This is a genomic window from Pseudanabaena sp. PCC 9330, assembly GCF_055795045.1.
In genome coordinates, this window is the sequence record NZ_JAYFES010000095.1 from 1 (window position 1) to 50,124 (window position 50,124).

At 58.2% G+C, this 50,124-nt stretch carries 47 protein-coding genes and 1 pseudogene; 21 read left to right on the forward strand and 27 right to left on the reverse strand.

Annotated elements, in window-relative coordinates; all coding sequences use genetic code 11:
- From AC0QKW_RS09940 to nrdJ, 9 genes and pseudogenes are all read left to right on the forward strand, one after another.
- Positions 1-125: pseudogene (locus tag AC0QKW_RS09940) on the forward strand (photosystem II D2 protein (photosystem q(a) protein)); the annotation flags it as partial.
- Positions 126-514: 389 nt separating this feature from the next.
- The gene (locus AC0QKW_RS09945) at positions 515-1,300 is read left to right on the forward strand and encodes a hypothetical protein (RefSeq protein WP_473150909.1); all 786 of its coding nucleotides are present in this window, start codon (positions 515-517) and stop codon (positions 1,298-1,300) included.
- A 152-nt stretch (positions 1,301-1,452) separates the two neighbouring features.
- Positions 1,453-2,922: a RecQ family ATP-dependent DNA helicase gene (locus AC0QKW_RS09950; RefSeq protein ID WP_473150910.1), complete on the forward strand. Its 1,470-nt coding sequence runs from the start codon at positions 1,453-1,455 to the stop codon at positions 2,920-2,922.
- A 212-nt stretch (positions 2,923-3,134) separates the two neighbouring features.
- Positions 3,135-4,754 (forward strand): B12-binding domain-containing radical SAM protein, encoded by a 1,620-nt coding sequence (locus AC0QKW_RS09955; RefSeq protein WP_473150911.1) that lies wholly within the window; start codon positions 3,135-3,137, stop codon positions 4,752-4,754.
- A 317-nt stretch (positions 4,755-5,071) separates the two neighbouring features.
- The gene (locus tag AC0QKW_RS09960; RefSeq protein WP_473150912.1) at positions 5,072-5,746 is read left to right on the forward strand and encodes a hypothetical protein; all 675 of its coding nucleotides are present in this window, start codon (positions 5,072-5,074) and stop codon (positions 5,744-5,746) included.
- Complete coding sequence (locus AC0QKW_RS09965) at positions 5,743-6,066, forward strand: hypothetical protein (protein ID WP_473150913.1); 324 nt, start codon at positions 5,743-5,745, stop codon at positions 6,064-6,066. Before AC0QKW_RS09960 ends, AC0QKW_RS09965 begins: the two co-directional genes overlap by 4 nt.
- Positions 6,067-6,075: 9 nt before the next feature.
- Entirely contained in the window at positions 6,076-7,992 is a 1,917-nt protein-coding gene (locus tag AC0QKW_RS09970; RefSeq protein WP_473150914.1) for a GUN4 domain-containing protein, read from the forward strand.
- A 230-nt stretch (positions 7,993-8,222) separates the two neighbouring features.
- Positions 8,223-9,089, forward strand: coding sequence for a hypothetical protein (locus AC0QKW_RS09975; protein WP_473150915.1), 867 nt, complete (start codon positions 8,223-8,225; stop codon positions 9,087-9,089).
- A 249-nt stretch (positions 9,090-9,338) separates the two neighbouring features.
- Positions 9,339-11,522, forward strand: a complete 2,184-nt coding sequence (gene nrdJ, locus AC0QKW_RS09980) for a ribonucleoside-triphosphate reductase, adenosylcobalamin-dependent (RefSeq protein WP_473150916.1) — start codon at positions 9,339-9,341, stop codon at positions 11,520-11,522.
- Positions 11,523-11,617: 95 nt separating this feature from the next.
- Here nrdJ and psb35 read toward each other — a convergent pair whose 3' ends face one another.
- The 5 genes from psb35 to petP all read right to left on the reverse strand — a co-directional run bounded on the left by psb35 (position 11,618) and on the right by petP (position 17,215).
- The gene (psb35, locus tag AC0QKW_RS09985) at positions 11,618-11,812 is read right to left on the reverse strand and encodes a photosystem II assembly protein Psb35 (RefSeq protein ID WP_473150917.1); all 195 of its coding nucleotides are present in this window, start codon (positions 11,810-11,812) and stop codon (positions 11,618-11,620) included.
- A 132-nt stretch (positions 11,813-11,944) separates the two neighbouring features.
- A complete protein-coding gene (locus AC0QKW_RS09990; RefSeq protein WP_473150918.1) occupies positions 11,945-14,167 on the reverse strand; it encodes a transglycosylase domain-containing protein in 2,223 nt (740 codons plus the stop codon).
- Positions 14,168-14,525: 358 nt separating this feature from the next.
- The gene (chlG, locus tag AC0QKW_RS09995; protein ID WP_473150919.1) at positions 14,526-15,548 is read right to left on the reverse strand and encodes a chlorophyll synthase ChlG; all 1,023 of its coding nucleotides are present in this window, start codon (positions 15,546-15,548) and stop codon (positions 14,526-14,528) included.
- A gap of 293 nt (positions 15,549-15,841) precedes the next feature.
- Entirely contained in the window at positions 15,842-16,942 is a 1,101-nt protein-coding gene (locus tag AC0QKW_RS10000) for a Get3/ArsA fold putative tail anchor-mediating ATPase NosAFP (protein WP_473150920.1), read from the reverse strand.
- Between the two features lie 72 nt (positions 16,943-17,014).
- Entirely contained in the window at positions 17,015-17,215 is a 201-nt protein-coding gene (petP, locus tag AC0QKW_RS10005) for a cytochrome b6f subunit PetP (RefSeq protein WP_473150955.1), read from the reverse strand.
- A 194-nt stretch (positions 17,216-17,409) separates the two neighbouring features.
- Between petP and hisF the strand changes: the two genes are divergently transcribed.
- The 7 genes from hisF to AC0QKW_RS10040 all read left to right on the forward strand — a co-directional run bounded on the left by hisF (position 17,410) and on the right by AC0QKW_RS10040 (position 23,625).
- On the forward strand, positions 17,410-18,180 hold the full coding sequence (hisF, locus tag AC0QKW_RS10010) for an imidazole glycerol phosphate synthase subunit HisF (RefSeq protein ID WP_473150921.1): 771 nt from the start codon (positions 17,410-17,412) through the stop codon (positions 18,178-18,180).
- A 131-nt stretch (positions 18,181-18,311) separates the two neighbouring features.
- Positions 18,312-18,611 (forward strand): hypothetical protein, encoded by a 300-nt coding sequence (locus AC0QKW_RS10015; RefSeq protein WP_473150922.1) that lies wholly within the window; start codon positions 18,312-18,314, stop codon positions 18,609-18,611.
- 256 nt (positions 18,612-18,867) lie between these two features.
- Complete coding sequence (locus AC0QKW_RS10020; RefSeq protein ID WP_473150923.1) at positions 18,868-19,767, forward strand: ATP adenylyltransferase family protein; 900 nt, start codon at positions 18,868-18,870, stop codon at positions 19,765-19,767.
- 86 nt (positions 19,768-19,853) lie between these two features.
- Complete coding sequence (locus AC0QKW_RS10025; protein WP_473150924.1) at positions 19,854-20,708, forward strand: SPFH domain-containing protein; 855 nt, start codon at positions 19,854-19,856, stop codon at positions 20,706-20,708.
- Positions 20,709-20,762: 54 nt separating this feature from the next.
- Positions 20,763-21,839 (forward strand): dual-specificity RNA methyltransferase RlmN, encoded by a 1,077-nt coding sequence (rlmN, locus tag AC0QKW_RS10030; protein ID WP_473150925.1) that lies wholly within the window; start codon positions 20,763-20,765, stop codon positions 21,837-21,839.
- 134 nt (positions 21,840-21,973) lie between these two features.
- A complete protein-coding gene (locus AC0QKW_RS10035; RefSeq protein ID WP_473150926.1) occupies positions 21,974-22,729 on the forward strand; it encodes a lysophospholipid acyltransferase family protein in 756 nt (251 codons plus the stop codon).
- Between the two features lie 74 nt (positions 22,730-22,803).
- Positions 22,804-23,625 (forward strand): alpha/beta fold hydrolase, encoded by an 822-nt coding sequence (locus AC0QKW_RS10040; protein ID WP_473150927.1) that lies wholly within the window; start codon positions 22,804-22,806, stop codon positions 23,623-23,625.
- Between the two features lie 75 nt (positions 23,626-23,700).
- Here AC0QKW_RS10040 and AC0QKW_RS10045 read toward each other — a convergent pair whose 3' ends face one another.
- The 12 genes from AC0QKW_RS10045 to AC0QKW_RS10100 all read right to left on the reverse strand — a co-directional run bounded on the left by AC0QKW_RS10045 (position 23,701) and on the right by AC0QKW_RS10100 (position 35,683).
- On the reverse strand, positions 23,701-24,534 hold the full coding sequence (locus AC0QKW_RS10045; RefSeq protein ID WP_473150928.1) for a metallophosphoesterase: 834 nt from the start codon (positions 24,532-24,534) through the stop codon (positions 23,701-23,703).
- Positions 24,535-24,648: 114 nt separating this feature from the next.
- Complete coding sequence (locus AC0QKW_RS10050; protein ID WP_473150929.1) at positions 24,649-24,828, reverse strand: hypothetical protein; 180 nt, start codon at positions 24,826-24,828, stop codon at positions 24,649-24,651.
- Between the two features lie 11 nt (positions 24,829-24,839).
- Positions 24,840-25,436 carry a hypothetical protein gene (locus AC0QKW_RS10055; protein ID WP_473150930.1) on the reverse strand — a complete coding sequence of 199 codons (597 nt, stop codon included), beginning with the start codon at positions 25,434-25,436 and terminating at the stop codon, positions 24,840-24,842.
- Positions 25,437-25,475: 39 nt separating this feature from the next.
- Positions 25,476-26,804 carry a DUF1254 domain-containing protein gene (locus AC0QKW_RS10060; protein WP_473150931.1) on the reverse strand — a complete coding sequence of 443 codons (1,329 nt, stop codon included), beginning with the start codon at positions 26,802-26,804 and terminating at the stop codon, positions 25,476-25,478.
- Between the two features lie 25 nt (positions 26,805-26,829).
- Positions 26,830-27,489, reverse strand: a complete 660-nt coding sequence (locus tag AC0QKW_RS10065; RefSeq protein ID WP_473150932.1) for a hypothetical protein — start codon at positions 27,487-27,489, stop codon at positions 26,830-26,832.
- Positions 27,490-27,519: 30 nt separating this feature from the next.
- The gene (locus AC0QKW_RS10070; RefSeq protein WP_473150933.1) at positions 27,520-27,840 is read right to left on the reverse strand and encodes a hypothetical protein; all 321 of its coding nucleotides are present in this window, start codon (positions 27,838-27,840) and stop codon (positions 27,520-27,522) included.
- Positions 27,840-28,634, reverse strand: coding sequence for a DUF2092 domain-containing protein (locus AC0QKW_RS10075; RefSeq protein ID WP_473150934.1), 795 nt, complete (start codon positions 28,632-28,634; stop codon positions 27,840-27,842). Before AC0QKW_RS10075 ends, AC0QKW_RS10070 begins: the two co-directional genes overlap by 1 nt.
- 73 nt (positions 28,635-28,707) lie before the next feature.
- Entirely contained in the window at positions 28,708-30,054 is a 1,347-nt protein-coding gene (locus AC0QKW_RS10080; protein ID WP_473150935.1) for a DUF1254 domain-containing protein, read from the reverse strand.
- A 114-nt stretch (positions 30,055-30,168) separates the two neighbouring features.
- Positions 30,169-32,538 carry a sulfatase-like hydrolase/transferase gene (locus AC0QKW_RS10085; protein WP_473150936.1) on the reverse strand — a complete coding sequence of 790 codons (2,370 nt, stop codon included), beginning with the start codon at positions 32,536-32,538 and terminating at the stop codon, positions 30,169-30,171.
- A 245-nt stretch (positions 32,539-32,783) separates the two neighbouring features.
- Positions 32,784-34,046, reverse strand: a complete 1,263-nt coding sequence (locus tag AC0QKW_RS10090; RefSeq protein ID WP_473150937.1) for a YfaZ family protein — start codon at positions 34,044-34,046, stop codon at positions 32,784-32,786.
- A 10-nt stretch (positions 34,047-34,056) separates the two neighbouring features.
- A complete protein-coding gene (locus tag AC0QKW_RS10095) occupies positions 34,057-34,719 on the reverse strand; it encodes a hypothetical protein (RefSeq protein WP_473150938.1) in 663 nt (220 codons plus the stop codon).
- A gap of 82 nt (positions 34,720-34,801) precedes the next feature.
- Positions 34,802-35,683, reverse strand: coding sequence for a bile acid:sodium symporter family protein (locus tag AC0QKW_RS10100; RefSeq protein ID WP_473150939.1), 882 nt, complete (start codon positions 35,681-35,683; stop codon positions 34,802-34,804).
- Positions 35,684-36,298: 615 nt separating this feature from the next.
- On the opposite strand from AC0QKW_RS10100, the gene AC0QKW_RS10105 reads away from it, so the two are divergent.
- Positions 36,299-37,306: an AraC family transcriptional regulator ligand-binding domain-containing protein gene (locus AC0QKW_RS10105; RefSeq protein ID WP_473150940.1), complete on the forward strand. Its 1,008-nt coding sequence runs from the start codon at positions 36,299-36,301 to the stop codon at positions 37,304-37,306.
- A gap of 344 nt (positions 37,307-37,650) precedes the next feature.
- Here AC0QKW_RS10105 and AC0QKW_RS10110 read toward each other — a convergent pair whose 3' ends face one another.
- Both AC0QKW_RS10110 and AC0QKW_RS10115 read right to left on the reverse strand, forming a co-directional pair.
- The gene (locus AC0QKW_RS10110) at positions 37,651-38,028 is read right to left on the reverse strand and encodes a response regulator (RefSeq protein ID WP_473150941.1); all 378 of its coding nucleotides are present in this window, start codon (positions 38,026-38,028) and stop codon (positions 37,651-37,653) included.
- A gap of 123 nt (positions 38,029-38,151) precedes the next feature.
- Positions 38,152-39,195, reverse strand: coding sequence for a response regulator (locus AC0QKW_RS10115; RefSeq protein ID WP_473150942.1), 1,044 nt, complete (start codon positions 39,193-39,195; stop codon positions 38,152-38,154).
- Positions 39,196-39,551: 356 nt separating this feature from the next.
- On the opposite strand from AC0QKW_RS10115, the gene AC0QKW_RS10120 reads away from it, so the two are divergent.
- Positions 39,552-39,767, forward strand: a complete 216-nt coding sequence (locus AC0QKW_RS10120; protein ID WP_473150943.1) for a Nif11-like leader peptide family natural product precursor — start codon at positions 39,552-39,554, stop codon at positions 39,765-39,767.
- Positions 39,768-40,140: 373 nt separating this feature from the next.
- On the opposite strand, the gene AC0QKW_RS10125 is transcribed toward AC0QKW_RS10120, so the two are convergent.
- On the reverse strand, positions 40,141-40,452 hold the full coding sequence (locus AC0QKW_RS10125) for a DUF433 domain-containing protein (protein WP_473150944.1): 312 nt from the start codon (positions 40,450-40,452) through the stop codon (positions 40,141-40,143).
- Between the two features lie 97 nt (positions 40,453-40,549).
- Here AC0QKW_RS10125 and AC0QKW_RS10130 point away from each other — a divergent pair, with 97 nt between their 5' ends.
- Entirely contained in the window at positions 40,550-40,711 is a 162-nt protein-coding gene (locus tag AC0QKW_RS10130; protein ID WP_473150945.1) for a hypothetical protein, read from the forward strand.
- A gap of 84 nt (positions 40,712-40,795) precedes the next feature.
- On the opposite strand, the gene AC0QKW_RS10135 is transcribed toward AC0QKW_RS10130, so the two are convergent.
- Positions 40,796-41,713, reverse strand: coding sequence for a DUF2726 domain-containing protein (locus AC0QKW_RS10135; RefSeq protein ID WP_473150946.1), 918 nt, complete (start codon positions 41,711-41,713; stop codon positions 40,796-40,798).
- Between the two features lie 32 nt (positions 41,714-41,745).
- Entirely contained in the window at positions 41,746-42,078 is a 333-nt protein-coding gene (locus tag AC0QKW_RS10140) for a hypothetical protein (RefSeq protein ID WP_473150947.1), read from the reverse strand.
- A gap of 718 nt (positions 42,079-42,796) precedes the next feature.
- On the opposite strand from AC0QKW_RS10140, the gene AC0QKW_RS10145 reads away from it, so the two are divergent.
- The gene (locus AC0QKW_RS10145; RefSeq protein ID WP_473150948.1) at positions 42,797-43,078 is read left to right on the forward strand and encodes a hypothetical protein; all 282 of its coding nucleotides are present in this window, start codon (positions 42,797-42,799) and stop codon (positions 43,076-43,078) included.
- Positions 43,079-43,310: 232 nt separating this feature from the next.
- On the opposite strand, the gene AC0QKW_RS10150 is transcribed toward AC0QKW_RS10145, so the two are convergent.
- Positions 43,311-44,132 carry a DUF1206 domain-containing protein gene (locus tag AC0QKW_RS10150; RefSeq protein ID WP_473150949.1) on the reverse strand — a complete coding sequence of 274 codons (822 nt, stop codon included), beginning with the start codon at positions 44,130-44,132 and terminating at the stop codon, positions 43,311-43,313.
- 394 nt (positions 44,133-44,526) lie between these two features.
- On the opposite strand from AC0QKW_RS10150, the gene AC0QKW_RS10155 reads away from it, so the two are divergent.
- On the forward strand, positions 44,527-45,582 hold the full coding sequence (locus AC0QKW_RS10155; protein WP_473150950.1) for an NAD(P)-dependent alcohol dehydrogenase: 1,056 nt from the start codon (positions 44,527-44,529) through the stop codon (positions 45,580-45,582).
- 137 nt (positions 45,583-45,719) lie between these two features.
- Here AC0QKW_RS10155 and AC0QKW_RS10160 read toward each other — a convergent pair whose 3' ends face one another.
- The 4 genes from AC0QKW_RS10160 to AC0QKW_RS10175 all read right to left on the reverse strand — a co-directional run bounded on the left by AC0QKW_RS10160 (position 45,720) and on the right by AC0QKW_RS10175 (position 49,389).
- Positions 45,720-47,162 (reverse strand): pyridoxal phosphate-dependent decarboxylase family protein, encoded by a 1,443-nt coding sequence (locus AC0QKW_RS10160; RefSeq protein ID WP_473150951.1) that lies wholly within the window; start codon positions 47,160-47,162, stop codon positions 45,720-45,722.
- A 60-nt stretch (positions 47,163-47,222) separates the two neighbouring features.
- Complete coding sequence (locus AC0QKW_RS10165; protein ID WP_473150952.1) at positions 47,223-47,984, reverse strand: anti-sigma factor; 762 nt, start codon at positions 47,982-47,984, stop codon at positions 47,223-47,225.
- A gap of 4 nt (positions 47,985-47,988) precedes the next feature.
- Positions 47,989-48,570 (reverse strand): sigma-70 family RNA polymerase sigma factor, encoded by a 582-nt coding sequence (locus tag AC0QKW_RS10170; RefSeq protein WP_473150953.1) that lies wholly within the window; start codon positions 48,568-48,570, stop codon positions 47,989-47,991.
- Positions 48,571-48,738: 168 nt separating this feature from the next.
- The gene (locus AC0QKW_RS10175) at positions 48,739-49,389 is read right to left on the reverse strand and encodes a CHRD domain-containing protein (RefSeq protein WP_473150954.1); all 651 of its coding nucleotides are present in this window, start codon (positions 49,387-49,389) and stop codon (positions 48,739-48,741) included.
- Between the last annotated feature and the right edge of the window lie 735 nt (positions 49,390-50,124).

Genomic DNA, 50,124 nt, shown 5'->3' on the forward strand with positions numbered 1-50,124 from the left:
AAACCTTCTACACCAAGAACATCTTGCTGAACGAAGGCATCCGGGCCTGGATGGCACCCACTGACCAGCCCCATGAGAAGTTTGTATTCCCCGAAGAAGTGCTGCCTCGTGGCAACGCTCTCTAAGAGGTCTATTTCTCAATGATCTGATTTATCAGGTCTCTACTGGAGGAATGCTAAGCATTCCTCCTTTTTTTTGGGGCGACAACCTGAACGCTGGAGCTTTTCCCTACCGTACCCCAGCGACTACCTCCCCCCCAGCCCACCGGCATTCTATCTATATCTGAACCTCAGGGTTGAAAAATGTTACCAAGACTGCCCCGACCTCAAGTTGGAGATGGTACAATTTTGCCAATTTCTTACTGAAATTGTGGTGTTTTAAAGCCTTGGTTCTGGCGGTTGCAAAGCCTTATTTTTTCCAGATAAATCCATGGCATCTTAAACGTGAAGAGAATTAGCGTTGGCCCAGTGATCTTGGCCGTCAGCGCTGTCTAACCTGAGGAGTGAACAAACTTATGGCGTATCTCAAGCAATTTTCCCTGGCGCTAGGCATTGTGGCTGCTGCTGGCATGGCCGCCCCCGCCCTAGCCCACAATCATGAAACTGGGCTAGACCTCGTTCACAACCAAGAGGTTGAAGTCGATCTAGCCGCTGAGGCCGCACCTGTCGCTGAGGTCGCACCCGAGCTGACTGAGGCTCTAGCCGCAGATGCAGCGATCGAAGTACATAGCACCGCTAGCATGCTGGCTTTGCCTGAGGTTGAGGCTGCCCCGGTGAGCGGTCTGTTTGATACCGCCGATATCGAATCGGCTCTGTTGGCCGCCACTGTAGAGCTGGCTCCTGAATCAACTGAAACCCTCGACCTCGCCCAGAGCACTCGCGCCGCCTACGAAATTACCCCCGCTTACCTGGGCGTGGGTGGCAATATCGGCATTGGCAACCGTGGCGATAGCGCTCTATCTAGCTTTGGTTTCAACATCATCAGCAAAATCTCCCTTGGCCCTCGTTTCTCGGTACGGGCTGGGGCGACTGCTACCAACGATCGCTGGGGCTTTACCATTCCCGTCACCTACAACTTCAACACCATTAGTGCTGGCGGGTTCCGCGCTCAGCCCTACGTGGGTGCTGGCGTTGAAATTCCCACCAGTGGTGATGTTGGCCTGTTGGTCAACGCTGGGGCCGACGTGCCGATCTCCCGCGACTTTACCCTCAACGGGGCGGCCAACTTTCGCCTGACCAGCGGCTTTGCTCTGGGCATTAGCTTGGGCGTCGGCTACAACTTCCCCTTCATCTTTGAATAGAGCTTGAACGGGATCCAAGTCTGCTAAGGCAGATATAAATAGCTAGAGTACAGGGGATCGTGGCCAAAGCGATCCCCTGTGTTTTTGGTATAGCTGGAATCGATCCCAAGTCTGGCTTGGGAACCCTGGAGCTACGATTCAGGGTGACGGCAATGGCAGAAGGGTCTCTGGCCTGGGGCGAGGTGCTCCAGGCGTTTCAGCGTATTTGGGGCTATAGTGACTTTCGTCCACCACAAGATGCGATCGTCAAAGCTCTGCTAGAGCACCGCGATGTGCTGGTGGTGCTACCGACCGGCGGCGGCAAGTCAGTCTGTTTTCAGCTCCCAGCCCTGTTGCAAAGCGGGCTAACTGTAGTAGTGTCACCCCTGGTAGCGCTGATGGAAAACCAGGTGCAGGAGCTGCGCGATAAAGCGCTGCCCGCTGCCACCCTCCACAGCCAGATACCGCCGCCCCAGCGCCATAAAACCCTACGGGCTCTAGATCAAGGAACGCTGCGGTTGCTCTACGTGTCGCCCGAGACCCTGCTCAGCCCGCCGGTATGGGAGCGGCTGTGTCAACCCCGCCTGCGGCTCAACGGGCTAATTTTGGATGAGGCTCATTGTTTAGTCCAATGGGGCGAGACCTTTCGCCCCGCCTACCGGCGCCTAGGCGCGGTGCGAACAGCGCTGCTCGACTGCCGTCCACCCGGTACTACTCTACCCATTGCCGCGTTTACCGCTACTGCTGACCCTGGGGCTCAGACCATCCTGAAAGATGTATTGCAGCTCCGATCGCCTCAGGTTGTGCGCCTTAACCCCCACCGCCCTAACCTGAGTTTGCGGGTCAAAGCCGTGGTGAGCGAGGGCCAGCGTAAAGGAGCTTTGCAGCGCTATCTGGGCGAGCAGACGGGGCGGGCAGGGCTGGTGTATGTGCGCACTCGCAAAGACAGCGAGGCGCTGGCCCAGCAGTTGGGGAGTGCGTACCGTGTGGCACCCTATCATGCGGGGTTGAGCAGCCGCGATCGCCGCCAGATCGAGGCCGACTGGATGGCTGACCGGCTCCAGTTTGTGGTCTGCACCTCGGCATTTGGCATGGGCGTAAACAAGCAGTCAACCCGCTGGGTGGTGCACTACCAGGCCCCCTGCACCATTACCGAGTATGTGCAGGAGGTGGGCAGAGCGGGGCGCGATGGCAAACCGGCTGAGGCTCTAACTCTCGTGAGCGAACCGACGGGCTGGCTAGAACCAGGCGATCGCCAGCGGGCCAAATTTTTCGAGGCTCAGACCCAGGCTCTTCAGCAAAAGGCCCAGCGCCTGGTCAGCCAGATTCCTCCCCAGGGAGATGTACGCGACATTGGCCAACGGTTTGACCACGGAGCCATTTCGCTCTCGTGGCTGCACAGCGTGGGGCAGTTAGAGTGGATGAGCCCGTTTGAGTATCGGCTGACGGCGGCGGCAGCAGCCCCGGCTCGATTACAGATTTCAGCCAGCCAGCAGATGCACCAGTTTCTACACGGTCGCCAGTGTCGCTGGCAGGGGCTGCTGGTGGCCTTTGGGTTTCGCACCGAGGCCCAGCGGCTAGGGGGCTGTGGACATTGCGACAACTGCGATCGCGCTAGACAGGGCACTAAAAGCCGGGCCTGATCGTCCTAAACCCAGCTATCGCTAGGGCGTTGACGCTATGTGCCGCAGTCTAAAACGTTGAGCTTAGCCAGATTGATACCTTTAGACCTTACAGATCTCACTCAAGAGGTCTTTCTATGGATTTTGTTATCGGAGGTATCGCATTATTAAGGTTTAGGTTTGATTATTTCAGATAACTCCCGTAGCATGGCAGGGATACCTATACGGTTTTTATGAACATTCTTCTGGTCTATCCACGTTTTCCGAAAAGCTTTTGGTCTTTTGATAAAACTCTGGAGCTGGTCGGTCTGAAAGCTCAGCTACCCCCCTTGGGGCTAGTGACCGTAGCGGCAATCTTACCCCAAAACTGGGACTATAAACTGGTAGACCGCAACGTGCGCGAAGTACGCGATGACGAGTGGCGCTGGGCCGACATCGTGATCATCTCCGCCATGATCGTGCACCGAGAAGATTTCCTAGACGCCGTACAAACCGCCAAGCGCTACGGAAAACTCGTGGCGGTGGGTGGCCCCTACCCCACCTCCATGCCCCACGAGGCGGAGGCCGCCGGAGCTGACTTTTTGGTGCTGGATGAAGGGGAAATTACCCTACCGATGTTTGTAGAGGCGGTGGAACGGGGCGACCAGTGCGGCACCTTCCGCTCCGGTGGCGAAAAGCCCGACGTCACCAGCACCCCCATTCCCCGCTACGACCTGCTGGAAATGGACGCCTACGCCGAGATGTCGGTGCAGTTTTCTCGCGGCTGCCCCTTTCAGTGCGAGTTTTGCGACATCATCGTGCTCTACGGACGCAAGCCCCGCACCAAAGACCCCGAGCAGCTGCTGGCCGAGCTCCAGTGCCTCTACGACCTGGGCTGGCGGCGCAGCATTTTCATGGTTGACGACAACTTTATCGGCAACAAGCGCAACGTCAAGCTGCTGCTCAAGGCGATGAAACCCTGGATGGAGGAGCGCAACTATCCCTTCTCCTTTGCTACCGAGGCCTCAGTAGACCTGGCTCAAGATCCAGAACTGATGCAGATGATGGTCGACTGCAACTTCGGCACCGTCTTTTTGGGTATTGAGACCCCCGACGACGAAAGCCTGAACATGACCAAAAAGTTTCAAAACATGCGCGACCCCCTCTCGGAGTCAGTGATTTCTATCGCCCAGGCGGGGCTGCGGGTGATGGCTGGGCTGATCGTCGGCTTCGACGGCGAAAAGTCTGGGGCCGGTCGGCGCATCTACGACTTTGCTGAGCAGACGGCTATCCCCACTGCTCTGGTGAGCATGCTGCAGGCGCTGCCCGACACCGCCCTCTGGCACCGCCTAGAAAAGGAAGGTCGTTTGCTGGGCAAGAGCGCCGACATCAACCAGACCACCCTGATGAACTTCGTGCCCACCCGGCCCATCGAAGAGATCACTGAAGAGTACATTCAGGTGTTCTGGGATCTCTACGACCCGCTGACCGTGCTCAACCGTACCTTCCGCCACTTTTTGATGCTGGGCGAGGCCCAAAAGCGCAACTACAAAAACCGCACCACCTCGGCGGGGGCACCGGATATTAACTGGATTACGATCCGCGCCTTTTTCATCATTCTGTGGCGACAGGGGGTGGTGCGTAAGACCCGCCTGCGCTTTTGGATCAACCTGGCGATTATTCTCTGGCGCTACCCGGCAGTGGCGGCCAACTATGTGGCGGTGTGCGCCCAGGCCGAGCACTTCATCGACTTTCGCCAGGTAGTGCGCAAGAACATTGAAGAGCAGCTCGCCGCCTACATAGCAGCTAAGCAACAGACCGACGGCGCTAAATCTGTGGCTGAGGCCGAGTCTGTAGCGATGTCGGTGAGCTAGAGCTAATTGCCTCGGGAAGAACGCAACGGCAAGGCCGAGAAACTGAAGTTTCTCGGCCTTGCCGTTGCAATTCTGGAAACAGGGTGAGGGCAACGACTCGTCACCAAGCAAAATGGGGCTAATACCAAATCCGAGTCACATAACCCCGATTCCCAAAAGGCCAAACCGTAGGGGCAAACGGTTGTTTGCCCTGCTGAATCGGGGGTAGCCAAGGAGGATTTGATATAACCCGCAAGCGTCAGGAATCACCCGTTCCGTCGTTGAAGTAGCGTAATGGCCCAATTTCCTGCGGGTCAGGCCTGTTTTGCCCCAACCCTATGAAACCTTTTTTGCCCCTCCCGGCGGTGGCCGGACTGCTTTTACTCTGTACGGTGCTGCCCGCCTGCACCAGAGCCCTACCGACAGCGCCAATAACCCAAGAGCCTGCTGTGGATCATGGTGAGACGCCCCCAAGGGATCGGTCTTTGGCCATCGCCAGCTGGGCCGATCTTTTGGGACCAGTCTCGGCCCCCGACGGCTGGCAGGTAGAACCCTGCGAAAACCCTATTTTGCTCTGCGTTCGAGCCGAGGGTGAAATTTTGGGCACCGTTGAGCGCTTTAGCTATTCCCTCAGCGAGGTGACTTTGCAGGGGGGAGCGCCCACTACCCCCGAAGCTCAGCAGCAATTTCTCGAAGCCTGGGTGGCGGATCACTACGCGACTATCAAAACCGATCGCGCCGGGGCCGACCCCAACCTTCAGTTCTCAGCAGAAGTGCCAGAACCTGCCAGAGTCGGCAGTTGGCCTGGCCTTCGCTACGGCTACACCATCACCCACCCCAACGGCGTGGTGTACGACCGCACCATCGGCTACGTGGCCACCGATGGTGAGCAAGTCTATGTCTTTGTTACGGGGGTGATCAGCGGCGACCCGGGCGGATCGTTTGGGGATGAAGCTGATTTAGCCACCTTTGCACCCTACCTTGCCCCCATCATGGAGGGCCTGCGGCTATGACGGAACGAGCGGCGATCGCTCCTTCGAGCATCCCTCGTTGCCTTGGCCTCTGGGTAGGTGCCAACTTTAGCGGCGGCTTTGTTGTCGGCCTGCTAGAAAACAACGGCCTGGCTCAGGGCTGGCTATTGGGGCGGCACAGGCGGCTGGCGGCTGGCAAGTCTGCTAGGCGCGGCTTGCCAGGGGGTAGTGAGTGCAGCCCTATGCGCGGCGCTGTGCCCAATTTTGCCCCATCTGCTGGTGGGGCTAGTGAATGGTTTGGGCTGGGCTGCCTACGGTCTCTCTACCGGAATTTAGTCAATCCGGCAGTAGGCCGGAGGTGAGGAGTCGCGATGAAAGTATTGAATAGGAAAGTATTGCAGGTGATGACTGTCGGTATGGCCCTGAGTGCGTCTCTGGCCCATACCTTGGCCACCGTCGCCCAGGCCCAGATCGACCCTACCGTGCAGCAGGGAAATTGGGCGCAGGCGCAGCCGGTAGATGTAGGGGCGCTGCGATCGCACCTGGCCGCCCAAGACTGGCAAGCCGCCGATGCCGAAACCCGCCGCATTTTAGATCCCTGGATTCACCCCGGTGGCAATATTTTGAGTACCCCCCTGGCCACTAACATTCCCCCCGAGGTGCTGCAAACCCTCGATCGGCTCTGGGTAGAGGCCAGCAATGGGCGGTTTGGCTTTAGCGTGCAGCAGCGCATCTGGTCGGAAGTGCGGGCGCAAAATCCGGTGGACTCGGCAGTGGCGGCCAAGGCCTTTGGCGATCGCGTCGGCTGGACTCGCCCCCCCGGCGTAGAAGACCCCACCGCTATCGCTGGAGACTGGCTCACCGAGATGGAACTCAATCCCTCCCTCGATGCCCCAGTGGGCCACTTGCCCTGGGCCGGGGTGAGCTGGGCACAGATTTCTCGCCTATTCTCGGCAGAGAGCTGCGGCAGCTGCACCATTGACGCCATGTACGTGCAGGGCGAGCGGTTCAATCAGTACATCCCCATCCTCTATAGCTGGGTCGAGACGGCGCTGGCGCTAACGGTGCCCGAGGTCGGCTCCTGGCGGCAGCCCCAGCTAGCTCGCACGATCGATCTGAAATCCCTTTATCCGGACGCTCAATGCCCGATTACCCCAGTGGCTTCGGCCATTAGCCCGAGTGGGGCGGTGGTGGCGATCGCCAGCCATAGCTACGTGGCGGGCTGCCCCTCACCGGGGGAAAGTGCGCTGGCTCTGTGGAATGCCCAGCGGAGCAATCGCATCATTACCCTACACCGGGGGCCAGCGCTGGCGGCCTCGGCCCAGGGCACCCCACCCCAGGAGCCTGCCGGACAGGAAGACCGCATTGTGGGAGATGTGGCTAATGCAGTGGCCTTTACCCCCGACAGCCAGTTCGTCGCCGCAGGCATGTCCTACGGTGTCGTCAGGCTTTGGTCAACGACTACGGGTGAACAAGCGCAAATTTTTGAGGGGCATCGGTACGCGGTGCGGGCGATCGCCATTAGCCCCACGGGCCAAACCCTGGCCAGCGCCAGCGCCGACGGCACCGTCAAACTCTGGGATCTGCAAACCGGGCGTCTGTCGCAGACCATCCCCATCCCCGCGACCAACGGTATTGTCCACACTCTGCGCTTTAGCCCCAACGGGCAGCGCCTGGCCACCGCCACCGACCAAAACACCCTCCAGCTCTGGGAGGTGCCCACCGGACGCTTGATCCGCACCCTGGTAAGTCGCGCCGGGCAGGGGATTGCCCCCCTGCCGCTGGCCTTTAGCCCCGATGGGCAAACCCTGGCCACCGCCGACGGCGACAACAGCATCAAACTCTGGAACGCCACCACCGGAGCCCGTCAGATCACCCTCACCGGGCACACCGAGCCGGTTCGCCAGCTGGCCTTTAGCCCAGACGGCCAGCACCTCGCCACCAGCGACGGTGAGATAGTCCGCCTATGGAATCTGCAAACCTACGAGACGGTTCACACGCTAACGCTCAACCAGATTGCAGGGTACCCCATTCAGCCCACCAACCTGGGTGAAGTGGCCTTTAGCCCCGATGGTCAAACTCTGGCTGCCAGCACCCTGCTGACGCCGCTGCTCGGGGGCGAGCCGATTCCTCACCAGGGCATCACCCTGTGGTCGGTGACGACGGGGTTACCGCTGTCGCAACTCCACGACGTCGGCCCCTTTCAGTTCAGCCCTCGGGGCGACTTTTTGATGGCCCAGGGACAAAAGGTGCAGCTCTGGCAACCCTACAGCGGCCTGGTGCGATAGCCGCTGTAGGGTTGCCGTCTCCATTTCTGTAACCGTGCCCTGGCCGCCGTCGCTGGCTGGCTAGGGTAGAAAAACACCCTGCTCTGGTTGTCAGACCAAATCCTCCTTGGCTCCCCCTGATTCAACAGGGCGCATGCAATGCGCCCCTACGGTTTGGCCCTTTGGGAATCAGGGGTATGCGATGCAGATTTGGTATCCAACATTCAAAACCCAAAATTCAAAGCGTCCCTATGTCTTCATTAACCCTTTCAACCCAAGCCCTGATCACACTGGTGGCCCTGGGTACCATGACCGCCAACGCGTTTGCCTGCGCCCCTCTGCCCGATACCGGCACCACAAGCTCCTCAGGGGAGGTTGTGGTCTCTCAGCCCGCCACCGAAGAGGTGCCCAGCAATGGGGAAGAGGCCACGGTCGAGGATGTGCTCACGCCAGCAGTGCGCGATCGCATCCTCCAAAGCGTCGCCATTGACCTGGATCGCCCTGCCGCCGACCTCCGCATTGCCGCCGCCGAAACCGCTACCTTTGATGGCTGCATGGGCCTCTATGTGCCCGATCAGATGTGTACTGCAATCGCCCTCTTTGGCCTGCGAGTAGTGGTCACCGATGGCGATCAAAGCTGGGTCTACCACACCCGCCAAGACGGCGAAGGAACTGTGCAAAACCCCACCGCCAGCGGCAGCCGCAACGGCCTAATTCCCAACTTTATCCCTCGCCCCGTGGCGGAGGCTGAAGCCGAGCCCGAAGACCACATCTTTCGCTCGATGGAGTCGGGCAGTCTGGCGGGCTATTCCAAGGAAATTGTGCTGCTAGCCGATGGGCGACTGCTCCAGAAGGAAAGCGGCAGGGTGATTGCAGAAGCGCGCCTGTCGCCGGATCAGGTCGCCACCTTCGAGCAGGTGCTAGCAGATCAGCGTTTTCCTAACCTGAACCGCCTGCGCTATGTCACCGATGCCGCCTTTGCCGACTATCCCACCGTGCGCCTATCGGCCCAATATCTGGAGACAGAATATATCGACCTGGTCATAGAGGATGCCCCCGAGGCTCTACAGGCGATCGTTCAAGCCTGGGAAGAGCTGACGGCGGAGGCCGGATTGTAACCGCTGGAGGAAACTGGGGGAGCGATCGCACTCAACCAACCGCAGTCCATCGCTAGCTGTAGCGCTAGATAGCAAGAAAACCCATTTTTTAGACGCTATATCTAAAAAAGATCCGTTATGATGAACGACCATATGGGGCAATTTACTCTGCCCAGGCGAGAATCTGCCGACACATGCGGGTTTCTACCTCTGGGTTTGGGCGACGCGCCGATCTACGTACTCTCTTGCTAGCAAAAGGCTGATCATCCCATGGTTCAAGAACTTCCCCGTACCCGGCAGCAGGGGCCATTTCCTGAGGCGGCTCCAGCGGCGTTTCCTGTGTTTTACCGCACCTACAGCCGTCGGGGCGAGGTGGTGGAGGGGCAGCGCGAGACCTGGGATCAGGTGTGCGATCGCACCCTAGCGGGCCTAATTGAGCTGGGCAACCTCACCGCTGACGAAGCCGAGTTGCTGGGCCGCATGCAGCGCCAGGTCAAAGCCCTGCCCTCAGGCCGCTGGCTGTGGGTGGGCGGCACCGACTGGAGCAAGCGCCCCGAAAATTTCTCTGGAGCCTACAACTGCACCAGCACCAACGTGGTTGACTGGCGCGCCTTCGGCCTGATGATGGATCTGGCCATGATGGGCTGCGGCACCGGAGCCATTCTTGAACCCAAATACATCGGCCAAATCCCAGTCATTCGTAACCACATCACCGTCACCATGGCGGGCGACATTGGCGAGACTCCGGTGGGCGATCGCCGCGAGGTCACCGAAGTGACCACCGACGGCAACCAGGTCACCATTCGCGTCGGCGACAGCCGCCAAGGCTGGGTCAAATCCTACGAAACCCTGCTAGAGCTATCCACCGATGAGCGGTTCACCGGGGAGGTCAACGTCACCATTGACCTGCGCGACGTGCGTCCCGCTGGCGAAAAGCTCAAGGGCTTTGGCGGCGTCGCCAACCCCGTGCGCCTATCGCTGCTCTACGATCGCTGCGCCACCATTCTCAACAAAGCCCTAGGTCGCCAGCTCAACTCAGTCGAGTGCTGCCTGCTAATCGACGAAGCCGCCGCCTGCGTAGTGGCTGGTAACATTCGCCGTAGCGCGGGCATGAGGCAGTTTGACAGCAACGACGAGCTAGCTGCCAACGCCAAAGACAACCTCTGGCAGCAAGATGCCGAGGGCAACTGGCGCATCGACCCTGAGCGCGATGTGCTGCGCATGGCCAACCACACCCGTGTCTTCCACGAGAAGCCGAGTTTGCAAGACTGCGTCGATTCTGTCCGCAAGCAGTTTTACTCGGGCGAAGGGGCCATCCAGTGGGCCGGGGAGGCCAAGCGCCGAGCACAGGGAGACGATCGCTACGGTCTCAACCCCTGCGGTGAAATTTTGGGCTCCAACTTCCACTGCAACCTGGCAGAGGTGCACCTCAATCAGCTCGATCCCAAGAACCTGAAGGATCAAGAAGACGCCTTCACCGCTGCGGCCCTCTCTGTCGCGGTGCTGCTCAACCACCAGTTCCAAGAGCCCCGCTACCAGAAGTCGCGTCTAGAAGACCCAATCGTGGGCGTTTCCTTTACCGGGCTGTTTGACTTCTTTGTGGCTGCTTTTGGGGTCGAGTGGCTGCGCTGGTGGGAGGCCGGTCGTCCCGACACCATGCAGGGGCTAGATTTTAAAGCCAAAGAGCAAGAGTTCCTGACTCACTGGAAGGACATCGTCCATCGGGTAGTAGGGGAATACTGCGATCGCCACCATCTAGTCCGTCCCAACCGCTGCACCACCGTGCAGCCTGCAGGCACCAAGTCGTTGCTGACCGGTGCTAGCCCCGGCTGGCACCCCCCCAAGGCCCAGCGCTTCATTCGCCGCATTACCTTCCGCAAAAATGACCCCGTGGCCATGGCCTGTATCGACTATGGCTATACCATCGTGCCCTCGCAGTCTGACAAAGACGAGAATGGCAACCTGCTGAACGACCCCTTCGACCCCCGCTGCACTGAGTGGCTGGTGGAAATTCCGGTCGAGGTGCCCTGGGCCAACGTGCCCGGTGCGGATGAGATTGCGATCGAAAAATTCTCGGCGGCGGCCCAGTTTGACTTCTACATGCAGGTGCAAAAGCACTACACCACCCACAACACCTCCGCCACCATCGAGTTTCGCGAACCCGAGCTAGAGTCGCTAGCCGATCGCATCTACCAGGCCATTCAGAACGACGAAGGCTATATCTCTGCCGCTCTGCTGGCCCGGTTTGACGACCTGCAAACTTTCCCTCGTCTACCCTTTGAGCCCATCGACAAGGCCACTTTCGAGGCCCAAAGGCAGCAGGTAGAGGCGCGGCGCGGCACCGAAAACTTCCACGCCGCCCTGTCGCGCTACGACGCAGGCGAAGTGATCGAAGCTGGCCCAGCAGGCTGCGACTCTGACAAGTGCATGATGCCGGAGAAAAAACCCGACTAACGGTAAAACACCTGTAGAGATATACAAAAAAGGGGTCCCGCCATCGACGAGACCCCTTTTTTGTCATATAAATAGGCCTGCCAGCGCCAGCCGAGCTAGCTGTCTTCAGCATCCTCAGTGTTGACCGAGGGAACGAAGTCTGGCTTTTCTTTGTCTTCCCAACCGGCGGGGCGCTTGGAGTTATACCAGGCAATAGAGCCGATGGTTACCGCAGCCACAAAGCCCACCACGTAAACGAGCACAAAAGCCGAAGACGAGCCGCCGTCGGCAACTGCAAAAAAGGATGTCATGGTCTGTACAGGCTCCTCAAAGGATTCGCTGTTACCATCCTACGACGGTATGCCAGATGCCGCGATCGCCCCAGAGACTGATTCCCTAGGAGTGATCTTTGTGATGTCACAACTGACCCGCAGAGAGATGCCCTATTCGCCAGAGGAGGCTGGGGGCGGTGCTTCTAACGGCGGCGGCGGGGCCACAATGGGCGGCGGCGCTGGAGCTGGGGGAGCTGGGGCTGGGGCCGGGGCTGGCGCTATTGGCGCAGTATTCACAGGCCGGGGGGCTGGCTCAGCGGGTGGTGGGTCGTTGGTCGTGACTGGGGCTGGAGCCAATGGTTCAGGGGCTGTACCGCTAGGGTCGCTGCCGCTAGCCTCGCCGCCGCTGGAGCCACTGCTGCTCGTAGAGCCTTGATCTTCTGTACTGCTAGATGGGGTCTCAGCGCGCGAGGTCTGACGACGCTCTTCGCTAGAGCTAGACGCAGACTCTGATGAGCGGGAGGGGCCAGAGTCGGCAATTACGCGACCGGGCTTGACCGGGCTGAGGGTAATAGTCGCCTCACGGCCACCCAAACGGGGCACCGCCGGAAACTGCTCGACCGGAATGTCGTCGGTCAGCTTGGCCATAAAGTTGCGCCAGATCGCGGCCGCCGTGCTGCTGGCCCCTCGGGTGGGGGTGTTGTCATCGTTCCCCATCCATACCCCCGCCGCTAGCTGAGGAATATAGCCCACAAACCACAGGTCGCGGTATTCCTCTGAGGTGCCGGTCTTACCCGCTACGGGGCGACCCAGGTAGGCATTGCTACCGGTGCCCCCCTCCACAACACCCCGCAGCATCCAGGTCATAATGGCTGCGGTGTCGGGGTCGACGGCCTGTACTGAGTCGCCAGGGCGTTCGTAGATGACTTCGCCCCGGCTATTGAGCACGCGGCGAATGCCGTGGGCTGGGCGCTGTATGCCCTTGTTGGCCAGAGTGCCGTAGGCGCTGGTGAGCTCTAGTAGATTGACCTCAGAGGTGCCCAGGGCCAGCGAATAGGCCGGTAGCAGGGGAGACTTAATGCCCATGCGCTCAGCTAGCTGCACCACGGGGTCAAATCCGGTATCGACCAGCAGCTTGACGGCGACAATATTGACTGAGTTGCGCAGGGCCTGGCGCAGGTCCATACCACCGCTGTAGTTTTCGCCGTAGTTTTTGGGCTCATAGCCGTCTACGACGTAGCGGGCGTCTATATAGTTTTTGTAGGGCGACATGCCGCCAGCGATCGCGGCGGTGTAGACAAAGGTCTTAAAGGTAGATCCAGGCTGGCGCTGAGCCTGGGTCACCCGGTTAAACTGGTTGTCACTGCTAAAGTCAGTGCCGCCGACCATGGCCTTGATTTCGCCGTTGCGGGGGTCAACGGCCACCAAGGCTACCTGCCCAATCCGCTGCCACTGACCGTAGCGCTCAATAGCATCTTCGACGGTCTCTTCGGCGCGCCGCTGCCATACTACGTTGAGAGTTGTCTCCACGGTCAACCCGCCAGCTTCTAGCTGTTCGGGGGTTAACAGCTCCTCTAGCTGCTTTTCAATGTGCAGGGTGAAGTAGGGAAACTCACTGTAAAGAAACTTGGGTTGGTTAGCCGTCACCGCCACATCGGTATTGATTGCGGCTTCTGCGTCTACGCCGGTAATCACATCGGTGGTCAACATGCGACGAAGCACGCGATCGCGCTGGCTGCGGGCAGCTTCGGGGTTAACGGCGGGGGAATAGAGGCTGGGGGCCGGTGCCATGCCCGCGATCAGCGCTGACTCGGCCAGGGTGAGCTGGTCTAGGGTCTTGCCAAAATAAACCCAGGCGGCATCGGCCACACCGTAGGCCCCAGACCCCAAGTACACCAGGTTGAGATAGCGCTCAATGATCTGCTCTTTACTCAGGTCTTTTTCGAGCTTGAGAGCCATCAAAATCTCTTTGGTCTTGCGCTGAAAGCTACGCTCTTGACCCAAAAAGACGATCCGCGCCAGCTGCTGGGTAATGGTGCTGGCCCCTTCTACCACATCGCGATTTTGTAGGTTAGCCCACGCGGCGCGCGCAATCCCTCGGTGATCAACTCCGTCATGCTCATAAAACCGCTGGTCTTCGGAGGCGATAAACGCCTGCACCAGATTGGATGGAATATCGCCGTAGGTAATAGCTTCACGGGTTGCAGGCCCCAGCTTTTGCAAAATCACCCCATCTGCAGACACCATGGTGATAGTGCCATCTCGCTGATAGGTCAGCACTGCGGCAGGATCAGGCAGGTTGGTGTTGGTGGCTTGCAAAACTCTGTAGGCGCGGGTGCCCCCCCCAGCGACCCCCGCCCCCGCCAGCAAAATGACCCAAAACAAAGGCCGCAAGGAAAGAGGCCGATAGGAACGACGCGGGGGTTCTACCTGGGTATGCGGCAATGCTCCAACCTTATCTGCCTGCTGGCTGGAAGTCGCAACATTCGCAAACTTGTCTGCACTAGCCTTTGGTTGGCGACGCACCGGGGACTGTGCCGATCGCCCCTGGGAAAACGAAAACCAGCTTAACCAAGATCGAGCCATAGCGCCGCTGCCCTTCAAATCCTTTGTGCACTGTATGGGGTTTCGGTCATTTCTTCAAGGGTAGAGCTGCCGCCAAGGATCCTGAAACCGGCTGCCCTATATCCAGTCCAGCCCAAAATCAGTGGTTTATCCACGGGCCAAACGCCACCTCAGAGTTGGGTTGTGCTTAGAGCACTCTATGACCGAGAGCTAACCCTGTCACCAGCATACCTAAGACCAAGAAAGGCTGGGCACTGGCCTGATACTTGACGTCATTACCCAGGGGATCGCGCAAAAAGTACATGTCCTGAAAGGTGATTTGAGGAATGATTAGCAGTACTAGCAGCACTGCGTAGAGATTTTGGTGAATGGCCATCAGGTAGGCGGCCACCCCGCCCTGAAAGATATCGATCGCCAGCACACAAATCCAGGCGGCGGTAGTGACGCCAAACATCACTGGCAAAGACTTGAGGCCCATCTGGCGATCGCCCTCGACGCTCTTAAAGTCATTCACCACCGCAATGCCCAGCCCGGCCAGGCTATAGAACAGGGTGAGCACCACAATCTGCCAGGTGAGATCGCCAAACAGGGCGTGGCCCGCCCACCAGGGCAGGGCAATGTAGCTGGCCCCGAGGGCATAGTTGCCCAGCCAGCCGTTTTGCTTGAGCTTGAGCGGCGGTGCCGAATAGATGTAGGACACCAGCGACCCGCCAATCGCCAGGGCTGTAATCGTCGGAAAGCTGTGACCGGCCCAGCGATCGAGGGCAAAGGCTACAGCAATGCCCCCCCCCAGCAGCACCAAAATCTGCACCACCACCTGGGGAATCGAGATCGCCCCAGAGGGAATCGGGCGGTAGGGCTCGTTGATGGCGTCGATGTCGCGATCGTAAAAGTCGTTAATGGTTTGGGTGTAGCCGGTCAGCAGTGGCCCCGACATCAGCATGCAGGCCGCCGCGATCAGCACATACTCCAGGCTCCAGCGGTAGTGGCCCGAGGAGGCCGCGCCGCACACTACCCCCCAGATTAAAGGAATCCAGGTGATCGGCTTCATCAGCTGAAGACGGATCTTCCAGATCGAGGTCTCGCCCGCCTTGGCCCCCTTCATACCGAGGAGTTGGCGGGCCGCGTTGCCCTGCTCCTCAGCGGGAGTCGTTGTCTCTAGCGGTTCCGACGTGTCGTTGACCGGGGTAGACGAAGGAGTTTCTGCCATAGTGATTGCAACTGCTACGGGTCAATGAACGGTCTGGGTCAGTGCCAGCTATTCCCACGGTGCCACATTTCTCAGGGCAAATCCGAACCACCCCCCGATTCCCAACAGGCGAAACCATAGGGGCAAATGGCATTTGCCCAGAGGAATCGGGGATAGCCAAGTAGGTTTTAGTATAAGGAGGTTTCCAGCGAAGAAAATACCAAAGAATTTTGTTTCCTCCCAAGGGCGCAGGCTCTGCGCCCCTACCGAGGGTCTCTCCGTTTCCATCAGATCTGCCAAGACCTAGAAATCCCCTAATTAAACGAGAGCACCAGGTGCTGGTCTTGGAACTTAGCCCCAGCTACGGCCTTACCCTGGAGGGCGGTGGGCAGCAGCAGGTTGCGGCGCTGGTCTCCCGCCTCAATGGTGACCTCGGGGCCATACTGGGTGAGCTTGACCTGGGTTTTGTCGAAGCTGGGCAAAAACAGGCGCACGGTCTGGGTGGCCAGGTCTACCGTCACCGGGCGAGGAGCTGCCGCCGCCCACTGGGCCGGCTCGGGCAGGGCTTCGATCGCGGCTTCCCAGCCCTGGTCGACCACCGAGGGCAGCGGCACCTGGGGCAGGGGCGCAAAGGCGTTGATTTGTTCGGTGTCTAAAACACCGTGGTTTACCAGCACCCCGCCCACGGTGAGGCCGATCTGCTGGGCGCTGCCCCACAGGTAGCGGGCGGTGGCGACGGCCCCGGCGGTCGGGGTGGTGACTAAAAAGGCAGCAACGCGGCCAGGATTGGTGACGGCCTGGCGACCTTCTTCTAGCTGCGATCGCACTTGACCGCTAGAGCTGTCGAGCACATCTCCCGACCAGTCAACCGCCAGCACCGCAGCGGCCATGGGCTGCAAAAAGGGCGATAGCACCCGCCCCACATCCGACTGCTGAAACACGCCGCGAAATCGCCGCAGATACCAGTCCAGAATCTCGGGCATACCAAACATGCGCAGGGTGGCTAGGGCATCGCTGCCGTCATAGACGATCACATCGTAGCGATCGCTGGCCTCGATCTGGCGCAGGGTGTTGAGGGTAAGGGCGCTGTCCATACCGGGCATTACCCCCAGCTCTTGGCCATAGACCGCCTTGAGAAACGGGGTGCGCAGGTACTGAGACTCTAGCGCCTTGACCTCGTCCCAGCTCTGCTCTAGCAGCGCCGCCGTCTGCAGCTGCATGGCCCAGAGGTTGGGCTCTAGCTCATTGGGCTCGGCAGTGAGCGATCGCCCTACTAACAGTGCTGGGGCCGGGGTCACGTCTTGAATAGCCAGCAGCACTCGCTGCCCGGCCCGCGCCCTCTGCTTGGCGACCGCCACTGCTACGGTAGTGCTGCCACTGCCGCCCTTACCCAAATAGGTGAGAATAAGTGCCATAAAAAATTGCCCCTCATGATGCTGATGCCGCGAATCTAGTATCGCGAGTCTAGTACCGCTTTGGGGCTACGCCTACTGAATCGCAGACAGCTCGTCCTCAAAAAACCAGGTGGCGTAGCTATCATCAAACTCGACTACGACACCGACGCCGCTGCCATCCACCATTTTAAACTGGCTGACCACACCGCGCTTGCCCAGGTAAGCTGCGACATCCTTAGAGACCCGATCGCGAAGTCGGGATACCTTTACCTTCTGGCCAATCTCTAAACCCATGATTACTGAGGGCTCCAACTGCATTTCCAACGATAAAACCACACCACAGTGTATCAGCGTCTTGGCCCCTGTTGATCCTCATAATCCTCTATTGTGGAACCTGGGAAAGGGGTAATCCTGTCGCTACGAGAAAATCTTTCAGGGATGGGCTCTCAGGGACAGCGGGATGGTGAGCTAGAGAGGAAGTAACGGCCATGCTGGCAAAACGAATTGTGCCCTGCCTCGATGTCAAAGCGGGGCGGGTGGTGAAGGGAGTGAATTTTGTCGATCTGCGCGATGCTGGCGACCCAGTGGAGCTAGCCCAGGCCTACAACCAGGCGGGGGCCGATGAGCTAGTATTTCTTGACATCACCGCCACCCATGAAGACCGCGACATTATCTACGATGTGGTCTATCAAACGGCAGAGCAGGTGTTTATTCCCCTTACCGTGGGCGGTGGGGTGCAATCCTTAGAGACTATTAAAAAATTGTTACGGGCCGGGGCCGACAAGGTGAGCATCAACTCGGCGGCGGTCAAGCGACCGGAGCTGGTGCAGGAGGCCAGCGATCGCTTTGGTACCCAGTGCATTGTGGTGGCCATCGACGCTCGCCGTCGCCTAGACCCCGCCAACCCCGGCTGGGATGTCTACGTGCGCGGCGGGCGAGAAAACACGGGTCTCGACGTCCTGGCCTGGGCCGAAACCATCGTCAACTGCGGCGCTGGCGAGCTGCTGGTCACCAGCATGGACGCTGACGGCACCCAGGCGGGCTATGACCTAGACCTTACGCGCGCGATCGCTGACCGCGTACCGGTACCGGTGATCGCCTCCGGTGGAGCTGGCACCTGCGATCACATCTACCAGGCGCTGACCGAGGGCAAGGCCGAGGCTGCTCTGCTGGCGTCTTTACTCCACTACGGGCAGCTGACGGTACAAGAGGTGAAAGAGCATTTGCGCGATCGCCAAGTGCCCGTCCGCCTGGCCTAGGCCCAGCCGGGCAAATGCGAATTCTTTCTGTGAAACCGTGTCAGCTTTATGAATGGCTGTTACGATGTGTAACATATAGATCAAAATTTGAAACAAAGCCGGTATCTAAATCGTTACAACATCAGTTTTCCATGCTGCTGCTTATATTAGTTATTGTCATTGCCCTGGTGGCCTGGTCGCTCCGGCTGATGGAGCAGGCAGTCAAGGGCCAAGAGTTCTCCCTGATGCTGGCGGGCTTTTTGGTGGCCTCTTCCGCCGCCGCCCTCATGGGGGTTTACTTTTTGATGGGAAACTACATGGTCTATATGGATCACTCTGCCCAGCAGTTGTCTGCCCTAGAGTATGGCGATCTGCCCTATTCCATATACGCTAGCGCCGCCATACCTGACGCCTCTCATCCTTTGGCAGACTGGTCTATTCAAGCTGAGTGATTCATGTCAGCAGCTTTTAGAAAAGCCAACGTTGACCGATTAAAGGCTGTGAAAAGCCGCTGGGTTATATCTCCCAGCGGCTTTTCTATGATCGCTGTTTGCTATGTCTGATAGCGGCCCACGGCTCAGGCCGCTGAAGTGTTGCCAATCAAAAACCTGCCCCCGCCCTAGCTGGGATGATTAAGGGGCTAGAGTCAGGCCAACACGGCAATTTGCTACAGTCGGGAAGGTTAAATCTCACCCTGTAGCCTGCCTTATGGTTTCTCTCTCTGGGGCCGATCTAGCGCCCGGCGATCTATGGAGCAAAATTCAACGACAGACCCGCCATGCTCTGGCCTGTGGTGCCCTTCAACCCATCGACACCCACTACGAGTTTGTAGAGCAGGAAAACATTCGGTTTGTGGTCAGAATTTTAGCCAATCTGAGGCGCAAAGAGGTGGCCGATCGCGCTCAACAGTCTGAGCAGCAGACGGGCAAACCCGCCAACCCCTTTTTACCCTACGACCCCGATCTCTTTGTCGCCAACCTGTCAGATACCCACCTGTGCCTACTGAATAAGTACAACGTGGTAGATCACCACATTTTGATTATCACCCGCGCCTTCGAAGACCAAGACACCTGGCTTACCCTGGCCGATTTTCACGCCCTGGCCCTGGCTCTGGCTGAAATCGACGGCCTGGCTTTTTATAACGGCGGCCGTCTAGCCGGAGCCAGTCAGCGCCACAAGCACTTGCAGCTCGTGCCACCGCCTCTGTGCCCCGACCACAGCCCTCTGCCGTTGGCCGCCGTGGTCGAGGCTCTAGACCTAGACCCCCATGGCACGGTGCCAATAACGTCGCCCTTGCTGCCCTTCCACCACGCCATTTTGCCCCTGGCTGACCAGCCCACCGGTTCGACGCTGCTGGCCACCTATCGCACCCTGCTCTCGGCCCTGGGGGTCGATTGGGACGCACCTCCCCAGCACTTTCCCTACAACCTGCTGGCCACTCGGAGCTGGATGCTAGCGCTGCCTAGACAGCAAGAGCAGTACCAGTCGATTCCGGTCAACTCGCTGGGGTTTGCCGGGTCGCTACTGGTCAAAGACCCCAAGCAGCTTGAGTTGCTTAAGACTCTCGGCCCGATGACCATTCTCAAGCATGTGGCCTGCCAGCGTTAGCCTTGGCCATCGCTCGTTTTAGAAAGAACTCGGTACACTGGTGGGTAGAACGGGCTTACTCAATTTCTTCGCCCTGGGAGCACAGCGTGTCGCAGATCATTGGAATTTTTGCCCTCATCATCATTGGCTACACCGTGGGCTCGGTGCGAATCATCAACCAGGGTACCGAAGCGCTGGTGGAGCGGTTGGGCAAGTACCACCGCAAACTCAGGCCAGGGCTCAATTTCATCGTGCCGGTGCTCGACTATATCGTGCTGCGCGACAGCGTGCGCGAGCAGGTTTTAGATGTGCCCAAGCAGGGTGCAATCACTAAAAACAACGTGTCTCTGGATGTGGATGCGGTGGTCTACTGGCGCATTCTGGAGCTAGAGCTGACCTACTACGCCATCGAAGATGTGGAGAAGGCTATCAGTGAGCTGGTGACGACGACCCTGCGATCGGAAATCGGCAAGATGGAATTTGAGAAGACGTTTTCATCTCGGGACGAGCTAAACCGGGCGCTGCTGTCTCAGCTCGACGAAGCGACAGAGCCCTGGGGGGTCAAGGTGACCCGGGTGGAAGTGCAGGAAATCATCCCCCCGGAGGAGGTCAGGCGATCGATGCAGCTCCAGCAGGCCGCTGAGCTCAAAAGCCGCGCCACCGTGCTCGAAGCTGAGGGGGACAAAAAAGCGGCGATCGAGCGGGCCCAGGCCACGGTGCAGTCTATTGAGCTGCTCTCTCGGGCGCTAAAAGAGCGCAGCGACACGGGCGAAATTCTAAAATATCTGCTGGCCCAGCGCTACGTCGATGCCAACCAGAAGCTAGGGGAAAGCGACAACTCCAAGGTGGTCTTTATGGATCCCAAAATGTTGACCGAGGGGCTGGTTGACCTGATGCGCACCAACACCACCACGCCGCCGCCCAAGGCTGACCCCGAAGACTTTCCTAGCCGCCGCCGCTAGGGCAACTGAGGTCAGATTCTCGCTACCATAAAAAACTGTGCATTTTCGGCGGTCATGGCTGTTATTTCCCAACCCGATCAATCTCCTGTAGATCGTTTGCCCGAGCCAGCGGTATCTCGCCCGGAGCCACTGCTGGGCCAATCTCTAGAGGCGCTAACGGCCTGGGTACAGGCCCAGGGGCAGCCCGCCTATCGGGGTAAGCAGCTCTACCAATGGATTTACCAGCAGGGGGCGCGATCGCTCGCCGACATCACCGTATTTTCCAAAGCCTGGCGTCAGGCCATGGCGCACGTCGATGTGGGACGATCGACCCTGCACCACCGGGTCGTGGCCAGCGACGACACGGTGAAATATTTGCTCAAACTGGCCGACGGCCAAATTGTAGAGACTGTGGGCATTCCCTCGGCTAAGCGGCTGACGGTGTGCGTGTCGTCGCAGGTGGGCTGCCCCATGGCCTGCGACTTTTGCGCTACCGGTAAGGGCGGCTTTGTGCGCAACCTAGCCACCCACGAAATTGTCGATCAGGTGCTGACCGTGCAGGAAGACTTTGGTCAGCGGGTCAGCCATATTGTGTTTATGGGCATGGGTGAGCCGCTGCTGAATGTGGCCAACGTAGTCGCCGCCATCCGCTGTTTGAATGGGGACGTGGGTATTGGCCAGCGGGCGATGACCCTCTCGACGGTGGGGGTACCGGGCCGCATTCGTGCCCTGGCGGCAGAGCAGCTCCAGGTTACCCTGGCGGTGAGTCTGCACGCCTCTAACCAGGCCCAGCGGCTCCAGCTCATTCCCAGTGCTGGGGCTTACCCCCTAGAGGTGCTGCTGGATGAATGCCGCGAGTATGTACAGCTGACCGGGCGGCGGGTGACCTTTGAGTACATTCTGCTGGCGGGGCTCAACGACCAGCCTACCAACGCTGTTGAGCTGGCCCAGCATCTGCGCGGCTTTCAAAGCCATGTAAATCTGATTCCTTACAACCCCATTGACGAGGCCGACTACCAGCGGCCCAGCGAGGCGGCCATTCGCTCTTTTGTCGCCGAGCTTGAAGATCGCCGCATCGCCGTCACCGTCCGCTACTCTCGGGGGCTGGAAGAAAACGCCGCCTGTGGCCAGCTGCGGGCCTCTCGTCAGTAAGCCGGTAGGGGTATCCTCCCTGTTCTAGGCGAAATATCACTCCCAGGGTTGCTTGAGAGTTTGATAGCTTATGAGATGTATGTGCTGTCACCTCGCTTACCGGCAAAGGCGTCAGCCCGATTTTCAGGATTTTAATGGCCCTTGCTGCTCTGCCCCGTTCTGACTCCGGCTCCCTGGCTAACCCACTGGATATGTCTCGTGGGCTCTTGAGCCTGTCGCGAGTGCGCATGACGGTGCACGGCCAAGAACGTCTGCCCGATGCGTTGCCCATGGTGGTGGTCAGCAATCATCGCAGCATTATGGATGCACCGCTGCTGATGAGCGCAGTGGGTCGCCCGGTGCGGTTTGCCTGCCATCATTACATGAGCCAGGTGCCAGGGCTACGGCATGTGATTAACGCCCTCGGCTGCCTCCCCCTAGATGCCCCTGACAAAGGGCAAACGGCTTTCTTTCGCCGCGCTATGAACGCCCTGGGAGAGGGAGAGGCTGTGGGTATTTTTCCGGAGGGGGCGGCACCGATGGTGCACAAAACCACTCCTGACAACTTGAATACCTTTCACCGGGGGTTTGCCCATCTGGCGCTGCGGGCTCCGGTGGAGGAGTTGTTCATTGTGCCGGTGGCGATCGCCGCTCAGCGAGAGACCAACAACTCGGTGGTGCCCCTGCGGTGGCTGAGTCTGTTTGATGCCGCCGAGCCGCTGTTTCAGCAGTCGGGCTGGCATCCGGCGGTGTTTTATCAAGAGGTAGATGTGCTGGTTGGTCGCCCAGTGCGGGTGGACAGTCGACTGCGATCGCGCTACCGCAGCAAGGGTGCCAGTTGCCTAGCCACCGAGCTAGCCCAGTGCTGCCAAGAGGAAATTGCCACGTTGCTGAGACAGGGCTGCCGCTAGTCTCTGCCTCGAACGGCTGTTGTTGAACTGTTGTTAATGGCTGGCTACCTGGCCCTACCGTCGTTAATTTGCCCATGCCAGAGTCTTCTGTTCTCAAGCTTTATGCCCCGGCGGGAAGAAACCCCCACCGACCGCTGTTTATCTATCTACCGGGGATGGATGGCAGCGGCGAGCTATTTTCGGCCCAGAGCGATCGCCTGAAGCACCACTTCGATATTCGCTGTCTGGTGATTCCAGGCAATGACCTGTCGTCTTGGGAAAGCCTCGCCACCCAGGCGGTGCAGCTCATCCGCCAGGAGGCAGGCGCGGCCCAGGTCTACCTCTGCGGCGAATCGTTTGGTGCCTGCCTGGCGCTGCGGGTGCTAGCCCTGGCCCCGGCTCTGGCCAGCCATTTGATTTTGGTCAACTCAGCCTCATCGTTTCATCGCTTTCCGTGGCTGCACTGGGTGGCGCACATTACCCCCTGGGTAGCCCCACCGCTCTACCAGGGGTCTACTCTGGGTGGTCTGCCGGTGATGGCCGATCTCAGCCGCATGGGTAAGGCCAACCGTCAGGCCCTGGTGCGCGCCATTGGCACCGTATCCCAGGCCAGCACGGCATGGCGATTGGGCCTGCTGTCGCAGTTTCGGCTAGAGCCGCTGCGGCTACATCGGGTCAAGGCCCACACCCTGCTGGTGGCTTCTTTGAGCGATCGCCTGCTGCCCTCCCTAGAAGAGTCTCAACGCCTGGCGACCCTGTTGCCCAACCCCCGGATCTATCCGTTGCCTCACAGTGGTCACATTAGCCTGCTAGAAGATGGGGTTGACCTCAGGGCTATTCTGGCGGCGGTGGGGTTCTTACCCCAGAGAGAAACGGGCATGGAGCAAGGCGATCGCCCCACGTCGCTGGTGTCTTAACTATTGGAGCATTGCTTTATTGCCTAGAATTTTGGCAGACAGGTGGGTTTGCCCCTACGCCCGGCCATCTACCCCTCACCGCTTCACTAGCTCCACCACCGTCACCTCCGGTGGGCAGCGCCACCGCCCCGGTGCGTAGGTGCCCAGACCTCGGTTGACGTAGAGCTGATTTTGCCCGATCGCATGCAGCCCCGACGCCCACTCCCAGTGGTGCACGACCTTGAGGCATTTGCGGCTGAGGTAAGGTAGGTCAACGGGTAGCCAATCGGCTAACTTCTGGCGCAGCCCCTGGGTGATGGCAAGCGCAGGCCCCAGCCCAGGCAGGACAATTTGCCCGCCGTGGGTGTGACCCGAGAGCTGAAGATCGACGCGCCAGGAGGCGAGATATTCAGCAGTGTCGGGGTTGTGAGACAGCACCAGTCGAGGCTGGGTCGGCGACAACGAGTCGAGCAAGGGAGCGGGGTTGAAGTCTCGCGACCAAAAGTCGGCCAGGCCCACCACCGGCAGATCGTGCCCCACGGGGTAGGCAATCTCGTTCCACAGGGCGTGAATGCCGACCTGGCGAAGCGATCGCACTATAGTTTGCCGCCCCCCCGGTCTAACATTGTCGTGGTTGCCCAGCACGGCCAGGGTGCCGTAGCGACTCTTCAGGCGGCTGAGGTAGGTAGAGAGCGCCGCAATAGGGGCCGGGTCGCTGGTGACATAGTCGCCCGTGAGGGCAATCAGGTCAGGCTCTAGGCTATTCACGCAATCGATCGCCTGCTGCAACAGCCGGTGAGACAAGCGCTGCCCGTCGTAGTGGAAGTCAGACAACTGCGCAATGCGGCATCCCTCTAGCTGCTGGGGCAGATCGCAAATCGCTACGGTCACCGTTTCAAGGGTGAGAGGGCCAGTGAAGAGAGGGGGCATGGGCAGTGAGAATAGGTTACCTGAACGCTAGCCCGGTTGAGCCCAGGTTGCCTACTCAAGCAGGGCATTCTTCAAAGGGATTTATCAAAAACCTTTTTTAGGCTCAACAAGCGCCTAAATATCTGACAGCAATTGGGGCAGGTTGGCTGCCACGGGCTGCCGACCCCGTTGTTCAAAGGCCGCTCGCAGCGGGCCGTGCCCTAGTTCAAACCGGCCTTTGCAAACCGTGCCCCGATGCCAGTCGCCGGGTCTTGACAACAACACCTTGAGGCGGTCGGTAACGCTAGGCAACATCCATCAGTGAGTCAGGGCCGTCGGGTATTGGCCGTTTTCCAGTGCTGGCCGAGCAGGTAGCCGATCGCCCCTGGCAGGGCCAGCAGCGTGATCAAAATGGTGGTCGATGTGCTCAGGCGGCTGGAGAGAGTGCGGGCGGGTTCCAACCCATCTACAATGAAGCGCCCGGTGACGACGATCGCATACAGCCCCACGGTGACGGCGCTGATGCTAGAGATAAAGTCTTTGAGGGTGGGCAGATGAGCCTGGGGAATGCGACGACCCAGCAGCACCCCAGAGATGAACCCCGCCAGGACTTGGCTGATCACCAAAACCAGGCGCAGTTGGATCTCAACCTGCTCTTTTTCGGCGGCCAGCGATCCGGCCATGATGCCGCCCAGGCCGATGACCATGCCTGCGATCGCACCCACCCCAAGCCACCAGTAGATCGGCTTGGAGAGATAGGCACAGGCCACCGTTAAACTGGCCAGCCCCAGGGAACTGAGCACCGCAGCATGGCCCAGGGGCAACTGGGTAATGACCACCAGAGTGAGAGCCACCCCAAGCCCGGTCCCTAGCAGTAGGGGCAGCGATTGTCGAAGGCCGGAGATTTTGGGGTAGTTTTGCATGGGGATGATCTCCTAGCAACCGTTGGGGTGGATAGGGCGCTACTGGCGCTCCATAGCGGGGGCTTGCCAGGTGCCGTCCAGGGCTTCGGGCTTGGGCCAATAGAGCCGCATAACACAGAAAAATGGCCCTGCCGGAGCGGGTAGCCAGTTGGCTTCTAGCTCCGTCCCTGGCGACTCGTTTTGAATATAGAGGGTGACCCCACCATCGGCATCATGCTGCAAATGGGGCAGCATGGGCGAATTGATCAGATAGCGGTTGATCGGGTTGGCCACCAGCAGGCTAGAGGGCAGTTCGTACATCGTCAACGACCAAAAGGCGTTGACGGGGGGGCTTTGACCCACTGCAAAGTGTAGGGTGTAGCGGTTTGCGCCACTCAGGGGCTGGCCCTCGTCATCCACGGTGTAGAAGGGATACATCGCCTCCTGTTTGGAGTTGCCAAAGATGCCCAGCACCGCCGCCGCCATGCGGTAGAGGTAGTTATTTTGCAAATAGTCGCGGGTGCCGAACAGATCGCCGGAGGTGACTTTCCCGGCATCCACCTGCTTTTTGAGGGCCGCAAAGTCGGCCCAGGCATCGGCCATGCCCTGGGTCATGGCGTCTTGAACGTCAGCAGAAAGTCCATCCGCCGAGAAGCCCTGCCCTGTCCCCACGCCAATTTGGGCAAACCGAGAGCGCAGATCCACCTCGGAGGGTACCGGGGGGCAAAATTGCAGCAGAAAATCCAAAATGCCGAAAAACGCCAGGGACGTTCTCTGGACCTCGGGGGTCAGCGGCGGCACGAACTGAATCGCAGGGGCATTGGCCGGGGCCGTTTGGCCTAGGAATTCTGGAAGCGGCTGGAGCTGGTAGCGGGACTGAATTTGCTTCACGCGATCGAGATCGTCAGGGTTAAACAATTGGGTGCGATAGATCGCCAGCACAAACTCGGTCTCGGCGCGGATCACTTGGCTCACGCCGCTGGGGGTTTCGCCCTGCCAACCGGGGCCAGCGATGACAAAAACGCCGCCGCCATTGCCCGTCGTGCGGCTGCCGATGTACTCGAAGTTGAAGGTGTACAGATCGACCAGCTGAATGCTGAAATAGCGATCGCGTTCCAGCTCTGGCACCGTCAGCACTATCGGCTCTGTCCGCAGATCTAGCCCCGCCATAGAATAGGGCGTGTCAGAATTGGGGGTCTGCACGGCCTTGTCTGCTGGCGTAAACACCCTTGCGATGTTGCACAGCTGGTTCCAGGGTGCTTTGTATTCGGGGTTGTGGGGATCGACAAAGTAGGCGTGCTGAATACGGTAGCTATCGACCATGGGATAGCCGTAAATATAGGCTTCCTTAGCGATGGCGCGGGCTTCTGCGGGGCTAGTGGTTGGCATCGGGGTTCTCCTCGAGAGAAAAGGGCTAACTGCCAAGAATGTTGATGGCGCGCGACACCACCACCAGAATGGTGGCCAGGGAGATCAGGCTCTGGGCCATCAGCATTAGCTTGGCCCGAGCGGTGAGCGGGGCCACGTCGGTGGGGCTAAAAGCGGTGGCCGTGGTGTACGACAAAAACAGGTAATCCACAAAGGTGGGGTGCCAGTAGGGCAAGCTATCCTCCAAGTCGGCCTGGGGAAAGAGCCAGTCGGGACGGGTGCCCTGGTTTCGCCGCCGCGCCTCTGGCCCACCGCGATCGCTCTGCCAGTACACCAGGGCAAAAATTAGAATGCCCAGTACCCACACGGCCACGCTGGAGGTAAATAGCTCCAGGCCATTCAGGTCGCCAGAGGGGTCAAACATCTCAAAAATTAAGTGGCGCAGGCCCGTCAGCATACCCGCGCCCACAAACAGGCAGAACAGCAGCGTGATCCACCGCTCAAACCGCAGCGATCGCGGTTTCCCGCCCGTGATTGGCACCAGAGCGATCGCCACCAGAATGACGATGCCGAGCAGGTAGGAGACCCACACCGGAAACACGCGGATGCGATCGGGCAGCACCGTCAGCAAGACCAGCACCCCCCCAATGGTCAATGCCACAGGCCAGCGCGGTTCGATCGCTCGGGTTGCAGCGGATGGGCTCATAGCGGTTGCCCCCGATGAGTTCCCCTGAGCCTAGTCCACATACACCACCACGTACTGGGTGCCGTAGGGCTGGTAGAAGGTGGTCCCGCACTGGTAAAGCGAGGTGCCTTCGATGACGGTGGGGTAGCACCCGCCGGGCAAACTGGCTATATAGATCGCCGATCGCCGAATCGTCCGCCGGGTGGTGCGCCGAGCCACTCCGGCTACGCTGACCGGGGTCGCCGGTCTACCCACCACCGCCGCCGCTGGGGGGATCAGCCGATCGCCGCTGAAGCCTCCCTCGATCACAGCACCCGCTGTTAACAGAGCCAACGTAGCGATCGCCACACGATTGATATAGTTCACGTTCATTACTGAGCCTCCTCGGTGGATTTAAAGTCTTCTAGTTCGCTGGGGGGCAGTGCCTCTAGCTGCCTTGCCCCCGCCGGGGGGGTGAAGGTAAAGCGGTTAGCACCAATCTGCGGGTTGGTGTTCCAGTCGCGCAGGCGAATGGAATATTCGGGCGCACCGGTCACCCACTTAGTGGTGATCACATATTTCATGGGCAGGGGTACGTCCCCGGTTTGCACCCACAGCTGCCAGTCCACATCGGCCTCCCGGAAAGCCAGATGGTGGACTTCTACGCCGTCGATGTAGGCGGTGCCCAGGTACTGGCTGCTTTCTACCCCTTCCATCAGCACCGCGTAGGGGTTGCTAAACATCAAATCCGCCCCCGGAAAGGGTAGGCCTGTCTCGGCTTCCACGGCGAGAATGGCATCGTCAATGGTGCCGCTGAGGGGAATCTGAGCATAGGCATTGATGCGCCGCCCAAACAGGGTAACCTGGCTGCCGTCAAAGACAATCTCGGCGTCGGCCAGTGGCCCCCGCCGCTGCATAAAGAACCCCGTGGGCCGCTGCATCACCATAGAGGCATAGCTGCTGAATTGCAGCTTTTGCCCGGTTCTAGCCACCACTTCAAAATCAATGTCGGCATTGACGCTGAAGGCTTCGGTCGCTGCCAGATAGTCAGACATGAATTGCAAGACCTCTGTGGCGTTGGGGTCTAGCTCCTGGGCCTGGGCGGGGGCGATCGCACCCACAGTCAGAGTCATGCCGAGGGCGAGAGCCCCCCCGCCGATTTGGTTTAGAACGTGATTGTTGTTCATAGTTGTGCTTGTTAAAGAAAGATAATTGGCGGACTTCAGATTCCTGGGTTTTTGAAGAACCCAGGAATCTGTTCTAGGTCAAGGGATTCACCGCAGGAGGTTGCCAACGCCCGTCCAGAACTGAGGACTGGGGGGAGTAGAGGCGCAGGGTGAGGTTGAGCGGGCCGCTAGAAGGTGAAGGCAGCCAGTTAGCCTCCAGCTCTGAGCCAGGGCTAGCGGGCTGGATATAGAGATCGAGTGAGCCGTCAGCGTTGTAGGTGAGGGGATCGTGCTCGCCCACCACATATCGGTTCAGCTTGTTTGGCACCGGAAACCCATCCCCGTCGTAGAGGGTGAGTGACCAGAAGGCCTCTACCGGGGGCAACCCCGCTGACTCAAAGTGCAGGCAGTAGCCCTTTCCCCCCGTCAGCGGCTGACCCTCGGCATCACTAAGGCACTGGAGTTCGACCATATCTTCAGGGGGAGTAGCCCCCAGGCCAGTCATGGCGGCGATCGCCCGCTTTAGATAGGCGTTGCCATAGACCCCTTGAGTTTCGGGAGGCAGTCGCCAGCCGTTGACCACTCGCCCCAGAGTGACAGATTGGGCCTGCATGGTGGCGATCGCATCCTGGGGTACCGACTGCAAACCCTCGCGCGCCGCCGGGTCGAGCTGCCCTGGGTTAAAGGGATGCCCTGGTGCCAGCCCCAGCCGCTTAAACCGCGCCAGTTGCGACCAGTCGGTGGGGTGGGGCGGGTGCTGGGCCATTAGCGCCGCCCCGTAGGCCAAGAACCGCTCAATGGGCAGCTGGTTGACCTGGTGCAACGGTGGGGGTTGTGCGATCGCGGCGCAACTTTGGGATAGCTCGGCCAGATTTGGGGGCGGCACCGCCTGGCCCCACTGAGACAGCGGGATGACGGTGTAGCCCGCCTGAATGGCTTGGACGGTGGCATAGTCGTCGGGGCCATGGGTTTGAGTCAGGCCCATCACCCATACCATCGGCGTCGGGGCCTCAATGCGATCGACACCCACGGGCAGGCTGTCTTGCCAACCAGGGGGCACCACCGCCCAGTGGCCCGCCCCCCTGCCGCTAGTGCGCTGGCCTGGTGTAGCAAACACCTCGCTCCACATGTCGAGCATGGGTAGCCAATAGTAGCGATCGCCCAGATCGGGGGCCGACACCACTAGCGGCTCGTCAAACAGCTTGAGCCAGGTACTGGAATAGAACAGGTCTAAGTTGGGCCGCCCCCCGGCCCAACCCTCGCCGGGGGGCCGGGCGTGGGGGGTAAAGGTCGGAGCGGGGCGAGGGCCGAGCCGGTTACCAGGAGCGACAGCGGTGGTGACCCGGCGAGTGACATTCATCAGGATCAGGGGGTAGAGATAGAGGTAAGCCTCTAGGCCAATGGCGTGGGCCTCAGCTTCCCCCAGGAGCGTGGCGTTCATGGTTGGCTTTCCTGTCAGGGAACAGAAAACCGATGGGTAGACAGATAGAGGTCAATTTGGCGTGAACTGAACATCCAATCCCGCTCCCTGGGGAGCGGGATTGAGGGAGCGGATTTACTGCCGGGCCATCGCCACCCGCAGCCGCTCCTCAGGGTCAATCAAGTGGTCGTGGTCATCTTTGCCCACGTCCAGCTGCACCCAGTGGATTTTGCCGGTGAACTTGCTGCTGTGGGCGTTGTAGTCGGGGGTCACAGAGGTGCCCGATTCGTAGCCAATGTCGGTGGTTTCATCCGCCGAGAAAATCATCGGCTGGGTAGCCTCGACCCTCCCGGTGCCGACGGACTGGCCGTCGTAGTAGAGGGTGACGTTGCCGCCCTTAGCTAACCCGCCGCCATCGTAGGCAAACTCCATGCGTACCTGGTGCTTCCCGGAGGGAATAGGAGTCGTCGCCTCAGTGTAAAACTCCTGAATGCCCAGCACGTTGTAGGCAAACTTGAGCTTGCCCTCCTTGGCGTAGACGCTCCAGCCGCCAAATTTGCCGCCCTGGGCGATAATCACCCCGTTGGCGGGTTTGTCCTTAAGGTCAATTTCAGCAGTGATCGAGAACGACTTGTTCTTGATGCTGAGCACGCTGTTTTCTGACAGACGCCCCATGCCCGCAAAGAAAATCTGCGCATCTCCCTTCACCAGAGAGGGACGGCCAGCGGTGGTGGGGTCGATGCGCTCGGTCTGGCGATCGTCCAGGGGCAGCACGTTGTACTTCACCGCTTCGATCAGAAACTGACGCTGGAGTTCGTGCAGTTTTTCCGGCATTTCCGCCGCCAGGTTGTGGAACTGCGTCCAGTCTTTGCTGCCGTCGTACAGTTCCCACACGTCTTCATCAAAGGGCACCATTTTCTGCCCGGTCATAATCCAGGGGGTGCGGTGCTTGGTGATGGCGCTCCAGCCCTTGTAGTAGACGCCCCGGTTGCCAAACATCTCAAAGTACTGAATTTCATGGCGTTCAGGGGCATCGGCCTGGTTAAAGCTGTAGGCCATGCTAGTGCCTTCGTAGGGGCTTTGCAGCACACCGTTTACCATCGTGGGTTCAGGAATCCCGGCCACTTCTAGCACCGTGGGGGCCACATCGATTACGTGGCTAAACTGATGGCGCAGACCGCCCTGCTCCTGAATCGCCTTCGGATAGCGAATGATGGTGCCGTTGCGGGTGCCGCCCCAGTGAGACGCCACCTGCTTCGTCCACTGGTAGGGGGTATCCATCGCCCAGGCCCAGCCCACAGCGTAGTGACCGTAAGACTCGGTGCCGCCAAACTCCTCCAGCTTAGACTGCATGAATTCTGGCGTTTCTAAGGCAGCCATACCATTGAAGTTGGCCATTTCGTTGAATGCACCGTGGATGGTGCCCTCGGCGGACGCGCCATTGTCGCCGATGATCACGTAGACCAACGTGTCGTCCAAAATTTCCAGGTCTTCCAGCGCGGCAATGACCCGCCCAACTTCGTAGTCGGTATGCTCGAGAAAAGCAGCGTAAACCTCCATCTGCCGCTCTAGCACAGGCTTATAGGCCGCATCCATCTCGTCCCAAGCAGGAATTTCGGCATGGCGGGGCGTGAGTTCGGCATCGGGGCCAATCACACCCATTTCCTTTTGTTTAGTGAAGGTGATCTCCCGCTGACGATCCCAGCCGTGGCTGAACTGGCCCCTGTATTTGTCGATCCAGGGTTGGGGAACGTGGTGGGGCGCGTGGGTAGCCCCAGGGGCAAAGTACATGAAGAACGGCTTGTCGGACATCAGGGCTTTTTGCTGGCTGACCCAGGCGATCGCCTTATCCGCCAGATCCTCCGTCAGGTGGTAGCCCTCCTCTGGGGTGGCCGGGGGCTCAATCGGCGTGGTGCCCTCATACAGAGCTGGATCCCACTGGTTATTTTCGCCGCCGATAAAGCCGTAGAAATATTCAAAACCGCCGCCGCCAGTGGGCCAGCCGTCAAACGGCCCCATGGGCGACGATTGCCACACGGGCACCTCATGGCATTTGCCAAACATGGCGGTGGAGAAGCCATTCAGCTTCAGGGTCAACGCCAGGGGTGCTTTGGTGTTGGGCCGCACCGAGTTTTGCCCTGGGGCGGCGGTCGCCGTTTCGGTGATGTTGCCCATACCCACCGAGTGGTGGTTGCGCCCGGTCAACAACGCCTGCCGGGTGGGGGCGCAGAGGGCGGTGGTGTGGAAGCGGGTGTACTTCAGCCCTTGACCCGCCAGTTTTTCAAAGGTGGGGGTGTGGCAGGGGCCGCCAAAGGCGCTCGATGCGCCGAAGCCCACATCATCTAGCAGCACGACGAGGACGTTGGGCGCACCCGCTGGCGGACGCAGATCGCGAATTGGGGGAAACTTGGTATCGGGGTCTTTGGCATCATAGGTGGTAATGCCAAAGTGGGTCTGGTCAGGAATCGGAAGAACCTGGCGTTGGACGTTGCCGTTAGCAGTCATAACCGATAATTCCTTGGCTAATTTGGGTTGTGAAAAGCAATTTTCAAACTCGGTGATGCAGAATTGGTGATGCGGTCTTTTGGGTAGATCTCTGAGGGTAAGGGCTACCGGGGAATATCACCTGCGACGCCTAACCCGAGCTGAGGTTAGCTAAGCCTCACAGGGAGCAATGTCACTATTGGTCTGGGGTTCCGATTCGCCGTTTGTAGCCCAAATTTTTAGCCTTGCCCCAGCCCCACTGCCCCCTAAAAACGGAACCCGACATTCAGGTAGGGGCCATTCTGGTTGATGTCTAGATCGAGCTGGCTAGAACGGTAGTCGAGAAAGCCAAAGCGATACCCCGCGCCCAGGGTGGTGTTGCCAGAGAACATCCAATCGACACCGCCTCGCAAGCCGTACTGCGTGATGCCACTGAGGCCAAACCCAGAGACGGTGCCCGATAGGAGAACGGCCAGTTTGGGGCTGGCATTCCACCGAAAGCGTCCGCCGACCAGGGGGGAGATGAGGGTGCGGTTGCTACTAAACTGGCCCTCTCCGCCCAAATTTGTGCTCAGGCCCAGCTGGGTGTTGAGGCTGACGATACTCAGGCCGCCCAGCACATCAAACACAAACGGCCCTAGGTCGTGCTCGGTATGCAGGCCCTCGGGGTTGGCCCTGGCCGCGTCATAAAAGCGATAGCTGGCCGCCAGATCAATATTCCACAGTTGGGTATTGAGGGCGGCGTTCAGCTCGCTGGGGATAAAGCTGGCCAGGCCTGGGCGGCGCACATCGCGGGTCAGCGTCTCCCGGTTGGAGAGAGAAACGTAGTCCACATTGCTCAGAAACCCTAGGGTATAGTTGGGCGTCCAGGCCTCTAGAGCTCCGAAGAAGGCAAAGTTGAGGCTGTTTTGCAGCGATGATCGAATGTCGCTGGGAACAAATTCAAAGTCTCGGGACGGATCGGTAAAGTTGCCGGAGCCACTGGAGTTGGCAAAATTATTTCTGAAGTCTTCTGTGCCTTTGAAGTTGGCTGAGCCCGAGATAAAAAAGGGCACATAGACGTAGGGCGTAAAGACAAAATGCCACTGCCCTGTCGGGGAGGGTTCCGACGGGGTCTGGGCCATGTCGAGGGGCTGAGCGATCGCTGTTGGGAAAACGCCCTCGTTAGCCAAGGGGGCTGCGATGGGTTGCAGATCGAGGCTGTTGGTAGACAGCGGCAACTGGGGAATATCGGCGCTGGGGGCAGCCGTCCCGGGGGCGTCCCCAGGAGTGGCTGACGCAGCGGCAGCGGGCTGAGGGGCCTGGGGCGGCGGGCTGGGGGCTGGGGCGATCGCCCCAGTTTCCCCCTCTAGCACCACGGCTGAACCGACCTCGGGCCGTGGTTCCCCGCTGGTTAGCGCCGCAGGTTGCTCAGCCGTATCGTCCAAATCATCCAAAAAATTGGGCGCGTCGGCCCTAGCCTGGGGGGGCAGCAGCAGCGCGATCGCCGCCACCGCCCCTAGACCCACTAGATTGAGGGTGCGGTTCATAGTGGTGCCTCTAAAACAGCTCAGCGCCGCTGATCTCGCCGCTGCGGTTGATGTACACATCCAGCTTTTCGCTGCCGCGATTGAGCCCCACCTGGGAGGGGGTGGTAAAGGCCACGCCCCAGCCGTCGGCCTGGAGATCGGCGATCGCCGTATCTGCATCCAGACCCACCAGGGTGTCGGGAAACGCCGCCACTGGCTCCGGTGGGGCAATGCCCAGGTAGGCACGCACGTAATCGTTAATCACCTGGCGCTGATCGAGGGTGAGCACCTCCCGCAGCGCCAGGTTGCGTTCAAAAATCAGAGCGTCCTTAGTCTGCTGGGCCACCGTCAGATCGTTATAGCCATTGATCAGCAGCTCAGAGCGGGTACTGGGCACTAGCAGGTTATTCATGGCTTCCAGTGCCGCCATATAGTTAGCGGTGGCCGTCTCGATTTGAGGTTCATAGGCGTCAAAGATCGCCTCCATCTGGGCGACTTGCTCATCGGTCAGATCATCTACCGCCAAATCGTCGGGGCTAGAGGGCTGGTCGTCGGCATTGGAGGCCTGGGCCTGGGTCAGCGCAGGCTGTTCAGCGGTGGGTACGACCATGGCCTGGGCCAGGCTAAAGGGGGCGATGACAGCCGCAAGACAGGCCGATGCCATCAAACCGGGCAATACTTTCAACAGAGCCATAATCAAATCCTTTTTTTCTTGAAACTCAAAACACGCGGCGAAAACCGACCTGTATGCATGGAACGTCTGGGAGCGATCGCACTTAAAACCCCGGCGCATCTTGGGGATGGGCACCCCGAGCCAGCTGCTTTTGGTAGAGGTGGGTGTAGATCTTGGCTGCGATCGCCGACATCACCGCATAGGAGGCAATGGTGACCAGCACCTCATGGGCCACCGTCGGAAAGTTGAGGGTGATCAGCGCCAGGGCCAGCCCGGCATTGCGAGACCCATTGGCCAGGGCAATGGTTTGGCGTGTAACAGGGTCAGCCCCGCCCAGGTAGTGGCCCGCCACTAGCCCCGCCGCCGCCATCAGCACCACCGCCAAAATCGGCAGGGGGCCAGCCTTGAGCACCAGCGACAGCCCCATCACTACCACCAGCAGCACCACGCCGATTAACATCGTGCTGCTAATGCGGTTGAGGGGTTCGTTAAAGTCTTCTGCCAGATCGGGCAGCCAGTGGGCGATCGCCGCTCCCGCCAGCAGCGGCACCCCCTGCACCAGCATCACCTGCTTGAACACCACCGCTAGAGGGGCCACCTCGTCCGCCGGGTACAGGGCCGACAGCACCCCCACCCACAGCGGCACCAGCACGATCGACAGCAGCGCCATCGTCGCCTGAAAGCTGCCCGCCAGCTCCGCATCGGCAGGCCCCTTGAGCAGCTTGCGGTAGGTGACCGGCGCGCCGGGAATCACCGCCATTGCCGCAATGCCCGCCCGCACCTCAAAGCTGAGGGGCAGCACCTTGGTCACCACCATGGCCACCAGGGGCACCACCACAAACGCCGCCAAAACACAGCGCAGCAGCAGCGACGGCCTGTGCCACAGCCGCGCCATGCCCCCAAACCCCAGCACCATGCCCATCGAGAGCATCACCGAAAACAACGTGATCTGGGCAAAACTACTCAGCAACTCTTTCAAGTCCATCGGTCAAACCCCCTCTAAGGCAACACGGCTACTGAGGCAAGACAAACATTAAACAACCCCATAGAAACGCTCAAATAAAACGCAACGAATAAATTTCTTTTCTCAACGCTGCGCAACATGACGGCCAGTCAACCGATCTATTTCCCAGGTTTTCTTAGCATTTTGCTCACGCTATCCTCACAACTTTCAAGGGCAGAAAAACAACCAAAAGGTTGTCTATGGTGTACATTGCTCATTCTCAATAGCGCTAACCAACCCTGGGCTAGCGCTATTGATCAACCCTTTAGCGAGATGCGCTGACTATCTCTAAAGCCTTGCTCCAAAAGGGCTGGGGAGTTTTTGGGGGTCTCCGCCTCTCAAAGACAGCGGCCTTAGGTGGCAAGCTTTATAAAAGAGATGCCCTCCTAGCAAGGCATGATTTGGCTGGTAAATGGCGACCCTTTGTCGAGCACGTCTTTTGCTTGGCTCTTCAGTAATATCACCTGGATATTTAAATTTCTGGTCATTTCGCGCCAAGACTACTAAGAATAATGAAACCTCTGATAGTCTTGGCTTAGAAGGCATCTTTCCAGGCTCAGCCTGCTTTATTCTCAGCCCCCTTGCTCCGTGTTTTCTATGAAAGCCATTCCTCTCATCAGAGTCGGGGTACTGTTGCCTGTGGTTGATTTTCTCAACCAAATTGGCTCCCCCACCGATCGCCTTCTAGAGCAAGTCAACCTTTCTCCCGCCGCCCTAGACAACCCAGAAGGCCTGCTGCCCCTTTACCAAGGGGCAGCCCTAGCTGAAAATGCCGCCTACCTGGAGGGGCTAGAGGCTCTCGGCTTTTTGGTCGGTCGCCAAACCCCGCTGCAAAAGCTGGGCACCTTCGGCAAAATTTTAGATAACTCGCTGACGCTGTTTGATTTGCTGGCGACCATTGAACAGGTCGTGGGCATGGCCAACTCGGGCGAACACACCAGCCTGCGGTGGGAAAATGATTCGGTCTGGTGGCAGTTTCACTGCGATCGCCCAGGCCAGGTCAGCAATCTGCAAACCCATCGCTATGACCTCGGCATCTACCTCAATACCCTACGTCGAGTCCTAGGTTCCACCTGGCAACCGACCGAGATTCATCTAGAAGGGCCGCCCTGCCGATCGCTGCTGACCATGGACGACTTTGCTGGCACCGCCATTCACTTTCGCTCCCCCTGCAACGCCATCAAAATTCCTCGGGGTGCTCTCAGTTTGCCCTATAACCCCACCGCCACAGGCGATGACATCAACCTGCACCCAGACTACGCCGGGTTTCAACAGTCCGCCCCGTCCTCCACCTTCTTCGACTCGCTACATCAATTAATTTACTCGCTGTTGCCCTACGGTTGCCCAAATATTACCCTGGTGGCGGCGGCCTCGGGGTTGAGTGTGCGCAGCCTGCAACGACACCTGGCCGAAGCGGGGCTAACCTACTCTAAGCTGGTCGATCAGGTGCGATTTAACCGGGCCATAGCTCTACTTCAACAGCCCGAGATCAAACTCCTAGAGGTTGCCACAAATCTGGGCTACACCGACCCCGCCAACTTTGCCCGCGCCTTTAAACGCTGGGCCGGGGTCTCGCCCCGCGAATACCGCCTCTTGCACGGCTAGCCCTAGCCGATACAGGGGCGCTGGTAGCACCCCGAAAGCAAAAACAACTGACCGTTTTAATAGACATAACTAGACTCGAACCAGCGACCCCCACGACGGCAATGTGGAAATTAACAAAACTGACTTTCTGAGCACTATCGCCACCTTTTTTTAATTCCCAAAAAAGAACTCCCTATGTTTGAGACCAAATCCAAATTTCATACCCCTGATGCCCAACTGGCCAACCTGTAGGGCGTTGGCGTAGCCTGACCGAAGGCCTTACCGCTGTTCGCCCTGCTAAATCGAGGGCAGGCGAGCAGGATTTGGGATGAGATGTTGTTGCATCCCAAACATGACGTCTGGTTCTAGAGCGACCAATGCAGTAAAGTTGCGATCTGCTCAGCCAAGGTGAGAGGGTTAAAGGGCTTGGTGATCAGGCCCGCTAGTCTGAGTGTGACAAAGCGATCGCGATCGCGGGCTAGCACCTTAGAGGTCAGCACAATCACCGGTATGCCCTGGGTGGCTGGAATGGCTTGCAGCTGCTCAAACAGCTCAAACCCGTCCATGTCGGGCATCGAAATATCCAGCAAAATTGCGTCGATCGCGCCCTGATTTGCCAGCCGCAGCGCCTCAACTCCAGAGGCAGCCCCGAGGGTCTGCCAACCCCCCAGATCTTCTAGCGCCGCCTGCACAACATCGCGAATGTCGTCTTCATCATCCACAACCAAGATGCGCCTAGTCATGGCCATCTTCCCGAGCTGAGCGCAGGGCAGCGATGATGCGATCGCGCGCATGCGCGCCAGCCAGCGGGCTTTGCTGTCGGGGCTGTAGTCTGGGGCAACACCATGGTGTATTGATTAAATAGCCTACCCCAGCGGCATTGTGAGCGATCGCTTCAACTCCTCTAGCTGCTGGGCCAGCAGGGGGGTGGGCTGGTCCAATTGCAGCAACTGCTCGATCGACTCCGCCACCTCAGAGGCCTGGGTGTAGCCAAACAGCCCCAGCCCCCCGGCCAGTTTGTGGGCCTCGGTGCTGGCCACCTGTCGCTGCTGGGGGCTAGAGGTGCCCGATTCTACGGCTTGAACCGCCCCCTCTAGCAACCTCAGCCGCTGCTCTAGAGAAGCCCGAAACCGCTGGGTGGCCTGCTGCATGATCAAATCTAGCCGAGGGGTCGCAGATCCCAACTCTACGGCACCGTCCTTAGTCTCACCGGGGCTCACCTCTACCTCAACCGTTTCCATCGGGGCCAATTTGAGCCGATAGCCCAGACCATAGACCGTCTCAATCGGGCTGAGCACCATACCCGCCGCCTTGAGCCGCTGGCGCAGATCCTTCATCAGGTTGGTGATTGAGCCTTCGACCGGGGGTTCATCCATGGGCCAGAGGTGGTCGATGATGGCGCTGCGGGTCAGCAACCGCTGGGGATTGCGCAAAAACAGCTCCAGCAGTTCGTATTCTTTGGGTCGGCAGGGGATGGGCTGCCCCTGGTAGGTCACCTGAGCCAGCGCCGGGTCGAGGCACAAATCGCCCCAGCCCAGCACCGGGGCGGCATTGCCCCGTCGCAGCAGCGCCCGCACCCGCGCCAGCAGCTGCGACGCATCGCAGCCCTTGACCAAATAGTCGTCGGCCCCGGCGTCAAGCCCGGTCACAATGTCGTCGGGGCTGTCCTTGACCGTGAGCATAAGCATGGGGGTGCGGCTGCCCTGGGCGCGTAGGCGGCGGCACACCTCTAGACCATCTAGGGAGGGCAACCCCCGGTCGATAATCAGCAGATCGTAGGGCCAGCGACTGGCCAGGTCTAGGCCGGTGGCCCCATCGGCGATCGCATCGACAGCGTAGCGATGGCTGACTAAGGTATCGGTCAAAAACTCACTGGTAGGGCGATCGTCCTCTAGCAGAAGTATTTTCATGAGAGAGGCTTTTTATAAGTCTATCTAAAGGGGGTTGTCTTATTTTCAAGATACTCTGATAGACCCAATGCTACAATCCCCCTCCCTGGTAATGGCAACAGATCATGAGTTGGGTTGCTATAGATGCAGTCTATGAGCGTTAGCAGTTTTACGGGACAGAGAGCCACTGAAAAAAGAACTATCAGAGGAGTTGGGTTAGGCTGGCGCTTCACCCAACCTACAAGCTCAGCAGAGAATTTTACAATTGAGAATTCCGCTGATTGCCTATAGCTTGAAAGGATAGTAGGTTCTGGCTAAAGTCTGTGACGGCTTCCCTTTTAACATATAATTAGCGAATAAGAGTGGGAATTTTCGATATGGCTTTAGATCAACTTGAGGCATTTTTAAAGAAAATGCAGTCTGAACCGGCACTTAAGAGTGAGGTGCTTGCAGCGTCAACTGCAGATGATGTTGCGCGAATAGCACTAAAACTTGGTTTTGAATTTTCAGGTGATGAATTACTGAGAATGTCAGGAAAGAATTTTGGCGGAGTTACTGTTATAAAAAACGTTCTACCTGGGGAGTACAATTAAGCACAACTCTACACTACACCTGCTGTCACTTCGGCACTGAATCTGCGTGTCCTAGGCTTATTCGTGATGAGTTATGTTGAGCAGAGAATTTGCTCGAATGATTGAAGTGCTGACAGAGAAATTACTTTTCAAAACACCATAGGGTGAGAATAAAATTTCCTGACATGGTTGGGCTTTCTTAGTTAACCCAACCCGCAAAAGATCTGCGATCGCACTGTAATGGTTCCTTAGTCACCTTGACACTGGGAGTCATTACCGTGTCTACAGTCTGGCTACTTGTAAGGAATATACTCCACTGCATTTTTCCAATCATCAGGTTCCGAAGCTTTGGCAATTAGCTCTAGGTCTTTAACAAATTGGCCAATGGTGTCACCTACAGCAGCCCTCTAGCTTTCATGCGAGTGTAGAACGGCGACTTGGGTGCTTGAGCCATGCTGGCTTGAGTGCTTTGCCATTCTTGAGAAATTTCTCGGTCGATTTCGTCTTGGTGGTCGAAGTAGTAGCCCATGGCGGCATGAGCTTCGGCTGGGGTTAGGTAGGGGTGTTGACGGCAGAGTTCTTCGACTGACCAACCGTAGGCGAGGTAATCCATCACAATTTGAGCGACGCGAATGCGGGGGGTACGCTGCAATCTTGCGGGCTGGTGCTCGATTTTTTCGATGTGGGGATAGGTCAGGCTTAACATAGGGCTTTCGCTAGAGCGGCTATGGCTGAGGTTGTCTTTCAGTATAGTCTTTACGGCGATCGCAACCATTGAGTAGATGTAGGTTGGGTGAAACGCAGTGAAACCCAACATCCCCAAACCAAGCATTCAGCTCCTAATTCATCGCAGTGGAGCAGGGATGCCGATCGCAGATGACAACGGTGAAGAAGTAGATGACTCCTGGGTTTTGGGTGCGGCGATCGCGCATGGATTGGCGAAGGAATTTGTGCGCTTAGGGTAGATTGTTAGGCAAGAAAACTATTAGGAAGGTTGGATTACTCTAGCGCTTCACCCAACCTAAAATTCCTGCCTATCCTCAGTGAAACTATGGCCTTTGAGGCGGTATAGGATCATCAAGTGATTCTCTTCTTGTTCGGTGATATTCGGCAGCAACAGATTCAAGAAATACATCTTGTGTGTCGTTTTTTGAAGGCAAGTATTCTCCTTGAAGAAAGAGATCAACTTTACGAGCTAGAGCGGCTATGGCCAACTGCTCTGAAACCTCCCATGGATAAATTGAAGCAAAAGGGCCAAAGAAACGAAAGCGAGCTCTCTCAAACAGAAAACAGCCATCTTTCATTGGAACACCAGCAAAGGCTTCAAAGTAAAGTGGTGGTACGCTTATATTCGTGACTAGCGGCTCAGGAGCCAAAATCAGTCCTTCAGCGATAGCATCCTGAATCTTCTTGTAACATCTTCCAAATGGATATATTTTGCTGTTTCCCTGTGAACCGTCTTGTAATGGAAGAAACATGCGCCACTCGAATTCAGCATCTGGTGGAATAAGCTTTTGCTCTTGAGCTAGTGAAAATGCCAGTCGAATGAAGTAAGTATCTATAATCCACGCCAAAACAGTTGTATCATCAATTTCTTCAAGGCCTTGACTGCCAATTCGAAGAAGCGGAAGTCCAAGAGCATCACAAATTTCGCCTTTCACACGGTCACGAACTATCGCATTTCTATCTTTGATGTGATGTGGTTCGTCAAACTCAACTGCGAAGCTGACCAGAGAATCTTCGTCTATAATTACAAAATCAAAATGTGCTTTCAATGCGTACGTGAATTGTTCACTCGATATACCTGATCGATTGATGTTTAGTGCATCAGCAATGCGAACTTTGGGGCATACTCGAGCGTCATATCGGTCAACTACTCCGACAAGAATCTCATCAGTAAGGGACTCATACTGATTTACATGGAGATGTCTACGTCTATCCATATTTTGCGTACGAATTGCTGTCACCTACCTGACACATTGAATGAAAATTAGGTGTTTTAGTCTTCCTCAAATGAGCCTGGGTTGAATTTTCTAAGAATTTCTTGCATTCTTGGAAGCTCCTCTTTGTCTGCCAAATCTATATAAATTTCAATCTTGAAGATATCATCTCCTTTATGCTGCTGTATGAATTTCTCAATTCTAACAACCAGTGCTTTAAATGAAAAAGGTTTGTCTTCCCACCCTCCATAGTGAAGCTCCACTGTCATTTCGTCATTTACTTGTAAGCCTGGATCAAAGTTGTAACGTACAACTTCATCAAAAACTTGGTCGCTCTCAATATTAGCCTTTAGTTTAAGCGGAGAAGGCATATATACAATACACTCAAGCATAATGTGTCTCTTCGAAATGCATAAGGACTAGAATGATACTTAAATATCCTGAAACAAAAGCGTTTGCGGTTACAAAAATACCTAATAACTTATTGGATCGTTCTAAACTGCCTAACTGTTCCCATTGGTCAGATGGTTAGACTATTTGCAAACTAGTCCCTTCCTTAGCATAAAGAAGCGGTAGATATTCTGCATAATAGCCTTTCCAATAGTAGATAGGCAAAACAGATTTGTTTTGCCTATCTACTCTCCGCTGCATTCTGTTATTTTTTATCCTCACGGTTGACGGGGAGCTTTTGTACCACTATTCTCTTGCATTAAGCCGTTCAGCAGAACGGTGACCACGCAGAACTCGAAAATCTTAGCGCTGCCTGAAGGTGTGTCACCACCAACAGACAGCTAACCCCGCAAATCTACTGCGCAGATTGCGAGGCTAGGCTCATCGTACCCTAGCCCCCCCAGTTTGCACTTCAACTGCGGGTGGCTAGGGTTTTCGCGTTCTGTCTTCCTCCGCCCTTCCCCTCCTCGGAGGGGTGCCCGCAGGGCGGGGTGGGTCAGTCTTAGCCATAAGCCGGTTACTTACCGCGAGTAAGTCGGTTGGCTACCTGAGTTAGACCCACCCCTACCCCTCCCAGGAGGGGAAACCCCCTACCCCACCCGGTCGGGAACTTGCGGTCTAGGGCTTGCTCACTGCAACCACAAAAGGAAAACAGAACCGATGTTTGAATATCTCGAACCCGATCACCACGGCGCATCTAATCTGCCGCCATCTTTGCGCAGCACCCCCCACCCTCGCCCAGAGCGGGTACGCCACATGCTCTACGGCAGCCTCGCCGCCATAGATCGCACCATCAAAATCCTCCACGCCCACGGCTACACCGACCCCAACGATTGGAGCGACCCCATCCCCGTGCCGCCCACCAGTGACATTCTGGGTGCAAGCCCCCCAGCAGGAACCGTCTGGATGGCCATTGCCACCAAAACCGTGCTGATTGAGTAAAGCCCCCGCCCCTGACGGCATACCCCTTGCCGCCGGGGGCTGCGATCGCAAAAATCAAGCCCACTCTCCCCGCAACTAGGCATACCAAGCAGCCCGTTTAACCAACCAAGGCCACAACAAAGCAAACTGGCACAGCTGTCTAATACTTTCAAATTGAGGGTGCAGCGGGCCAAGGCTACGCTGCAAAACAACACTCAAAACCCCGCCCACTCTTTTGAAGCTGATTTAATCGCTAGGGAGAAATGCGTCGATAGCGAGCCTGCACCCCCATGTGAATGCCGTAGGCCATCAACCCAAGAGCCACCAACCCCATCAGCCAGGCCCCGTGGGGCTGCTGTTGAATCGCCTGCAACGCCCCTTCAGTGTCTTCAGACCGGCTGGGGTCAGCGGCCCGCGCCGCTTGAATAAAGAAATAACCAACAATCATCGACACCACGCCCCTAGCCGTCAGCCCAAACCGACCCATACGAGTCGACCAGATTTCTTCTTTGGCGCTCATTTCATGCAGCTTCAAATGACGGCGAAACTTAGTAGAGTAAGCCCGGTAAACGTAAAAGCAACCATGGGCCACAAAACCAACACCGACCGCCCCCACCAGCCACTGGCCAAAGGGCTGAGCCAGCAGGGTTGCCGTCTGCTGACCGCTAGAGTCGCCGCTGCTGGTGGGCTGGTTAAATGCAACCTTGAAGGCAAACAGCGCTAAACCACCGTAGGCCAAACCACTGGCGGCATAGGGTAACCGATTTGCCCAGGCGCTCAGCCCCGAGTCGTTGTGCTCAGGGTCGTAAATGACCTGCACAAACTGCCAGGCCACATAGCCCAGCAGGCCCAAAGCCACCAAAAGCAGCACAGCTCTGCCAAAGGGCTGATTGGCAACGGTGAGCAAAGCCCCTTCACTGCTGGTGACCTCGCCGCCCCAGTTAAAGGCGGCCAAAAAAGCCAAAAACCCCAACACTATATAGACAACGCCCTTGGCGGCATAGCCAAAGCGAGCCACGTTCTCAATCCATTTTTTTGTCTGTTTTTCTTCAGGCGCAAACTCTTGAATATCCATCGGTGTTTTGTAAATTCTCGTTGTCAGTTTGCTTAAGTGCCGTACAGCTGGCGGCACTGCAACCGTTGCCATGCCGTTAGAGATCAGACCATTAGGGTTATAACCCTTAGACAAAGCCGTTCCATCCTCCCAGCCGCAGAGATTTAAGCCCGCCGCCCTCTATCGCACGATTTGTTTTTGAAGAGAGTTATTCCTGCGGGCATGGGGGCCACCGCCAAATCTGAACAACGCAGGCGGATTGTTCTCAGGGCCGCAGTTACCAAATGCAGACAGCCCTTGGCCTCTAGACGGCAAATATAGGTCTGCGGTTACATTCCCTAAAACCCAACAATGCCTTACTAACAATGAAGGAGCCTTATAACTAAGGAGCCTTGTTAACTCTAGAGAAGCAACTATGACCACCAATGTACTGGGCTACGCCGCAAAGTCTGCCACAGACGACCTGGCCCCCTATCGCTTTACCCGTCGCGCGCCCCGCGCTGACGATGTCGAGATCGAAATTCTCTACTGTGGCGTCTGTCACTCAGATTTGCATACGGCCCGCAATGACTGGGGAGGGGCGACCTACCCCGTCGTGCCCGGCCACGAAATTATCGGTCAAGTGGTCGGTGTAGGAGCAGAGGTGACGCGCTTTAAAGCTGGCGATCGCGTCGGGGTCGGCTGCATGGTCGATTCTTGCCAGCGCTGTGCGCCCTGCGGCCAGGGCTTAGAGCAATACTGCGAAGAGTTTCCTACCATGACCTATGACGGCAAAGACCGCCAAGATCAAACCCCCACCTTTGGCGGTTATTCCGAAAAAATCGTCGTGTCCGAGAAATTTGTGCTGAACATTCCCGAGGGGCTAGACCCCAAAGGGGCAGCACCGCTGCTGTGCGCCGGAATTACCACCTGGTCGCCCCTGCACCATTGGCAGGTAGGTGAGGGCAGCCGGGTGGCGGTGGTTGGTCTTGGGGGTTTGGGGCATATGGCGCTAAAGCTGGCCAAGGGGCTGGGCGCAGAGGTGACGCTGTTTACCCGTTCTCCCGGCAAAGAGGAAGATGCCCGTCGTCTGGGGGCAGACCACATCGTGCTCTCCACCGACGACGCCCAGATGGAGGCCGTGAAGGGACAGTTTGAGCTGATTATCGACACCGTACCGGTCGAGCACGATCTCAACCCCTATCTGCCAACGCTGGCACTCGACGGCACGCTGGTACTGGTCGGTTTTCTAGGAAACCTGATGCCAACCTTGAATACTGTGCCGCTGATCATGGGGCGCAAATCGGTGGCGGGGTCACTCATCGGTGGCATTGCCGAGACTCAGGAAATGCTCGATTTTTGTGGCCAGCAGGGCATCACTTCAGACGTAGAAGTGATCAAGATTCAAGATATCAACGAGGCCTACGCACGGATGCAGAAAAGTGATGTGAAATATCGCTTTGTGATTGATATGGCTTCGCTGAAGGACTGATCGCAAACCCGAACCCCATAACCCCGGTTTGTAGGGGCATTGCAGTGCAATGTCCCTACGGGGTATCGGTTCCAAATCGGGGTTGTGCGACTCGGTTTTGGTATCAGGAGTTAATCAGGTCAAGCACAGGGGGTTTCTCACCCCAGACTCTCTCGACCTGCGAAGCGATCGATCGCCAAAAACAGCTCCTTGACCTGCTCTGCCGTGGTAAACGGGTTGAGCAACACCGCCTTGAGCCAGCGCTGCCCCCGCAGCACCGGCAGCGAGAAAAAGGTCTGGTGCTGCTGCAACAGATAGGTCTGTAGGTCAGCATTCCAGGCATCCCAGCGATCGGGCGCTAGCGCTGGGGGGCACCCCCGAAAGCACACCAGGTTCATGTCGGGGTCGCTGGCCAACTCTAAGTAGGGCCGCTGCCGCACCTCGGCCACAAAGGAGTCGGCCAGGGCATAGCTGGCGTCAATCAGTTCAGCGCAGCCCGCCTTGCCCAGGTGCGCTAGAGAGAGCCACAGCTTGAGCACGTCGGTGGGGCGGGTGCCCTGCACCGACAGTTCTCCCAGGTTGGCCCAGTTGGCCTCAGCCTTCATATAGGGGGCCGCCACCCGAAAGTGGCTGTGCAACAGCCCCATGTCGCGAAATAACACTGAGGCACAGGTCTTGGTGACGTAGAGCCACTTCTGCGGATTAAACGTGACTGAGTCGGCCTGCTCAATGCCCGCCAGCCGGTGGCGATGGGTAGGCGAAAAGGCGATCGCCCCGCCGTAGGCCGCATCTACATGCAGCCAGAGGTCGTGGGCTTTGGCGATCTGGGCCAGGTTGGGCAACGGGTCGATGTTGCCGGTCACGGTGGTGCCCGCCGTCGCCACCACGGCAAAGGGGCGCTGCCCCTGGGCGATCGCCGCTCGAATCTGCTCCTCCAGGGCTACCTCATCCATCTGCCCACGGGCATTGGCGGGCACGAGCACGACCCCCTCTAGGCCCAAGCCCAGCACCATCGCCGCCTTTTGCACTGACGTATGGGCCAGCTCTGAGGCAAAGATCACCGGCGGCGGGCCACCGGCCAACCCCTTCTGAAGACAGTTGAGCTTGACGTTGCGGGCAACGGTGAGCGCCTGCAAGTTGGCCAGACTGCCGCCGCTGGTCAGCATCCCCCCGGCTTTTTCTCCCAGGCCAAACAGCTGGGCGATCGCCGCCAACAGCAGCGGCTCAAGCCGCGATAGCACTGGCGACATCTCAACACTGAGCATGTTGTTGTTGAGGGCCGCCGCCACCCAGTCGCCCACAATGGAGGCAGTAGTAGGTAGTGGATCCATATGGCCCATGTAGCCGGGGTGGGCTGGGTTCATCGACTGGGCCATCAGAGCGCGCAAGGAGTCGAGCAGGGGGGCGATCGCCGTCGGCTGCTCGGGAATGCCCTCAAACGTGAAATCGTTTACCCCTGGCAGCGGTACAGCGTTGCCGGCCCCGGCCAGATAGTCGAGAATTTGGGTCGCCACCTGCTGCCACAGGGTCTCAATGGCGGCCCGATTGTGGCCCCGGGGGTCGATAAACGCAGTGTCAGGCAAAACCGATGGAGCCAACATACACCTCTCTTGTGAACCATGGCTCAATTATCTCGCCAATGGGTCGGGGGAGGGGCACGCCTAGAGCGGCTGGATCAAGATCGGAGCCGACTGGTGCGCTTGGGGGGCAGCGGCACTTTCTTTGGTGATGGCGACGGCGCGGACAAGGCTGCGATCGCGGCGGTAGACCGGCGGCAGATCAATCGGCTGCGACATTCGGCCCTCGTCATCTACGGTAAAGACCGTCGTGAGAATGGCGTCTTTGGCGTCTAGGGTCTCGGCGGCGTTGGGGTCTACCACCGTCCACAGCACATAGACGCTGCCCGGCTCTAGGGGCGGCAAATTTTCTACCGTCAGTGAGCCGACTAGGGTGTCAGGGTTGATCACCACCTGGGCCTGGCCGGGCGTTGGGTCATCGGCAGAGCCCAGGGCAATGGTCAGGGTGTCGTCGCCCAGGCGGCTGGCCCGCTCTAGCTGAAGATTGCGCCAGAGCATGAGGTTGCTCAGGCTGAGACCGGCAATCAGCGCCGCAGCGGCAGCACTCCACAGGCGACCCCAGCGGCGGGCCGGGCGGGCGGGCTCTGGGGCCGGTGCTGGACTAGCAGCAGCAATGGGCGCGATCGCCGCCTGCATTACCGCATTTTTTAGTAACTCGGGAGCGCTGACGGGCTCGCCATTGTAGGCCAGCTCTAGGGTCTGCTGGAGCTGATCGATATCCTGTTGTAAATGGGGGTTGGCTGCCAGCAGATCGGCTAGGGTAGCCGACTCCTCGGGGCTAAGGTCATAGAGCACATAGCCCGCCAACAGGTCTTGGAGTTGTGCCGGTGAGATCGACTCGGTCATAGTGCTAGGTACCCCAGCGATCTTGAAGAATTTGCCGCAGCTTTAATAGACCCCGACGAGAGTGGGTTTTAACTGTGCCCAGGGGAGTGTCGAGCCGCTCGGCAATGGTGGACTGAGACAGCCCTTCATAGTAGGCCAAGCGCAGTATTTGTTGCTGGCTGTCAGACAGCTGGGTCAGCGCCGCCTGCACCGCCTCGGTGCGCTCAGCCTGGGCTAGGGCGTCGGCAGGAGTGGGGTTAGATGGCACCGCCGTTGTTTGCAGACGTTCGACCGAAGCTCGGGCTACCCGACGCGATCGCAGCCGGTCTATGGCTCGCGATCGCGTCAAAATCGCCAGAAATGTCCTAAACGATCCTCTCTTGGGGTCGTAGGCCGTAGACTTGGCCAGCTTCACAAAAATATCTTGGGTCAGGTCTTCGGCCTCCTGGGTCTGCCCCAGCAGCTTGAACGCAATGCCGTAGACCAACCCCCCGTGGCGATCGTACAGAGGGCCTAGAGCATCGGTCTGCCCCGCTCTGAGAGCCCGCCACAGGTCTGCATCTGTAGGCGCTTCGGCATCTGTCGAGGTCAATTGATCAAAATCCATAACCGCCGGATGCCTAGACACTCGCCCCTCTGTCGAGCGAGGACGCGCAATCATACGGCGCAATTGTACCGCAATTCTATGCAGTACCCTGATTTAGGTCTTTGCTATTCCTCGGGTGCCATGCATCGGGGGGCTAAGGCGCTGAGCTGCCCCCCGATCAGACCAGGTCTAAGCCGGCATCAAAATGCCCCGCAGTTCACCGCCGCGGTTGCGGGTGGTGTGCAGGTCGATATACAGCATGCCATTTTGCAGCGCTTGCAGCTGCTCCGGGGTCAGAGTGTAGTCGCCCATGGCGCTGCCACCCCGGCCACTGGCATCTAGGGTTACTTCCAGCGCATACTGAAACGGCCCATTTTCGCTCGGGCTACCCCGGTGCACATGCATCGCCGAAGTAACGTTGGGGTTAGGTGGATCGAGCGGATCGGTCGCATAGTTTCGGGGGGCGCTAGTCAACTCGCGAAAGCTACCGCGCAGCACCAGACGATTGCCTGAGAGGGCCGCACCCACGACCCCACGGGCGCTGGTGTTGGCCGCCTTGGGCACAATTGACTGGCCATTGAGCATGGCGATGTAGGTAACAATCGGTTCACTGAGCCCCTGGGCCAGGAGCGGTGCTGTGGCCGCTGTTAGGCTGGCGTCGATCTGCTCACCCAACCCGGCGCTAGGCCCAGACCAGGGTGCCACCGCTACGGTTGTCGCGGTAGCGGACGGGGTCTGAGCCAGCACCCGACCCATCATCGGGGATGACAGCGCCACCACTACCAGACAGGTGGCGATCGCAATGACGCCATTGCGTAAGCTTCTTAGTTCTCTAAACATGATGTTTTCATCCAACAAACGGCTTAAAGCCCCACAGGGTGGAGTTGTACAGTCAGTACGGCAGAGCCTACGGGTTGGATTCAGCACCTTGTAAGGCAGTCGCTTTAGATCTGAGTCAAAGACGAGTGCAGCGTAGAGCTAAGAATTAGGGTTAGTGCTTCCCGAAAGTCTTTCTTGACAGACCTTTCAGAAGGTGGCCATCCTAAAATTAAGTCTTGACGCTGCACTAGTACCGGAAGGCAGAGAGCAGAAAGATGTAGAGCTATGTCTGTGCAAAGTAGGCAGAAAGAGAACCCTAGACACATCAAGGCTTTCAAAAAAACAACAGCAGGTTCATTTCTGCCATCGAGTCCTAGATGTCCCAGACTCAAGGCCAAAATTCCCTGAAGAGGGTAGGAAGTCATGTCTTCGGGCCCTGGATACTAAACCTATAACTCTTGATTCCCCGTTACTCAGAACCTTCATGTAGCAGGCATTCTAAAAGACGGCCTACTCTAGCAGACCAGTGTCTCCTGCGCAGGTTTTATTAACTGCGCCGTCTTACTTAGGTACGTGGATCTTTTGAGGTTCAATTCTTGCAGGTCAGGCATCTTGCCTGACCATGCATAGTCAGGACGACTATCCTACGCCATTTGATTCGTGATCTTTATAGCCGACTAACTGGGCAGGGCAGCAAAAGCTAAAAGGCAATCTGGCATTACTACATATCAATTATCCGTTAGCAGTCCCATTATC

Coding starts and splice junctions, on each gene's coding strand:
- AC0QKW_RS10155 (WP_473150950.1), top strand. CDS start 44,527: ATGACCACCAATGTACTGGGCTACGCCGCAAAGTCTGCCACAGACGAC.
- AC0QKW_RS10060 (WP_473150931.1), bottom strand. CDS start 26,804: ATGCCAACCACTAGCCCCGCAGAAGCCCGCGCCATCGCTAAGGAAGCC.
- AC0QKW_RS09965 (WP_473150913.1), top strand. CDS start 5,743: ATGACGGAACGAGCGGCGATCGCTCCTTCGAGCATCCCTCGTTGCCTT.
- AC0QKW_RS09945 (WP_473150909.1), top strand. CDS start 515: ATGGCGTATCTCAAGCAATTTTCCCTGGCGCTAGGCATTGTGGCTGCT.
- AC0QKW_RS10065 (WP_473150932.1), bottom strand. CDS start 27,489: ATGAGCCCATCCGCTGCAACCCGAGCGATCGAACCGCGCTGGCCTGTG.
- AC0QKW_RS10115 (WP_473150942.1), bottom strand. CDS start 39,195: ATGAAAATACTTCTGCTAGAGGACGATCGCCCTACCAGTGAGTTTTTG.
- AC0QKW_RS10100 (WP_473150939.1), bottom strand. CDS start 35,683: ATGGACTTGAAAGAGTTGCTGAGTAGTTTTGCCCAGATCACGTTGTTT.
- AC0QKW_RS10050 (WP_473150929.1), bottom strand. CDS start 24,828: ATGTTGCCTAGCGTTACCGACCGCCTCAAGGTGTTGTTGTCAAGACCC.
- nrdJ (WP_473150916.1), top strand. CDS start 9,339: ATGGTTCAAGAACTTCCCCGTACCCGGCAGCAGGGGCCATTTCCTGAG.
- AC0QKW_RS09950 (WP_473150910.1), top strand. CDS start 1,453: ATGGCAGAAGGGTCTCTGGCCTGGGGCGAGGTGCTCCAGGCGTTTCAG.
- AC0QKW_RS09960 (WP_473150912.1), top strand. CDS start 5,072: ATGAAACCTTTTTTGCCCCTCCCGGCGGTGGCCGGACTGCTTTTACTC.
- AC0QKW_RS10105 (WP_473150940.1), top strand. CDS start 36,299: ATGAAAGCCATTCCTCTCATCAGAGTCGGGGTACTGTTGCCTGTGGTT.
- petP (WP_473150955.1), bottom strand. CDS start 17,215: ATGGGTTTAGAGATTGGCCAGAAGGTAAAGGTATCCCGACTTCGCGAT.
- AC0QKW_RS10040 (WP_473150927.1), top strand. CDS start 22,804: ATGCCAGAGTCTTCTGTTCTCAAGCTTTATGCCCCGGCGGGAAGAAAC.
- AC0QKW_RS10160 (WP_473150951.1), bottom strand. CDS start 47,162: ATGTTGGCTCCATCGGTTTTGCCTGACACTGCGTTTATCGACCCCCGG.
- rlmN (WP_473150925.1), top strand. CDS start 20,763: ATGGCTGTTATTTCCCAACCCGATCAATCTCCTGTAGATCGTTTGCCC.
- AC0QKW_RS09970 (WP_473150914.1), top strand. CDS start 6,076: ATGAAAGTATTGAATAGGAAAGTATTGCAGGTGATGACTGTCGGTATG.
- AC0QKW_RS10090 (WP_473150937.1), bottom strand. CDS start 34,046: ATGAACCGCACCCTCAATCTAGTGGGTCTAGGGGCGGTGGCGGCGATC.
- AC0QKW_RS10150 (WP_473150949.1), bottom strand. CDS start 44,132: ATGGATATTCAAGAGTTTGCGCCTGAAGAAAAACAGACAAAAAAATGG.
- AC0QKW_RS10140 (WP_473150947.1), bottom strand. CDS start 42,078: ATGCTTGAGTGTATTGTATATATGCCTTCTCCGCTTAAACTAAAGGCT.
- AC0QKW_RS10055 (WP_473150930.1), bottom strand. CDS start 25,436: ATGCAAAACTACCCCAAAATCTCCGGCCTTCGACAATCGCTGCCCCTA.
- AC0QKW_RS10045 (WP_473150928.1), bottom strand. CDS start 24,534: ATGCCCCCTCTCTTCACTGGCCCTCTCACCCTTGAAACGGTGACCGTA.
- AC0QKW_RS10070 (WP_473150933.1), bottom strand. CDS start 27,840: ATGAACGTGAACTATATCAATCGTGTGGCGATCGCTACGTTGGCTCTG.
- psb35 (WP_473150917.1), bottom strand. CDS start 11,812: ATGACATCCTTTTTTGCAGTTGCCGACGGCGGCTCGTCTTCGGCTTTT.
- AC0QKW_RS10165 (WP_473150952.1), bottom strand. CDS start 47,984: ATGACCGAGTCGATCTCACCGGCACAACTCCAAGACCTGTTGGCGGGC.
- AC0QKW_RS10035 (WP_473150926.1), top strand. CDS start 21,974: ATGGCCCTTGCTGCTCTGCCCCGTTCTGACTCCGGCTCCCTGGCTAAC.
- AC0QKW_RS10170 (WP_473150953.1), bottom strand. CDS start 48,570: ATGGATTTTGATCAATTGACCTCGACAGATGCCGAAGCGCCTACAGAT.
- AC0QKW_RS10175 (WP_473150954.1), bottom strand. CDS start 49,389: ATGTTTAGAGAACTAAGAAGCTTACGCAATGGCGTCATTGCGATCGCC.
- AC0QKW_RS09955 (WP_473150911.1), top strand. CDS start 3,135: ATGAACATTCTTCTGGTCTATCCACGTTTTCCGAAAAGCTTTTGGTCT.
- AC0QKW_RS09975 (WP_473150915.1), top strand. CDS start 8,223: ATGTCTTCATTAACCCTTTCAACCCAAGCCCTGATCACACTGGTGGCC.
- AC0QKW_RS10095 (WP_473150938.1), bottom strand. CDS start 34,719: ATGGCTCTGTTGAAAGTATTGCCCGGTTTGATGGCATCGGCCTGTCTT.
- AC0QKW_RS10085 (WP_473150936.1), bottom strand. CDS start 32,538: ATGACTGCTAACGGCAACGTCCAACGCCAGGTTCTTCCGATTCCTGAC.
- AC0QKW_RS10075 (WP_473150934.1), bottom strand. CDS start 28,634: ATGAACAACAATCACGTTCTAAACCAAATCGGCGGGGGGGCTCTCGCC.
- AC0QKW_RS10120 (WP_473150943.1), top strand. CDS start 39,552: ATGGCTTTAGATCAACTTGAGGCATTTTTAAAGAAAATGCAGTCTGAA.
- hisF (WP_473150921.1), top strand. CDS start 17,410: ATGCTGGCAAAACGAATTGTGCCCTGCCTCGATGTCAAAGCGGGGCGG.
- AC0QKW_RS10020 (WP_473150923.1), top strand. CDS start 18,868: ATGGTTTCTCTCTCTGGGGCCGATCTAGCGCCCGGCGATCTATGGAGC.
- chlG (WP_473150919.1), bottom strand. CDS start 15,548: ATGGCAGAAACTCCTTCGTCTACCCCGGTCAACGACACGTCGGAACCG.
- AC0QKW_RS10015 (WP_473150922.1), top strand. CDS start 18,312: ATGCTGCTGCTTATATTAGTTATTGTCATTGCCCTGGTGGCCTGGTCG.
- AC0QKW_RS10000 (WP_473150920.1), bottom strand. CDS start 16,942: ATGGCACTTATTCTCACCTATTTGGGTAAGGGCGGCAGTGGCAGCACT.
- AC0QKW_RS10125 (WP_473150944.1), bottom strand. CDS start 40,452: ATGTTAAGCCTGACCTATCCCCACATCGAAAAAATCGAGCACCAGCCC.
- AC0QKW_RS10080 (WP_473150935.1), bottom strand. CDS start 30,054: ATGAACGCCACGCTCCTGGGGGAAGCTGAGGCCCACGCCATTGGCCTA.
- AC0QKW_RS10110 (WP_473150941.1), bottom strand. CDS start 38,028: ATGACTAGGCGCATCTTGGTTGTGGATGATGAAGACGACATTCGCGAT.
- AC0QKW_RS10145 (WP_473150948.1), top strand. CDS start 42,797: ATGTTTGAATATCTCGAACCCGATCACCACGGCGCATCTAATCTGCCG.